At 67.8% G+C, this 55,640-nt stretch carries 53 protein-coding genes, 2 tRNA genes and 1 riboswitch (2 of these 56 cut by a window edge); of the genes, 30 read left to right on the top strand and 25 right to left on the bottom strand.

Annotation, left to right across the window (positions count from 1 at the left end; all coding sequences use genetic code 11):
• Window positions 1-1,092: the 3' portion of an AbrB family transcriptional regulator gene (locus BLO63_RS07350; RefSeq protein WP_091438303.1), read on the top strand. Its footprint begins 18 nt before the window's first position; 1,092 of the gene's 1,110 nt are visible here — the last part of the coding sequence; its start codon lies off the left edge, out of view; its stop codon occupies window positions 1,090-1,092.
• A 44-nt stretch (window positions 1,093-1,136) separates the two neighbouring features.
• On the opposite strand, the gene hemA is transcribed toward BLO63_RS07350, so the two are convergent.
• From hemA to upp, 4 genes are all read right to left on the bottom strand, one after another.
• A complete protein-coding gene (hemA, locus tag BLO63_RS07345; protein ID WP_091438300.1) occupies window positions 1,137-2,363 on the bottom strand; it encodes a 5-aminolevulinate synthase in 1,227 nt (408 codons plus the stop codon).
• A gap of 134 nt (window positions 2,364-2,497) precedes the next feature.
• The gene (locus tag BLO63_RS07340; RefSeq protein ID WP_091438297.1) at window positions 2,498-3,016 is read right to left on the bottom strand and encodes a hypothetical protein; all 519 of its coding nucleotides are present in this window, start codon (window positions 3,014-3,016) and stop codon (window positions 2,498-2,500) included.
• A 136-nt stretch (window positions 3,017-3,152) separates the two neighbouring features.
• Window positions 3,153-4,358 carry an agmatinase family protein gene (locus tag BLO63_RS07335; RefSeq protein ID WP_091438819.1) on the bottom strand — a complete coding sequence of 402 codons (1,206 nt, stop codon included), beginning with the start codon at window positions 4,356-4,358 and terminating at the stop codon, window positions 3,153-3,155.
• Between the two features lie 113 nt (window positions 4,359-4,471).
• Window positions 4,472-4,587, bottom strand: a riboswitch (guanidine-I (ykkC/yxkD leader).
• Window positions 4,588-4,682: 95 nt separating this feature from the next.
• Complete coding sequence (gene upp / locus BLO63_RS07330; RefSeq protein WP_018389136.1) at window positions 4,683-5,345, bottom strand: uracil phosphoribosyltransferase; 663 nt, start codon at window positions 5,343-5,345, stop codon at window positions 4,683-4,685.
• A gap of 217 nt (window positions 5,346-5,562) precedes the next feature.
• Between upp and BLO63_RS07325 the strand changes: the two genes are divergently transcribed.
• Together BLO63_RS07325 and BLO63_RS07320 are read left to right on the top strand one after the other, a co-directional pair.
• The gene (locus BLO63_RS07325) at window positions 5,563-6,831 is read left to right on the top strand and encodes a GTP cyclohydrolase II (protein ID WP_091438295.1); all 1,269 of its coding nucleotides are present in this window, start codon (window positions 5,563-5,565) and stop codon (window positions 6,829-6,831) included.
• A gap of 169 nt (window positions 6,832-7,000) precedes the next feature.
• Window positions 7,001-8,242: a URC4/urg3 family protein gene (locus BLO63_RS07320; RefSeq protein ID WP_091438293.1), complete on the top strand. Its 1,242-nt coding sequence runs from the start codon at window positions 7,001-7,003 to the stop codon at window positions 8,240-8,242.
• Window positions 8,243-8,300: 58 nt separating this feature from the next.
• Here the strand turns inward: BLO63_RS07320 and BLO63_RS07315 are convergent, their stop codons facing one another.
• Window positions 8,301-9,263: a Bug family tripartite tricarboxylate transporter substrate binding protein gene (locus BLO63_RS07315; RefSeq protein WP_091438291.1), complete on the bottom strand. Its 963-nt coding sequence runs from the start codon at window positions 9,261-9,263 to the stop codon at window positions 8,301-8,303.
• A gap of 340 nt (window positions 9,264-9,603) precedes the next feature.
• Between BLO63_RS07315 and BLO63_RS07310 the strand changes: the two genes are divergently transcribed.
• The 4 genes from BLO63_RS07310 to BLO63_RS07295 all read left to right on the top strand — a co-directional run bounded on the left by BLO63_RS07310 (window position 9,604) and on the right by BLO63_RS07295 (window position 14,044).
• Window positions 9,604-10,698, top strand: coding sequence for an ABC transporter ATP-binding protein (locus BLO63_RS07310; protein WP_091438288.1), 1,095 nt, complete (start codon window positions 9,604-9,606; stop codon window positions 10,696-10,698).
• Window positions 10,699-10,746: 48 nt separating this feature from the next.
• A complete protein-coding gene (locus tag BLO63_RS07305) occupies window positions 10,747-12,099 on the top strand; it encodes an ABC transporter substrate-binding protein (protein ID WP_162841781.1) in 1,353 nt (450 codons plus the stop codon).
• A gap of 100 nt (window positions 12,100-12,199) precedes the next feature.
• The gene (locus BLO63_RS07300; protein ID WP_091438286.1) at window positions 12,200-13,051 is read left to right on the top strand and encodes an ABC transporter permease; all 852 of its coding nucleotides are present in this window, start codon (window positions 12,200-12,202) and stop codon (window positions 13,049-13,051) included.
• Between the two features lie 162 nt (window positions 13,052-13,213).
• Complete coding sequence (locus tag BLO63_RS07295; RefSeq protein ID WP_091438284.1) at window positions 13,214-14,044, top strand: ABC transporter permease; 831 nt, start codon at window positions 13,214-13,216, stop codon at window positions 14,042-14,044.
• A gap of 35 nt (window positions 14,045-14,079) precedes the next feature.
• Here BLO63_RS07295 and BLO63_RS07290 read toward each other — a convergent pair whose 3' ends face one another.
• A complete protein-coding gene (locus BLO63_RS07290; protein WP_091438282.1) occupies window positions 14,080-15,555 on the bottom strand; it encodes a methyl-accepting chemotaxis protein in 1,476 nt (491 codons plus the stop codon).
• Window positions 15,556-15,756: 201 nt separating this feature from the next.
• Here BLO63_RS07290 and BLO63_RS07285 point away from each other — a divergent pair, with 201 nt between their 5' ends.
• Entirely contained in the window at window positions 15,757-16,047 is a 291-nt protein-coding gene (locus tag BLO63_RS07285; RefSeq protein ID WP_091438279.1) for a hypothetical protein, read from the top strand.
• Between the two features lie 117 nt (window positions 16,048-16,164).
• Here BLO63_RS07285 and BLO63_RS07280 read toward each other — a convergent pair whose 3' ends face one another.
• The 5 genes from BLO63_RS07280 to BLO63_RS07260 form a co-directional block, all read right to left on the bottom strand.
• The gene (locus BLO63_RS07280; RefSeq protein ID WP_162841780.1) at window positions 16,165-16,938 is read right to left on the bottom strand and encodes an ABC transporter permease; all 774 of its coding nucleotides are present in this window, start codon (window positions 16,936-16,938) and stop codon (window positions 16,165-16,167) included.
• Window positions 16,935-17,867, bottom strand: coding sequence for an ABC transporter ATP-binding protein (locus BLO63_RS07275; protein WP_244517712.1), 933 nt, complete (start codon window positions 17,865-17,867; stop codon window positions 16,935-16,937). The genes BLO63_RS07280 and BLO63_RS07275 overlap by 4 nt, the downstream gene beginning before the upstream one ends.
• The gene (locus BLO63_RS07270) at window positions 17,864-19,066 is read right to left on the bottom strand and encodes an ABC transporter permease (protein WP_091438277.1); all 1,203 of its coding nucleotides are present in this window, start codon (window positions 19,064-19,066) and stop codon (window positions 17,864-17,866) included. The genes BLO63_RS07275 and BLO63_RS07270 overlap by 4 nt, the downstream gene beginning before the upstream one ends.
• Window positions 19,063-19,986, bottom strand: a complete 924-nt coding sequence (osmF, locus tag BLO63_RS07265) for a glycine betaine ABC transporter substrate-binding protein OsmF (RefSeq protein WP_091438274.1) — start codon at window positions 19,984-19,986, stop codon at window positions 19,063-19,065. Before osmF ends, BLO63_RS07270 begins: the two co-directional genes overlap by 4 nt.
• Before the next feature lie 98 nt (window positions 19,987-20,084).
• Window positions 20,085-20,306, bottom strand: a complete 222-nt coding sequence (locus BLO63_RS07260; protein ID WP_091438272.1) for a cysteine rich repeat-containing protein — start codon at window positions 20,304-20,306, stop codon at window positions 20,085-20,087.
• A gap of 259 nt (window positions 20,307-20,565) precedes the next feature.
• Between BLO63_RS07260 and BLO63_RS07255 the strand changes: the two genes are divergently transcribed.
• Together BLO63_RS07255 and BLO63_RS07250 are read left to right on the top strand one after the other, a co-directional pair.
• A complete protein-coding gene (locus BLO63_RS07255) occupies window positions 20,566-21,561 on the top strand; it encodes a TIGR03885 family FMN-dependent LLM class oxidoreductase (protein ID WP_091438269.1) in 996 nt (331 codons plus the stop codon).
• Window positions 21,562-21,582: 21 nt separating this feature from the next.
• Window positions 21,583-23,181, top strand: a complete 1,599-nt coding sequence (locus BLO63_RS07250; protein ID WP_091438266.1) for an alpha-amylase family glycosyl hydrolase — start codon at window positions 21,583-21,585, stop codon at window positions 23,179-23,181.
• A gap of 52 nt (window positions 23,182-23,233) precedes the next feature.
• Here the strand turns inward: BLO63_RS07250 and BLO63_RS07245 are convergent, their stop codons facing one another.
• The 5 genes from BLO63_RS07245 to BLO63_RS07225 form a co-directional block, all read right to left on the bottom strand.
• A complete protein-coding gene (locus BLO63_RS07245; protein ID WP_091438264.1) occupies window positions 23,234-24,901 on the bottom strand; it encodes an alpha-amylase family protein in 1,668 nt (555 codons plus the stop codon).
• Between the two features lie 119 nt (window positions 24,902-25,020).
• Complete coding sequence (locus BLO63_RS07240; RefSeq protein ID WP_091438261.1) at window positions 25,021-28,368, bottom strand: TonB-dependent receptor domain-containing protein; 3,348 nt, start codon at window positions 28,366-28,368, stop codon at window positions 25,021-25,023.
• Between the two features lie 117 nt (window positions 28,369-28,485).
• A complete protein-coding gene (locus tag BLO63_RS07235) occupies window positions 28,486-29,457 on the bottom strand; it encodes a FecR family protein (RefSeq protein ID WP_091438259.1) in 972 nt (323 codons plus the stop codon).
• A gap of 79 nt (window positions 29,458-29,536) precedes the next feature.
• Window positions 29,537-30,049: a sigma-70 family RNA polymerase sigma factor gene (locus tag BLO63_RS07230; RefSeq protein ID WP_091438256.1), complete on the bottom strand. Its 513-nt coding sequence runs from the start codon at window positions 30,047-30,049 to the stop codon at window positions 29,537-29,539.
• Between the two features lie 421 nt (window positions 30,050-30,470).
• Window positions 30,471-30,545: transfer RNA gene (locus BLO63_RS07225), tRNA-Thr, on the bottom strand.
• 309 nt (window positions 30,546-30,854) lie between these two features.
• Between BLO63_RS07225 and BLO63_RS07220 the strand changes: the two genes are divergently transcribed.
• The 9 genes from BLO63_RS07220 to BLO63_RS07180 all read left to right on the top strand — a co-directional run bounded on the left by BLO63_RS07220 (window position 30,855) and on the right by BLO63_RS07180 (window position 37,052).
• Window positions 30,855-31,067: a hypothetical protein gene (locus tag BLO63_RS07220; RefSeq protein WP_091438253.1), complete on the top strand. Its 213-nt coding sequence runs from the start codon at window positions 30,855-30,857 to the stop codon at window positions 31,065-31,067.
• A gap of 177 nt (window positions 31,068-31,244) precedes the next feature.
• Window positions 31,245-32,534 (top strand): UDP-N-acetylglucosamine 1-carboxyvinyltransferase, encoded by a 1,290-nt coding sequence (murA, locus tag BLO63_RS07215; RefSeq protein WP_091438251.1) that lies wholly within the window; start codon window positions 31,245-31,247, stop codon window positions 32,532-32,534.
• Between the two features lie 96 nt (window positions 32,535-32,630).
• Window positions 32,631-33,113: a DUF2948 family protein gene (locus BLO63_RS07210; protein WP_091438249.1), complete on the top strand. Its 483-nt coding sequence runs from the start codon at window positions 32,631-32,633 to the stop codon at window positions 33,111-33,113.
• A gap of 218 nt (window positions 33,114-33,331) precedes the next feature.
• Window positions 33,332-34,624 carry a histidinol dehydrogenase gene (hisD, locus tag BLO63_RS07205; RefSeq protein WP_091438247.1) on the top strand — a complete coding sequence of 431 codons (1,293 nt, stop codon included), beginning with the start codon at window positions 33,332-33,334 and terminating at the stop codon, window positions 34,622-34,624.
• Between the two features lie 10 nt (window positions 34,625-34,634).
• Window positions 34,635-35,129, top strand: a complete 495-nt coding sequence (locus BLO63_RS07200; protein WP_091438244.1) for a UPF0262 family protein — start codon at window positions 34,635-34,637, stop codon at window positions 35,127-35,129.
• An 86-nt stretch (window positions 35,130-35,215) separates the two neighbouring features.
• Window positions 35,216-35,623 carry an arsenate-mycothiol transferase ArsC gene (locus BLO63_RS07195; RefSeq protein ID WP_244517710.1) on the top strand — a complete coding sequence of 136 codons (408 nt, stop codon included), beginning with the start codon at window positions 35,216-35,218 and terminating at the stop codon, window positions 35,621-35,623.
• 103 nt (window positions 35,624-35,726) lie between these two features.
• A complete protein-coding gene (locus BLO63_RS07190; protein WP_091438238.1) occupies window positions 35,727-36,350 on the top strand; it encodes a Maf-like protein in 624 nt (207 codons plus the stop codon).
• The gene (gene yacG / locus BLO63_RS07185) at window positions 36,347-36,562 is read left to right on the top strand and encodes a DNA gyrase inhibitor YacG (RefSeq protein ID WP_091438236.1); all 216 of its coding nucleotides are present in this window, start codon (window positions 36,347-36,349) and stop codon (window positions 36,560-36,562) included. The genes BLO63_RS07190 and yacG overlap by 4 nt, the downstream gene beginning before the upstream one ends.
• Before the next feature lie 414 nt (window positions 36,563-36,976).
• Window positions 36,977-37,052: transfer RNA gene (locus BLO63_RS07180), tRNA-Phe, on the top strand.
• A 61-nt stretch (window positions 37,053-37,113) separates the two neighbouring features.
• On the opposite strand, the gene BLO63_RS07175 is transcribed toward BLO63_RS07180, so the two are convergent.
• Window positions 37,114-37,659: a tyrosine-type recombinase/integrase gene (locus tag BLO63_RS07175; protein WP_244517708.1), complete on the bottom strand. Its 546-nt coding sequence runs from the start codon at window positions 37,657-37,659 to the stop codon at window positions 37,114-37,116.
• Window positions 37,660-37,847: 188 nt separating this feature from the next.
• Window positions 37,848-38,813, bottom strand: a complete 966-nt coding sequence (locus tag BLO63_RS07170; RefSeq protein WP_091438233.1) for a LysR family transcriptional regulator — start codon at window positions 38,811-38,813, stop codon at window positions 37,848-37,850.
• Window positions 38,814-38,943: 130 nt separating this feature from the next.
• Here BLO63_RS07170 and solA point away from each other — a divergent pair, with 130 nt between their 5' ends.
• The 6 genes from solA (at window position 38,944) to BLO63_RS07140 (ending at window position 44,884) form a co-directional block, all read left to right on the top strand.
• Entirely contained in the window at window positions 38,944-40,119 is a 1,176-nt protein-coding gene (gene solA, locus BLO63_RS07165; protein WP_244517707.1) for an N-methyl-L-tryptophan oxidase, read from the top strand.
• Between the two features lie 93 nt (window positions 40,120-40,212).
• On the top strand, window positions 40,213-41,025 hold the full coding sequence (locus BLO63_RS07160) for a transporter substrate-binding domain-containing protein (RefSeq protein WP_091438229.1): 813 nt from the start codon (window positions 40,213-40,215) through the stop codon (window positions 41,023-41,025).
• 91 nt (window positions 41,026-41,116) lie between these two features.
• Window positions 41,117-41,863, top strand: coding sequence for an amino acid ABC transporter permease (locus BLO63_RS07155; RefSeq protein ID WP_091438226.1), 747 nt, complete (start codon window positions 41,117-41,119; stop codon window positions 41,861-41,863).
• Window positions 41,860-42,717: an amino acid ABC transporter permease gene (locus BLO63_RS07150; protein WP_091438223.1), complete on the top strand. Its 858-nt coding sequence runs from the start codon at window positions 41,860-41,862 to the stop codon at window positions 42,715-42,717. The genes BLO63_RS07155 and BLO63_RS07150 overlap by 4 nt, the downstream gene beginning before the upstream one ends.
• 14 nt (window positions 42,718-42,731) lie before the next feature.
• Entirely contained in the window at window positions 42,732-43,499 is a 768-nt protein-coding gene (locus tag BLO63_RS07145) for an amino acid ABC transporter ATP-binding protein (RefSeq protein ID WP_091438220.1), read from the top strand.
• A complete protein-coding gene (locus BLO63_RS07140) occupies window positions 43,499-44,884 on the top strand; it encodes an MmgE/PrpD family protein (RefSeq protein ID WP_091438217.1) in 1,386 nt (461 codons plus the stop codon). The genes BLO63_RS07145 and BLO63_RS07140 overlap by 1 nt, the downstream gene beginning before the upstream one ends.
• Window positions 44,885-45,218: 334 nt before the next feature.
• On the opposite strand, the gene BLO63_RS07135 is transcribed toward BLO63_RS07140, so the two are convergent.
• Genes BLO63_RS07135 through BLO63_RS07120 form a run of 4 tightly spaced genes read right to left on the bottom strand, consistent with a single transcriptional unit; the run spans window position 45,219 to window position 48,154 of the window.
• Window positions 45,219-45,932 (bottom strand): SDR family oxidoreductase, encoded by a 714-nt coding sequence (locus tag BLO63_RS07135; RefSeq protein ID WP_091438214.1) that lies wholly within the window; start codon window positions 45,930-45,932, stop codon window positions 45,219-45,221.
• Window positions 45,933-45,978: 46 nt separating this feature from the next.
• On the bottom strand, window positions 45,979-46,656 hold the full coding sequence (locus BLO63_RS07130) for a peroxiredoxin-like family protein (protein ID WP_091438211.1): 678 nt from the start codon (window positions 46,654-46,656) through the stop codon (window positions 45,979-45,981).
• 47 nt (window positions 46,657-46,703) lie between these two features.
• Window positions 46,704-47,474 (bottom strand): enoyl-CoA hydratase/isomerase family protein, encoded by a 771-nt coding sequence (locus BLO63_RS07125; protein ID WP_091438208.1) that lies wholly within the window; start codon window positions 47,472-47,474, stop codon window positions 46,704-46,706.
• Window positions 47,475-47,521: 47 nt separating this feature from the next.
• On the bottom strand, window positions 47,522-48,154 hold the full coding sequence (locus tag BLO63_RS07120; RefSeq protein ID WP_091438205.1) for a glutathione S-transferase family protein: 633 nt from the start codon (window positions 48,152-48,154) through the stop codon (window positions 47,522-47,524).
• Between the two features lie 109 nt (window positions 48,155-48,263).
• On the opposite strand from BLO63_RS07120, the gene BLO63_RS07115 reads away from it, so the two are divergent.
• On the top strand, window positions 48,264-49,142 hold the full coding sequence (locus tag BLO63_RS07115) for a LysR family transcriptional regulator (protein ID WP_091438201.1): 879 nt from the start codon (window positions 48,264-48,266) through the stop codon (window positions 49,140-49,142).
• 154 nt (window positions 49,143-49,296) lie between these two features.
• Here the strand turns inward: BLO63_RS07115 and BLO63_RS07110 are convergent, their stop codons facing one another.
• Together BLO63_RS07110 and BLO63_RS21095 are read right to left on the bottom strand one after the other, a co-directional pair.
• A complete protein-coding gene (locus BLO63_RS07110) occupies window positions 49,297-50,235 on the bottom strand; it encodes a sugar-transfer associated ATP-grasp domain-containing protein (RefSeq protein WP_091438199.1) in 939 nt (312 codons plus the stop codon).
• 310 nt (window positions 50,236-50,545) lie between these two features.
• Complete coding sequence (locus tag BLO63_RS21095; protein ID WP_162841779.1) at window positions 50,546-50,713, bottom strand: hypothetical protein; 168 nt, start codon at window positions 50,711-50,713, stop codon at window positions 50,546-50,548.
• A gap of 366 nt (window positions 50,714-51,079) precedes the next feature.
• Between BLO63_RS21095 and BLO63_RS07105 the strand changes: the two genes are divergently transcribed.
• Genes BLO63_RS07105 through BLO63_RS07090 form a run of 4 tightly spaced genes read left to right on the top strand, consistent with a single transcriptional unit; the run spans window position 51,080 to window position 55,037 of the window.
• The gene (locus BLO63_RS07105) at window positions 51,080-51,973 is read left to right on the top strand and encodes a hypothetical protein (RefSeq protein WP_143007058.1); all 894 of its coding nucleotides are present in this window, start codon (window positions 51,080-51,082) and stop codon (window positions 51,971-51,973) included.
• Between the two features lie 3 nt (window positions 51,974-51,976).
• Complete coding sequence (locus BLO63_RS07100) at window positions 51,977-52,813, top strand: sulfotransferase domain-containing protein (protein ID WP_091438191.1); 837 nt, start codon at window positions 51,977-51,979, stop codon at window positions 52,811-52,813.
• A gap of 56 nt (window positions 52,814-52,869) precedes the next feature.
• Complete coding sequence (locus tag BLO63_RS07095; RefSeq protein ID WP_091438188.1) at window positions 52,870-53,136, top strand: PqqD family protein; 267 nt, start codon at window positions 52,870-52,872, stop codon at window positions 53,134-53,136.
• 2 nt (window positions 53,137-53,138) lie between these two features.
• Complete coding sequence (locus tag BLO63_RS07090) at window positions 53,139-55,037, top strand: asparagine synthase-related protein (protein ID WP_091438186.1); 1,899 nt, start codon at window positions 53,139-53,141, stop codon at window positions 55,035-55,037.
• 166 nt (window positions 55,038-55,203) lie between these two features.
• Here BLO63_RS07090 and BLO63_RS07085 read toward each other — a convergent pair whose 3' ends face one another.
• Window positions 55,204-55,640: the final stretch of a winged helix-turn-helix domain-containing protein gene (locus tag BLO63_RS07085; protein ID WP_162841778.1), read on the bottom strand. It continues 1,195 nt past the right edge of the window; the window shows 437 of its 1,632 coding nt (coding positions 1,196-1,632); its start codon lies beyond the right edge, outside the window; it ends in the stop codon at window positions 55,204-55,206.

The following is a 55,640-nucleotide window of genomic DNA, read 5'->3' as shown; positions in this document are numbered from 1 at the left end:
CTGACGTCGCCTACCGCCAAACGTTCTGCCTGGTATGGCGCGACGCTCGCCCTCGCCTTTGCCGGCGGTGCCTTCTTCGCCTGGCTGGCCATGCCGGCGGGCTGGCTCTCCGGCGCGCTGGTGGCCACCGCCCTGGCGGCGCTGCTCGGCGCCCCGGTGGGGGTGGAGAAGAACACAAGGCTCGGCGTCTACATCATCCTCGGCACCTCGATGGGCTCGGCGATCACGCCGGAAACGCTGAGCGGCATCACCGCCTGGCCGGTGACGATGGCAGTGCTGGTGGCCTCGGTGCCGGTCATGATGGTGGCGGTGATTCTCTATCTGGAGAAGGTCGCCGGCTGGGACCGGTGCAGCGCCTTCTTCGCCGCCGCGCCGGGCGCGCTCTCCACCGTGCTGGTCATGGCGGAAAGCTCGGGCGCCGACACGCGCCGGGTGGTGTTCGGCCAGTCGCTGCGGCTGTTCGTGCTGGTGGCGCTGCTGCCGGCGGCGATTGGCGGGCTTGGCCATGAGCCCTCCGGCACGCTGCCGATCAACCCTGTCGTGCCGGACATGGCGAATTTCCTCGCCTCTCTCGGCGTCGGCATCTTTGGCGGGTTTCTCGCCGAGCGCAGCCGCTTTCCCGGCGGCGCCATGGTCGGCGCCATGCTGGCGAGCGCGCTGGTGCACGGCTTCGGGCTGATCGAGGGGCGACTGCCCGACATCTTCCTGATCGTCGGCTTCGTGGTGCTGGGCGCCAATACCGGCAGCCGCTTCGCCGGCACGCGGATCGCCACGCTGCGGCATTTCCTGGTCGATTCGCTGGTGGCGCTGGCGATCGCCACCGCCATCGCGCTGGCCTTCGCCGTGCTCGGCGCCTGGCTGGCCGACGAGCCGCTGCCCAAGGTGCTGGTGGCCTATGTGCCCGGCGCGCTGGAGGCGATGACCATCATGGCCTTCGTGCTCGGCATGGACCCGGCCTTCGTCGCCGCGCACCATCTGGTGCGCTTTCTCGGCCTCGCTTTGGCGATCCCGGTCATCGCAAGGCTGTGCTTCGGCCGGGCGGCCATCCCGTCCGAGAATGTCGAGATCGACAAGACCGAGCCGAAGGACTGACGCGCGGCGGCTAACTCCGCCGCTTGGTCGCGTTTCGCGGCGGATTATTCCGCCGCTTGCGCCCGCTTGACGAAGTCGAGCCCGAGCCGGCTCCACACATCGGTCAGCGCATAGGCCAGATGGGCGATCAGCGCGTCGTCATGGAACGGGCCGGGGGTGATGCGCAGCCGCTCCGTGCCGCGCGGCACGGTGGGGTAGTTGATCGGCTGGATATAGATGCCGTGGTCCTGAAGCAGCATATCGCTCGCCGCCTTGCAGGCCTCGGCATCGCCGACCATGATCGGCACGATATGGGTGTCGGTGGTCATCTGCGGCAGCCCGGCCAGATCCAGCGCCCGCTTCACCTTGGCGACCTGCGCCTGCTGGCGGGCCCGCTCGCTGGCGGAGGCCTTGAGGTGGCGCACCGACGCGGCGGCGGCCGCCGCCACCGCCGGGGGCAGGGCGGTGGTGAAAATGAAGCCCGGCGCATAGGAGCGCACCGCGTCCATCACCGCGCGCGAGCCGGTGATGTAGCCGCCGACCACGCCGAACGCCTTGCCCAGCGTGCCCTCGATCACATCGACCCGGTGCATGACGCCGTCGCGCTCGGCAAGGCCGGCGCCGCGCGGGCCATACATGCCGACCGCGTGCACCTCGTCGAGATAGGTCATGGCGCCGTAGCGCTCCGCGAGGTCGCAGATGGCGCCGATGGGGGCGACATCGCCATCCATCGAATAGATGCTCTCGAACACGATCAGCTTCGGCCGGTCGCCGGCGGCGCGCAGCAGCTCTTCCAGATGGGCGAGGTCGTTATGGCGGAACACCACCTTTTCGCGCCCGGCCTGGCGCACGCCCTCGATCATCGAATTGTGGTTCAGCGCGTCCGACAGGATCAGGCAGTCGGGGATCAGCTTGGCCAGCGTGGCGATGCCGGTCTGGTTGGAGACATAGCCCGAGGTGAAGACCAGCCCGGCCTCCTTGCCGTGCAGATCGGCGAGTTCGGCCTCAAGCTCGACCACGGCATGGCTGTTGCCGGAAATGTTGCGGGTGCCGCCGGCGCCGGCGCCGGCCTGCCGGGCGGTGGCGCACATCGCCTCGACCACGGCCTCGTGGCAGCCCATGCCGAGATAGTCGTTGGAGCACCAGATGACGATGTCGCGCTTGCCCTGCGGCGTGTGCCAGATGGCGTGCGGAAAACGCGCCGTGTCGCGTTCGATCTCGGCGAAGGTGCGGTAGCGACGCTCGTTCTTGAGCGTGTCGACGGCATCCTGGAAGAAGCGGGCGTAGTCCATGGCGCATCCCAACTGGGCGTCGCCGGCGGGCCAGCGAGGCACTGTGTCGGCACCATGAACTTTGGAGCGGTTCCGATCAACCCGGCAAAGCCCTGACGCGGCGATCGGGCGCGCCTATCGGAAAGCCACCGCTCTCACGTCTGCGCGAGGGCGCGCACCTGCGCCAGCGTCATCGGAACCGGCGCGCTGCCGTCGAAATAGACGAAGCGCAGCGTGCGCCGGCGCGAGACCATGGCGGCGGGCAGCGGATCGTAGCGGAAGCTGCCGCCGCCCAGATGCGGCATCACCGCGCCGATATCGGTGGTCTCGCCGGTCTCCACCCGCAGCAGGCTGACCCGCGTGCCCTCCGCTGTGACCGCGTCGAACGGCACGCGGGCGAGGCGCAGGAAGCTGGTGGGGTCGCTGGCGGTGGCGAAGCTCTCGACGAAGGCCTTTTCCACCAGGTCGAGGTCGGGCTCGGCCGGGGCCGCGTCGCCCGCCTCCGGCGCGTGCGGCAGATGCGGCGTCTGCCACTGCGCCGCCGGGCGCGGGGAGTGGCCGTGATTATGGCCATGGGAGTGAGCGTTTGAATGGGCGTGGGAATGCGCCTCGGCATGGGAGTGCCCGCCGGCGCCGTGCGATTCGTGGTGATGATGGTCGTGGCCGCGATGCATCGCTTTCGCCTTTCAGGGATCGTCATCCCGGACGAGGCGCCGCAGGCGCGTCGATCCGGGACCGCGTAACAGTGAGGCGCAACATTGGCGAACGATCCCGGATCGGCCTGCGGCCGTCCGGGATGACGTCGGCGGCTCAGTAACTCACCGGCTTGTCGATCATGTGCTTGTGGCTGCCCAGCTTGCCATGGGCGAGCATGGAGCCGAGCGCTTCCACCACCACGCGGGTGGCGAACAGAGCGGTGATGTCCGAGGTGTCGTAGGGCGGGGAAACCTCGACCACCTCAAGCCCGCACAGCCCTTCCGCCGCCACCAGCCCGAGGATCTTCAGCGCCTCGCGCGGCAAAAATCCGCCGGGCTCCGGCCAGCCGGTGCCGGGCACGAAGCCGCAATCGATGCTGTCGACGTCGAAGGAGATGTAGACCGCGTCGGCGTCCTTCCAGGCCAGTTCCAGCGCGATCTCGGCCGCCTTCTCCAGCCCGATCTTCTCGATATCGTCGATGGTCAGCACATTGGTGCCGCGCTTGCGCGCCTCCTGCACGCCATAGCGCGGCACCTGCCAGCCACCGATGCCGAGCTGGACGAGGTTCTTCGGCGAGACATTCGGCAGGTTGGTCGCCCAATACCAGGGCGTGGTGTGCATGCGCTCGTCGAGATCCTTCTCTTGGATGTCGATGTGGCGGTCGAAATGGATGATGCCGATGCGCTTGGAGGTGCATTCGGCGATGCCGCGCACGCAGGGAAAGCCGATCGAATGGTCGCCGCCGAGCATGATCGGCAGCGCGCCGGAGGAGAAGACGTGGCTCACCCCCTTGGAGATCTGGTCGAAGCTCTTTTCGAGATTCGCGGGAATGGTGAACACGTCGCCGGCGTCGCACAGCGTCATCTGCTCGCGCAGGTCGACGCCCAGCTCGTAATTATAGGGGGTGTACAGCGCCGAGATGCGGCGGATGCCCTGCGGCCCGAAGCGGGTGCCGGGCCGGTAGGTGGTGCCGCTATCGAACGGAATGCCGAGCACGGCGGCGTCGTATTTACCGACATCGCGGACATTCTCGACGTAAGGGGCCTTCATGAAGGTGTTGATGCCGGCGAAGTGGGGCAGCTCGCCGCGCGCGAAGGTCGGGATCGACTTGTCGGTGATGGAGTCCGCGCCGGGCAGGCCCATGTCGAGCGCCCATTGCTGCTCCTTGCGCCAGCCATCCTCGGAGAGCCTTTCCTCGGCCTCCAGCGCCTTCCAGCCCTGCATGCCCCGGATCTCGAAATTGGGGTGATGCAGGCGCTGCCGCTGCGGGGCCGGGGCGAGGCCGGCGAAGCGGCGGGAACGGGTGAGGGAGTGACGCATGCTGGACGGGTGGGGCATGTCCTGTCTCCATTCGTCGAAGGGCCTTGACGGCCCTCGCGGGGAGACCCTGGCGCGCACGCGGAAGGGTCTTCGCCGCGAATGCCGCCGCGCGAGCCTCCCGGGCTTTTGTCCCGCCGTGGACCGGGCCCTGTCAGGTGTGCCCGGCTGCCCCTCTCGGACCAGCGCGCCGCGGCAGCGTCGCGGCACCGGAACCCTAGGGACATTTGCCTCAAGCCTAGATCGGTCCGGCGCCGGGGAGAAGCCCCGATAAGCGGCAATTTTCCGCGCCGGCGCCGAAAGTTCGGGCGCTTGACCTGGTGCCGATTATTTCGTGCCGAAGATGCGGTCGCCGGCGTCGCCAATGCCGGGCACGATATAGCCGTGGTCGTTGAGATGGCTGTCGACCGCCGCCGTATAGACCGGCACGTCGGGATGGGCGTCGTGCAGCGTCTTCAGCCCTTCCGGCGCGGCGATGAGGCAGACGAACTTCACCGACTGGCAGCCCGCCGCCTTGACCTCCGACACCGCCGCCGCCGCCGAATTGCCGGTGGCCAGCATCGGGTCGAGGATGATGGCGGTGCGCTCGGAAATGTCGCGCGGCAGCTTGAGATAATATTCCACCGCCGCCAGCGAGACCGGGTCACGGTACAGCCCGACATGGCCGACCCGCGCGGCGGGCAGGATTTCCAGCATGCCCTCCAGAATGCCGCCGCCGGCGCGCAGGACCGAGACCAAGCAGAGCTTCTTGCCGGCGAGGATCGGCGCCTGCATCGTGGTGAGCGGCGTCTCGATCTCGGTCATCTCGGTGGGCATGTCGCGCGTCACCTCATAGGCCAGCAGCATGCTGATCTCGCGCAGCAGCAGCCGGAACTCGTTGGCCGGGGTGCGCGAGCGGCGCATGAGGGTCAGCTTGTGCTGAATCAGCGGGTGGTCGACGACGACAATGTTCGGCGGCAGGGCGGCCTTGGGGCTGGTGGGCGCGTTCATCTCGGCGTCGTCCTCGGGGTGGGGGCGGTCTGCGGCCATGTGCCGGAGCCTGCCATTGGCGTCAGGATAGCGCGAAATCCGATACAAGAAACGGACCATCCCGTCCGTTTTTTTGCTCGACCCGTGCGCCGCCCCCTTGCGGAAGCCGCGTTTTCACGCTCACATGCGTTGCTTCCAGGACGCCGGCGATGTCCGCCGGACTTGAAGCGAGCCAAATATGTCCGTCAATGCCAGTGCAGGCGGTCGTTCCCGCAACCACATCGTCCTTACCTCCCATGGCGCGTCGACCGGCGTTGCCGCCGACGGCCCGGTGCTGAACTGGGGCGCCCCCGACCCGGCCCTGCGCGGCCCCGTCGTCGCCACCCTCACCGACACCACGCGGCGCAACGCCATCGGCACCCATGCCGGCGGCTACGCGGTCTATCGCGCGCTGGCCATCGCGGCCGGGGCGCTGCCGGCCGATTTCAAGGCCGACCTCACCAATACCGCGCCTTCCGACATTATCGGCCCGCACCCGCAATGGGGTGATCCCGGCAAGATCGTCTCGCTCGACCCGTTCGGCCACATGATCGGCGAGGCGTTCGGCGCCGAGGTGGCGGCCGGGCTCGATGTGCGCCCGAGCATAGCCATCACCCGCGCCCATATCGACATGCCGGAAATCCGCGACGCGCTGCGCGCGGGCCGGCTGAAGATCGACGGCGACATCATCGGGCCGAAGGGCGATGTCCGCGTGACCAAGGCGGCGATCGAGCCGGTGTGGTACCTGCCCGGCATCGCCGCCCGCTTCGGCGTTTCCGAGGGCGCGCTGCGCCGGGCGCTGTTCGAGCATACGGGGGGCATGTTCCCGGAGCTGGTGACGCGCGGCGACCTCAAGGTGTTCCTGCCGCCCATTGGCGGCATGACGCTCTACCTGTTCGGCGATCCCGCCAAGATCGGCGACGGCATCACCCCGCTCGCCTGCCGGGTGCATGACGAGTGCAACGGCTCCGACGTGTTCTCCTCCGACATCTGCACCTGCCGGCCCTATCTCGCCCATGGCATCGAGATCTGCGTGGAGATGGCGCAGAAGGGCGGCGTCGGCCTCGTGGTCTATAACCGCAAGGAAGGGCGCGCGCTGGGCGAGGTGACGAAGTTCCTCGTCTACAACGCCCGCAAGCGGCAGGAGGGCGGCGACCTGCCCGAAACCTATTTCAAGCGCACCGAATGCGTCGCCGGCGTGCAGGACATGCGGTTCCAGGAGCTGATGCCGGACGTGTTCCACTGGCTCGGCATTACGCGGATCGACCGCTTCGCCTCGATGAGCGACATGAAGTTCAACGCGCTGGAGCGGGCCGGCATCACGGTGGGCGAGCGGGTGGCGATCCCCGAAGACCTGATCCCGCTCGACGCCCGCGTCGAGATGGAGGCGAAGGTCTCCGCCGGCTATTTCAGCGGCGGCTTCCAGAGCCAATTCGACGCCACGCAGGGCCGGGCGCTGGAGGAGTAGGGGGCTCTTTGTCCTACAACGCCACGTCATCCTGAAATGCCCGGCGCACGCCGGGCTTGAGGGATGGTCATCGCAGAGCCGCCCTAAGAGAACATCCTTCGAGGCTCGCTGCGCTCGCACCTCAGGATGACGTCGCTCCGGGGAGGACGTCGCAGAAAGAAAGTACCGCATGACCCCGCCCCAGAGCCTTCCCCCCGAACTCGCCGCCCTGCGCTCGCCCGCCGCCGTGCGGGCCCGCAGCCATCAGGTGCTCGATTATGTGCAGGAAGGGCGCTCGCCGCATTTCTCCGTCGATCTCGCCGCGCTGGACGGGGTGGCGGATTATGTGGCCGGGGTGACGCGGCAGGACTATCCCAGCCTCGACATCCCCTATCACAGCCGCTGGCGGCACTTCGATGCCGGCGGGATGGCGCGCTGGGAGCGGCTTGCCGAACGGCTGGAGGGCGTCGACGCCGCCGAGCGCGCGCGCACCATGATCGACCTCGCCGTGGTCAGCGTGCTGCTCGACGCCGGGGCCGGGGACGCCTGGCGCTACCGGGAGGAGGGGACCGGGCTCAGCATCGGCCGCTCGGAAGGCCTCGCGGTGGCGAGCGTGAACATGTTCGCGGCCGGCGGCTTCTCCGCCGATCCCGGCCAGCCTTTGCGCGCGGATGCCTCCGCGCTGATCGGCCTCGACGCGGCGACGCTCGGCCGGTTCTTTCAGGTGTCGGAGCAAAATCCGCTCGTGGGTCTCGCCGGCCGGGCGGCGCTGCTGAACCGGCTCGGCCAGGCGGTGGCGGCGCGGCCGGATGTGTTCGGGCCGGGCGGGCGGCCGGGCGGGCTCTACGACACACTCGCCCCGCAGGCGCGGATCGGCCGGCTGCCGGCCGAGGCCATCCTCAAGGCGCTGCTCGACGGGCTCTCCGTCATCTGGCCCTCGGGGCTGGAGGTGGCGGGCATGGCTTTGGGCGATGTCGGGCGCCACCCGGCGGTGCGGATGGACGATCTCTCCGACCAGCTGGTGCCGTTCCACAAGCTGTCGCAATGGCTGACCTATTCGCTGCTGGAGCCGTTCGAGGCTTCCGGCCTTGCCGTCACCGATCTCGACGCGCTCACCGCCTTGCCGGAATACCGCAATGGCGGCCTGCTGATCGACCTCGGCGCGATCGTGCCGCGCGCCCCGCTCGACCCCGGCCACAAGCACCGGGTCGATTCCGAGATGGTGGTGGAATGGCGCGCGCTCACCGTGGCGCTGATGGACGGACTCGCCGACCGGGTGCGCGAGCGGCTCGGCCTCGACGCCTCGGAATTTCCGCTCGCCAAGCTGCTGCAGGGCGGCACCTGGACGGCGGGGCGCCGCATCGCCGCCGAGCGCCGTCCGCCCGCCGGCCCGCCGCCGCTCGCCATCGACGCCGACGGCACGGTGTTCTGAAGGGGCTTACCCCCTCTCCCCGTCTGGGAGAGGGGGCGATGGACGAGCGGCCTCTGCCTCAGTCCAGCTGCGCGCCGGACGCCTTCACGATCGGCGCCCATTTGGCGATTTCCTTCTTCACATGCTCGCCCAGCTCTTCCGGGGTCGAGCCGACCGAGACGGCGCTGAAATCGGCGAGGCGCGCCTGCACCTTCGGGTCTTCCAGCGCCTTGTTGGCGGCGGCGTTGAGCTTGGCGACCACCTCCGGCGGGGTGCCGGCGGGGGCGAAGACGGCGTTCCAGGTGTAGGTCTCATAGCCCGGCACCGCCTCGGCGATGGCCGGCAGGTCGGGGAAGGAGGGCGCGCGCTTGGCCGTGGTCACGCCCAGCGCCCTGAGCTTGCCGGACTTGATGTGGCCGGTGGAGGAGGGGAGGTTGTCGAACATGATCGGCACCTGCCCCGACAGCACGTCGATCAGCGCCGGGCCGGCGCCCTGATAGGGAATGTGCTGCATGTCGACCCCGGCCATGCTCTTGAACAGTTCGCCCGAGAGATGCAGCGGCGTGCCGTTGCCCGACGAGGCGTAGGAGTACTTGTCCGGGTCCTTCTTCAGGAGCGCGATCAGCTCCTCGGTGGTCTTGGCCGGGAAGTCCGGGTGCACCACCAGCACGTTCGGCACGATGACCAGCAGCGACACCGGGGCGAAGCTGGTGACGGGGTCATAGGGCATCTTCTTGTAGAGCGTCGGGTTCAGCGCGTGGGTGGCGACCGTGCCCATCAGGATGGTGTAGCCGTCAGGCGTCGCCTTGGCGACCTGCGCCGCGCCGAGATTGCCGCCGGCGCCGCCCTTGTTCTCCACCACCACGGGCTGGCCGAGTTCCGCGCTCATGCGCTCGGCGATCAGCCGGCCGACCAGATCGGTGGAGCCGCCAGCGGAGAAGGGAATGACCAGCGTTACCGGGCGGTTGGGAAAATCCTGCGCGCCGGCGGTGCCGGCAGCGAAGAGCGTGGCCATGGCGGCGGCGATGAGCGTGCGTATCATCCGGCGATCTCCCTGATCCCCGCGCTCCATGCGCGGGCATGCCTCTGCGGGCTATGGACCTATCTAGAGTGCGGCATCACCGCGTCACGCTCAATCCGTCATGCGTCGCAGAACAGGGCCGGCGCGGGCGCGGTCTGGGCCGGGATCTGGTCACCGGGCAGGCGCTCTGCCTGTTCGCTAGGCAAGGGCGCGGCGCGTGGGGTACTCTGCTCCGCACGGGAAAGGCGCCGGCTTCCGGCGAGCGAGACGGGCCGGGCTTCGCGGCAGGGTTGCCCCGACTGGCATATCGCTTGCGAGAGCCACCGCCTGTTCGGAGCAGCAGGGGAGCCATGCCGACCACATGAGCAAGGGCGCCGACATTGAACTCATCGAGGTGACCAAGCGCTACGGCGCGGCGCTGGCGGTCGAGTCCGTCTCGCTGAAGATTCCGGCCGGCACCTATTGCTGCCTGCTCGGGCCCTCCGGCTGCGGCAAGACCACGACGCTGCGGATGATGGCCGGCCATGAGAGCATCACCGAAGGCGATATCCGCCTCGGCCCCACCGTGGTGACGGACCTGCCGCCGGCCAAGCGCGGCACGGCGATGATGTTCCAGAGCTACGCGCTGTTCCCCCATCTCGACACGGTCGACAATGTCGCCTTCTCGCTGAAGATGAAGGGGGTCGACAAGGCGTCGCGCCGGGCGAAAGCCATGGAGATGCTCAAGCTGGTGCAGATGGACCATCTGGCCGAGCGCCGCCCCGCCCAGCTTTCCGGTGGCCAGCAGCAGCGCGTGGCGCTGGCGCGGGCGCTGATCACCGATCCGCAGGTGCTGCTGCTGGACGAGCCGCTTTCCGCCCTCGACCCCTTCCTCAAGATCAAGGTGCGGCAGGAGCTGAAGAAATTGCAGCTTCAGCTCGGCATCTCCTTCATCCACGTCACCCACAGCCAGGAGGAGGCGATGGCGCTTTCCGACCTGGTGGTGGTGATGAATGGCGGGCGGATCGAGCAGGCGGGCACGCCGCGCGAAGTGTTCAATCGCCCCGCCACCGCCTTCGTCGCCCGCTTCATGGGCGACCATAATGTGATCGCCGGGCGCGTCACCGCCATTGGCGGCGACGAGGTGACGTTCGAGGTGCCGGGTGGGGCCTCCTTCCGCGCGCCGGCCGCGCCGGGGCTGGAGCCGGGGGCGCCGGTGGAGATCGCCGTGCGCACCGATCGGGTGACGCTCGGCGCCGGGGCGATGCTTGGGTGCGGCCTCACCGGCCTCGTGCAGAACATCGAATATCACGGCCAGAAGGTGCAGGTGGCGCTCGCCGCGCCCGGCGTGGCGGAATTCGCCGTGCAGGTGCCGGAGACGGCCTTCTTCGCCGCGCCGCTCAGCGTCGGCGACGCCGTGCCGCTCGCCTGGACGCCGCAGGACGTCCACATCCTCAAAGCCTCGCCTGCCGCCTGAATCCTCAACCGCTTCACGCCAATGCCGATAACGCTCGGGAGACAGTTCATGAGCCAGAAGACCACGGATCGCACCGGCGCCAAGTCCGCCAAGTCCGGCGCGGCAGGCACGGCCGGCAAGACGGCGCCAGCCGGGGCGGGCGTCAGCCGCCGCGGCCTGTTGAAGGGAGCGGCGGCGCTGGGCGGCCTTGCCGTCGGCGGGCAGGCCGTCACCGGCTTTCCCACCGTGTGGGCGCAGAACCCGATCACGCTGCGCCAGTTCGGCACCGGCGTCTCGAACCTCAACGCCATCGCCGAGAAGTGCAAGGCGGACCTCGGCATCACCCTGCAGATGACGGCGCTGGATTCCGACGCGGTGTCGCAGCGCGTGGTGACGCAGGCCAATTCCTTCGACATCGCCGACATCGAATACTGGATCTGCAAGAAGGTGTTCGCCGCCGGCACGCTGCAGCCGATGGATGTGGCCAAGATCAAGTATTACGACCAGATCGTGCCGATCTTCACCACCGGCAAGCTGACCCCGCAATCGCAGATCGCGCAGGGCACGGCGCCGAACACGGTCAGCTTCGTCGAGGGCCCGGATTCCAAGAAGTTCGCCCCCGCGCCGACCCAGTGGATGACGCTGATCCCGACCATCTACAACGCCGACACGCTGGGCATCCGCCCCGATCTTGTCGGCCGGCCGATCAAGAACTGGAAGGACATTCTCGACCCCGCCTTCAAGGGCAAGACCTCGATCCTCAACATCCCGTCCATCGGCATCATGGACGCGGCGATGATCTGCGAGAGCGCCGGCATCGTGAAATATGCCGACAAGGGCAACATGACCAAGGCGGAGATCGATATCACCATCGATTTCCTCATCAAGACCAAGCAGGCCGGCCAGTTCCGCGCCTTCTGGAAGACCTTCGACGAGAGCGTGAACCTCATGGCCTCGGGCGAGGTGGTGATCCAGTCGATGTGGTCGCCGGCGGTGGCGGCGGTGCGCTCCAAGGGCATTCCCTGCGTCTACCAGCCGCTGGAAGAGGGCTACCGCGCCTGGGGCGGCGGCCTCGGCATCGCCAAGCACCTCAAGGGCGCGCAGCTCGACGCGGCCTATGAATACATCAACTGGTATCTCTCCGGCTGGGTCGGCGCCTATCTCAACCGGCAGGGCTATTATTCCGCCGTGCTCTCCACCGCCGAGAAGAACATGACGCCGGACGAATGGGCGTTCTGGATGCTCGGCCAGCCGGCCAAGACCGACATTCTCTCGCCCGAGGGCAAGGTGATGTACACCGCCGGCGCGGTGCGCGATGGCGGCTCGTTCGAGCAGCGCATGGGCGCGGTAGCCTGCTGGAACTCGGTCATGGACGAGGACCGCTACATGGTCCGCCGCTGGAACGAGTTCATCGCCGCGTAAGGCGCGGCCGCGAGGGGCCGCCGCAAGCTCCCCTCACCCAACCCTCTCCCCGACGGGGAGAGGGCTTTCGTCCCGGACGTTCGCTCACCGGAAGCCGCTGATGACCCTGTACCGGATCGCACCCTATCTGCAGGCGGCGCCGCTCACGCTGATCCTGGCGGCGTTTCTCGTGCTGCCGATCGCCACCATCGTGATGGTGAGCTTCTGGGACTATGACTCGATCCAGATCTTCCCGGATTTCGTCTTCACCAATTACGAGGAGACGATCACCTCGCCGGTGACCTGGCGCACCTATCTCAACACGCTGAAATACACCGTCATCGTCTGGGCGGTGACGCTGCTGGTCGGCTTCTGGGTGGCGTACTACCTCGCCTTCCACATCCGCTCGGCCACCATGCAGATGGTGCTGTTCCTGGTCTGCACCATCCCGTTCCTGACCTCGAACATCATCCGCATGATCTCGTGGATACCGTTCCTGGGGCGCAACGGGCTGTTGAACCAGAGCCTGATGACGATGGGCCTGATCGACCAGCCGCTGGAATTCCTGCTGTTTTCGGATTTCGCCGTCGTGCTGGCCATGGTGCATCTCTACACGCTGTTCATGGTGACGCCGATCTTCAACACCTTGATGCGGATCGACCGGGCGCTGATCGAGGCGGCGCGCGACGCGGGCGCCAATGCCTTCCAGATCCTTACCAATGTCATCTTGCCCCTCGCCAAGCCCGGCATCGCCATCGGCTCGATTTTCGTGGTGACGCTGGTGATGGGCGACTTCATCACCGTGCGATTCATGTCCGGCGGGCAGTCGGCCTCGGTCGGGCTGATGATGGCGAACCAGATCGCGCTGCTGCAATACCCGGCGGCGGCGGCGAATGCGGTGATCCTCCTGGTGCTGGTGCTGCTGCTGGTCGCCGCCATCCTGCGCATCGTCAACATCCGCAAGGAGCTGTGAGATGCGGGTGGGAAGGGCGTGCGCGACCCACATCCTTCGCGGCGCGGGCCATGCCCGGGCACCTCAGCATGACGTTGAGCCGGCGGGGGCAACGGCCCGTCACGCTGCGGCGCGAGCGACAGCACGCCTCGAAGCACGCAGGTTCAGGGGGAGGACCAGCCGATGAACTCGGACAAGCGCGGCCCCGGCTTCTACGTGCTCACCGCCTTCTTCATCCTGTTCGTACTGTTCCTGTACGGCCCGCTCTCCACCATCTTCATCCTGTCGTTCCAGGGGCCGAATGGCGGGCTCACCTTCCCGATGAACGGGGTATCGCTGCGCTGGTTCGAGAATCTGCTGTTCGAGCAGCAGGCGGTGGGCGATTTCGGCGGCGCCTTCTCGCGCTCGCTCCTTCTCGGCCTGATGACCATGCTGACGACGGTGGTGGTCTCGCTGCTGGCGGGGCTGGCCTTCCGCCGGCGCTTTTTCGGCAGCGGGCCGCTGTTCTATCTCACCATTGCCAGCCTGATCGTGCCCTCGATCCTGATCTCGCTCGGCATCGGGCTCGCCTTCAACGTGTTCGGGCTGGAGCCGGCCTGGTACTCCTCCGGCTTCGGCGCGCATCTCACCTGGACGCTGCCCTTCGGCCTGCTCATCATGTTCGCGGTGTTCAACCGCTTCAACCCGGCCTATGAGGAGGCCGCGCGCGACCTTGGCGCCAGCCCGTGGCAGACCTTCGCCCATGTGGTGCTGCCGATCATCCTGCCGAGCCTCATCGGCGTCGGCCTGTTCGGCTTCACCCTGTCCTATGACGAATTCGCCCGCACGCTGATGACCTCGGGCAGCTTCAACACGCTGCCGCTGGAAATCTACGGCATGACCACCAATGTCACGACCCCGGTGCTTTATGCGCTGGGCACGGTGACGACGCTGTTCTCCATGGCGGTCATCCTCATCGCGCTGGCGACCATTGCCGTGCTGCGCAAGCGCCGGGCGCGGCGCCTCGCGGGGTAAGGCGCTGCGCCCGACTCTGGCGGTGAGGCGGCGCCTCAGGCGATCTCGCGCGAGACGGTGCGCAGTTCCTGCGTCGCGTGTTCCACATGGCGCGTCGAGGCGGCGATGGCCGCCATGCTGCGGGTGATGGAGGCGACGCCGTGCGCGGCGTCCTGCATGCTGTGCGACATGTCCTTCGCCACCGACGACTGCTCGTCGACGGCGGTGGCGATGCCGGTCGAGATCTCGTTGATGTCGCGGATCCGGCTGCCGATGGTGGCGAGGGCGGCCACCGCCTCCTGCGTGCGCTCCTGCACCGCGGCAATCTGGGTGGCGATCTCGTCGGTGGCGTGCGCCGTCTGGCCGGCCAGGCTCTTCACCTCGGTCGCCACGACCGAGAAGCCGCGCCCGGCCTCGCCCGCCCGCGCCGCCTCGATGGTGGCGTTCAGCGCCAGGAGATTGGTCTGCGAGGCGATCTGCTTGATCAGGTCGATCACCTGGCCGATCCGCTGCGCCGCCTCGGCGAGGGCGGAGACGACCTCGTTCGTGCGCTCGCTCTCGGCCACGGCGTCGCGGGAAATGCCCAGCGCAAGGCCCAGCTGGCGGCTGATCTCGGCCACCGAGGCGGAGAGTTCCTCCGCGCCGGAGGCGACGGCGTTGATGCCGGCGGAGGTCTGGTCGGTGGCCGCCGACGCGGTCGCCGCCTGGTGGCTGGTATCGGTGATTTCCTGCGCGATGCGCTCGATATCGGCGCTGATCGAGCTCTGCGTCGCCTCCCGCCGCCGGCGCTGATTCACCTGCGCCGTGGTGTCGACGGCGAACTTCACCACCTTGGTCAGCTGGCCGGCCGCGTCGAAGACGGGGTTGTAGGAACCCTGGATCCAGACGTCCTGCCCGTTCTTGGCGATGCGGCGGAACTCGCCGGTCTGGAACGTGCCACGCCCTAGCTCAGCCCAGAAGGCGCGATAGGCCGGCGTCTCCCGCTCCTGCGCGGGCACGAAGAGCGAATGGTGCCGGCCCCGGATCTCATCGAGCGTGTAGCCCATCGCATCAAGGAAGTTCTGGTTCGCCTCCAGCACATGGCCGTCCGGCGTGAACTGGATGATCGCCTGCGTGGTGCTGGCGGCGCGGATAATGCCCTCGCATTCCGCCTGCTGAGTCTTCTGCTTGGTCACATCGGCGGCGACTTTGACGACCTTGATGACCTTGCCGCCGACCATGATCGGGTTGTAGGTCGCCTGGAGGAAAACGGCCCGGCCATCCTTGGCGACGCGCTGGAACTCGGCCGATTTGAACGAGCCCGCGCGCAGTTCCTGCCAGAAGCTGCGATAGGCGTCGCTGGCGCGCTCCTCTGCCGTCACGAACACCGCGTGGGGCTGGCCCACAATGTCGGCCAGTTCATAGCCCATCAGGCCGAGAAAATTGGCGTTTGCGGTAACAACCTGGCCGTCCGGCGTGAACTCGATCACTGCGAGGGAGCGATCAAGCGCGTTCAGGGTGAGTTGGGCGTGATTGCGCGACAGAAGGTGCATCAGACAGGCTCCGTCCGCCATCCTCGTGCGGCGGGTGTCGTTCGATAGACCCGCGAGCTTGCTCCAGGATTGCGTGGCGGGCCGGTTCACGCCGCTTTGCCTGTCGCCGTGCCGGGGATTTGCTAGGATGCCGCAACGGCCCGCCGAACGGGCCGGATGTCGAACCCGCCCGGGTGCGACGAAAGCTTTCGGGAGCCCCCTATGCGAAGCGTCCTCTTCCTGTCTGCCGCGCTCATCCTTGCCGCCGTCCCGGCCTCGGCCCAGGAAACCCCGCGTTCCACCTCCATGAGCTGCGCGGCGGTGGCGGCGCTGGTGCAGGAGCGCGGCCAGGTGGTTTTCGACACCGGCGGCGGCGAACTCAGCCGCGTCGTCTCCAATCCCAGCCTGTGCATGGCCTCGGACGGGGGCGCGCCGAGCTGGATTCCCTCGCAGGACCAGAGCCAGTGCCTCGCCGGCTATCGCTGCCAGGAGCGCTCCGGCCACGGCAACTAGAGCATTTTCGAGCGAAGTGGGTTCCGGTTCGCGTGAAGAAAATGCGTAAAAGCAAAAACCTTGAGCACATCAGGTGAACCAGTTTTCACCGGACGTGCTCTAGGCCCGCCGCGCGGCTCACCGCGCGCGCTGCGGCAGCGCGCGCTGGGCCTCGCCGATGGCAAGGTCGACAGTGACGGCGAACAGCGCCACCAGCACCGTGCCCTGCAGCACGAAGGCCGGGTTGTCGCCCGACAGGCCGTCGATGATCGGTGAGCCCAGTGTCAGCGCCCCGACCGTCGAGCCGATGGTCGCCGTGCCGATGCCGATCGTTACCGAGGTGCGGATGCCGGCGAGGAGGATCGGCGCCGCCAGCGGCAATTCGATCCGCCATAGCCGGCCGGCGGGGGAAAAGCCGGTGCCATCCGCAGCCTCCAGCACGGCGGCCGGCACGCTGCTCAGCCCGGCCATGCCGGCGCCCAGCACCGGCAGCACGCCGTAGAGCACCAGCGCGAAGGCGGTCGGCAGGGCGCCATAGCCGAGGCTCGGCACGGCGAGGGCGAGAACGGCGACCGGAGGAAAGGTCTGGGCGAGCGCGCCGAGCCGGTCGAGCGTCGCCGCATAGGGGCGGCCGGTCGGACGGGTGGCGAACAGCGCGGCGGCGAGGCCGATCGCGATGGCGATGAGGCTCGCCGCTCCGGTCAGCAGCGCGTGCGACGCGACCAGCTCTGGAAAGCTGGCCCGCGTATAGACAAGGCGCGTGCCCGCGGGAAACAGAAAGCCGAGATAGGGCGCCAGCGTGCCCATGCCGAAGGTCAGCCCGAGAAACACCGCGCCGACCCAGACCACCGGCCGGCGGGCAAGACGCCCCGCCGCAAGCCCCGCCGCACGCCTCGCTGCGGCCCTCCTCACGGCCGGACCAGATCGGCAAGGTCCAGAACACCGCGCGAGCCATCGGCGAGGCGGCGCACCGGCAGCCGCGAACAGCCCTCCGCCACCATGCGCGCCAGCGCCGCCTCCAGCGTGGCCTCGCTGTCGATCGGCACGCCCTCGCCCGGGGAGGGCGCGCCGGCCTGCGCCCGGTCGCCGACCCGCAGCGCCTTGAGCCGGTTGAGCCCCAGCAGCGGCCCGCCGAAGAATCGCGCCACCGCGTCATTCGCCGGCTGCGTCAGCACCTGCGCCGGGGTGCCGGTCTGCAGCAGCCGTCCCTGGTCGAGCACGGCAAGCGTGCCGCCGAGGCGGATCGCCTCCTCCACGTCATGGGTGACAAGCAGAATGGTGGTGCCGGTGCGCTTCTGAATGGCCATCAGGCTGTCCTGCAGCCCGCGCCGCGTCGGCGGGTCGACCGCGCCGAACGGCTCGTCCATCAGCAGCAGTTCCGGTTCGCCCGCCAGCGCCCGCGCCACGCCGACGCGCTGCTGCTGGCCGCCGGACAGCTCGTCCGGGTAGCGCCGCGCATGCAGGCCGGGCGTCAGGCCGACAAGGTCCAGCAGCTCGGCCACCCGCTGCTCGATCCGTGCCGACGGCCAGCCGAGCAGGCGCGGCACGGTGGCGATGTTGCGCTCCACCGTCCAGTGCGGGAATAGCCCGACCGACTGGATGACATAGCCCATGCGCCGGCGCAGCTCGACCGGGGGGATGCCGGTCACATCGGCCCCATCGAACCGGATGCTGCCCTCATCGGCCTCCAGCAAGCGATTGGCCAGACGCAGCAAAGTGGACTTGCCGGAGCCGGAGGTGCCGACCAGCGCGCAGAGGCTTCCCCGCGCCACGTCGAGCGTCACCTCGTCGACGGCCCTCGCACCGCCGAAGCTCTTGCATACCCCCTCGAAACGGATCACTGGGCCGGCCTCCGAACGAGGAAAAGAGTGAGCCCGCGCAAGGCGGTATCGGCCAGCAGGGCCAGCGCGATGGCCGAGAGCGCGCCGAGCAGAACGAGGTCGGCCGCCGTCTGTCCCAGCCCCTGGAAGATGAAGGCGCCGAGGCCCCCGGCACCGATCAGCGCCGCGAGAACGGCGAGGCCGATAAGCTGCACCAGGGTCAGCCGCAGCGTCTGCAGCAGGGTCGGCAAGGCGAGAGGAATCAGCGTGTTATGGACAATCTGCCGCCGCGTCATCCCCATGCCGAGAGCCGCCTCAACCACCGTGTTTGGCACGGCGGAGAGGCCGGCATGCACGCCGCGCGCCACCGGCAGCAGGCCGTAGAGACCCAGCGCCAGGATCGCGGGGGTCGGCCCGATGCCGGAAATGCCGAGTTGCCGGAGGCCGGGAAGCAGGCCGGTGAGGAGGGTGATCGGACCGATGAGGAGCGCGAACAGCGCCAGGGAGGGGATGGTCTGCACGATGTTGAGCACGGCGAAGACCGGCCCCGCGCGCCGCGGTCGGCGATAGGCCATTAGCCCGATCGCCCCGCCGGCGACGAGGGCCAAGGCGAGGCCGGCGCCGGTCAGTTCGAGATGGCGCACCAGTTCGTCCCAATAGGCCTGCTGGCGCACCGCATATTCACGCGCCAGCGACAATTGCGCCAGGCGGCCGCTGGTGAGGAGCGCGGCGAGCCCGATCAGCGTGGCGAGAAGCGGCAGCGCCTTGCCGGCCCGGCGGGGTTCCCGCTCGGCGCAATCGGCCAGCAGGAGCAGGCCGGCCAGAAAGAGCGTCCAGAATCCGGCACCCAGCGACACCCGCGTCAGCCGGCCGGCGGCGGCCGCCTGTTCGCTCGCCGCCATCCCCGCCAGCGCCAGCGCCAGCACCATCAGGGCGCCGGCGGCCAGGCCGATCAGGACGCGCTGGAAGCGAAAGGCGGGGCACACCGCGAGCAGCGCGATCGCTCCCAGGATCGCCAGCATTGTCGCGGCCCCACCGGGCCCCGCCGCGTGCCACAGGCTGAGGGGAGTGCCCGACAGCAGGCGGTTGGGCGCCACCACGACAAAGCCGCCAAGCAGCAGGGCCGCAAGGGCGAAGGCTGAGATGAGCAGGGGCAGGATATCGAGGCCCGCGCCGGTGCGCAGAGTGGGCGCCGGTTCGCGCCCGGCCGGGAGCCTCACCCGAGCAGCCCCTGCGCCTTCAGATAGGCTTCGGCGACGGAGCGGGCATCGAGCCCCTCAAGCTGGACCTGCGCGTTCAGCTGCTGCAGCACCGGCAAGGTGAGGCCGGCAAAGGCCGGCGCGAGCAGGGCGGCAATCTGCGGATAGGCGTCCAGCACCGCTTTGCGGATCACCGGCGCCGGCTGGTAGACCGGCTGCACCTGCTTGGTGTCCGCCATCACCTTGAGGTTGAGCGCGGCGATGGCGCCGTCGGTGCCATAGACCATGGCGGCATTGACCCCGGACGTGCCCTCCGCTGCCGCCTTGATGGTGGCGGCGGTGTCGCCGCCCGACAGCACCAGCAGCTGCCCGCCGGAGAGCGTGAAGCCATAGGCGCTCTGGAAGGCCGGCAGCGCCGCCGCGCTTTCCACGAACTCGGCCGAGGCCGCGAGCTTCACGTCGCCAGCCTTCGTCCAGCGGGCGAAATCCTCCAGCGTCGCCAGCTTCTCGGCCGACGCCACATCGCCGCGCACGGCGATGCCCCAGGTGTTGTCGGCCGGCGCCGGCGCCAGCCAGACAAGGCCGTTGGCGGCGTCGAGATCGCGGGCCTTCTCATACGCAGCGCCGGCATTCTTCCAAACCGGATCGTCCGCCATGGCGAAGAAGAAGCCGGCATTGCCGGTATATTCGGGATAGAGGTCGATCTCCCCCGCCAGAAGCGCGGTGCGCACGATCTTGGTGGGGCCGAGCTGCAGACGCCGCGTCACCGGGATGCCGGCATGTTCCAGCACCAGTGCGACGATGTTGCCCAGCACCGCGCCCTCGGTGTCGATCTTGGAGCTGACGACCACGGGGGCGGCGGCATGGGCCAGCGCGGCCGGCACAAGGGCGGCGGCGGCGATGGAACCGAGCAGGCGGCGCCGGTTGATGGATGCGACCATGGTGTCCCCCGGTGTTGATGGTGTCGAGATGCTGCCGACAAAAGCCGGCACGGGCGCGATTGTTCCACCATCTGCACCGCGGGCAAGATGAAAAGGCGTCAGCCCTTCATCTTCTGCAGCGCCTGGGCGCAGCCGACCGACATCTCCTTGCTGTGCGCCTTGAGGCACTGGATGATCTTGCCGCCACCCGGGGGCACGTTGGGGCACAGCCGCGCCACGTCCGCCTTGCAGTATTTGGCGAGGTCGTTCTGCTGTGCCTGCGCGGCGTTGCCGGCCGCGAGGGCCACGAACATCGACAGTCCCATGATGATTGCGCGCATGTGGGGCTTCCTTCCCTGGATGAATATTCTTCTGCTTCTCGGTAGCCACCATAGACGTTCCGCGCAGCTGCGTGGATGGCGAAGTTTGGGCGGGTCCGTATCGCCCCGGCGGGCGTAAGGCTGGCGACGAAGCACGATGAAGCGATGAAGCGCGATGAAGCACTTGGCTTTGAAACACTTGGCCGTGTGGGGCGTTCTCCTCCCGCCCCCCGTGCGGGGCGAGCCCGCCCGCCCCTCCAGCTTCACCGGATCATCACGCATGCGCGCCGAGCCAGCCGACCGCCTCCGCATCGGCTACCACGCCTCACACGAGCAGTTCGCGCCTAGCGAATTGCTCGGCGGCGTGCAGGCGGCGGAACAGGCGGGCTTCGACGCGGCCATGTGCTCGGACCATTTTGCCCCGTGGAGCGCGCGTCAGCCTCATTCCGGCTTCGCCTGGAGCTGGCTCGGCGCCGCGCTGGCGACGACCACGCTGCCCTTCGGCGTCGTCACCACCCCGATCGGCCGGCGCTACCACCCCGTTATCACCACCCAGGCAGCGGCGACGCTGGCGGAAATGTTCCCCGAGCGGTTCTGGATGGCGCTGGGTTCCGGCGAGGCGCTGAACGAGCGCGTGACCGGCGAGCGCTGGCCGGCCAAAGCCGAGCGCGATGCGCGGCTGGGAGAGGCGGTGGATATCATGCGCGCCCTGTTCGCGGGCGAGACGGTGAGCCGGCGCGGCGGGCTGATCGATGTCGAGGAAGCGCGGCTCTATACGCGGCCGAACGTGCCCCCGCTCTTCATCGCCGCGGCACTGACGCCCGAGACCGCGCGCCGGGCGGGGGCATGGGCGGATGGGCTTGTCACCATCAACCAGCCGCTGGACCGGCTGCGGGCGATCATTGAGGCCTTCCGCGAGGGCGGCGGCGAGGGCAAGCCGTTGTCCCTGCAGGTTCATCTCTCCTATGCCGACACTCTGGAAGTGGCCCGCGCCAGCGCGCATGATCAGTGGCGATTCAACACGCTGTCTTCTTCCGTCGCGGCGGAGCTGAAGCTGCCCGAGCAGTTCGACGCCGCCACGCGGCTGGTGCGGCCGGAGGACCTCGACGAGAGCATCCTGATCTCCGACGATGCCGACTGGCACGCCGCCCAGCTGAGCGAGTTTGCCGAACTCGGCTTCCGCGACATCTACCTTCACAATGTCGGGCTAAACCAGCGGACGTTCATCGAAACGTTCGGTGCCCTCGTGCTTCCCCAGCTTCGGGGCGGGGCCTGACCAAACCCTCAGGAGGCGCGGATGGCGCAGGCACAGTGGTGGCAGCGCGGGATTTTCTATCAGGTCTATCCCCGCTCGTTTCAGGACACCAATGACGATGGAATCGGCGATCTCGACGGCATCCGCGCCCGCCTCGACTATCTCGTCGAACTCGGCATCGACGCGGTCTGGATCTCGCCGATCTTCCCCTCGCCCATGGCCGATTTCGGCTATGACGTCGCCGATTATTGCGGCATCGACCCCATGTTCGGCGATCTCGACGCCTTTGATCGCCTGATCGAGGCCGCACACGCCCGCCGCCTGAAGATCGTCCTCGACTTCGTGCCGAACCACACGTCCGACCAGCATCCCTGGTTCCTCGAGAGCCGGGCCTCGCGCGAAAACCCCAGACGTGACTGGTACATCTGGCGGGATCCCGCAGCCGATGGCGGGCCGCCGAACAACTGGATGAGCAATTTCGGCGGGCCGGCCTGGACGCTCGATCCCGCCAGCGGCCAGTATTACTACCACGCCTTCCTCACCCAGCAGCCGGACCTCAACTGGCGCAACCCGGCCGTGCGGGCGGCGATGCACGACGTGCTGCGCTTCTGGATGGCGCGCGGGGTCGATGGCTTCCGGGTCGATGTGATCTGGCACCTGATGAAGGACGCCGATTTCCGCGATAATCCGCCCAACCCGGAATACGAGCCCGGCGATCCCGACATTCGTCGCTTCATCCAGAGCCGCTCGACCGATCAGCCGGACGTGCATGCGATCATCGCCGAACTGCGCGGCGTCATCGACGAATATGACGACCGGGTGCTGATCGGCGAGATCTACCTGCCGATCGACCGGCTGGTCGCCTATTACGGCGAGAACCTCGAAGGGGCCCATCTGCCGTTCAACTTCCAGCTCATCCACGCCAGCTGGAACGCGCCGCATCTCGCCGCGCTGATCGCCGAATATGACGGGGCGGTGCCGGAAGGAGGCTGGCCGAACTGGGTGCTGGGCAATCACGACCAGCCGCGCATCGCCTCGCGCATCGGTGCCCGCCGCGCCCGGGTGGCGGCCATGCTGCTGCTCACCCTGCGCGGCACCCCGACCATGTATTACGGCGATGAGATCGGCATGGAGAACGTGCCGATCGCCACCGAGGACGCGCAGGACCCCTGGGAGAAGAACGAGCCGGGCCTCGGCCTCGGCCGCGATCCCGAGCGGACGCCGATGCAGTGGGACGCCTCGCCTTATGCCGGCTTCACCAATGGCCGACCCTGGTTGCCGCTGGCGGCGGACTTCACGACGCGCAATGTTGCCGTCCAGCTGGAACAGCCCGCCTCGCTGCTCGGGCTCTACCGGGAGCTCATCGCCCTGCGGCGCCCCCATCCGGTGCTGCACGCCGGCACTTATCGCAAGATCACCGCGCTGGGCGATGTGCTGGTCTTCCTGCGCGAGAGCGCGGAGGAATGCGTGCTGGTCGCGCTCAATCTCGCGGGCACCGTGCAGGACGACATTCCGCTGCCGCCCGACACCCATGGGCGGGTGCTGGCCTCCACCGAGCGCGACCGCGAGGAAAGGGTGGAAGGCCACCTCTCCCTGCGGCCTTATGAAGGGGTCATCGTCGCGCTCGACGCCACTGCCTAGCAGAGAGAGGGACGTTTGCGGACAGCCGGCGCCGCCGGCTGTCCGGCGGGCGTTAAAGCTCCGTGCGGCGGAAGGCATAGTCGAGCCCGCCCATGCGGAACCAGCGATAGCCATAGGGTTCGAGCGTGATCGCATGCCGGCCCTTGTCGTCGGCCTCGCTGTGACTGTCCGACAGCAGGTTGACCAACCGGTTCGGCTCGCCTTCCGGCGGTGTGAGCTTGAAGCGGACGCTCAACCCCTCGGGGTGGAAATTGTGCAGGAATACCGCGACGTTGTTGCGCCATTCGTAGCGCAGGCACAGCACCGCGTCGTGGCCGACATCGACGATCTCGAACGCGCCCCAGCCGATTTCCTGCGTTTCCTGCCGGGTGCGGATCATCCGCTCCATCCAGTTGAGGAAGGATTGCGGATCGCGGCGCTGGTCGGCGACGTTTACTTCGCTATAGGCATAGGCGCCTTCGGAAATGACAGGCAGATAGGTCTTCTCGGCCGCGCTGAAGCCGCCCTGCGGCTCGTTCGACCACTGCATGGGCGTGCGGGCGCAGGTGCGCTCGGGCAGGCCGAGATCGTCGCCCATGCCGATCTCGTCGCCATAGCGCAGCACCGGCGTGCCGGGCAGCGACAGCATGAGGCTGTAGGCCAGCTCCATCATGCGGCGATCGCCCTTCAGCATGGGGGCGAGCCGGCGGCGGATGCCGCGATCATAGAGCTGCATCGACTTGTCCGGCCCGAAGGCCTCGAACACCTCCTCGCGCTGCGCCGGCGTCAGCCGGCCAAGGTCGAGCTCGTCGTGATTTCGCAGGAACAGGCCCCATTGGGCGGTGGCATAGTCCGGCCTTGTCGCGTTCAGCGCCTTGACCAGCGGCTTCATGTCGGCGCTGGCCAGGGCGTAGAACAGCGACTGGTTGACCTGGAAATTGAACATCATGTGCATGCGGTCGCCGTCTGCGCCGAAGTACTTCTTGTCGTCCTCGGGCAGGATGTTCGCCTCTGCCAGGATGATGGCGTCGCCCCGCCGCCACTGCAGGAATTCGCGGAAGGTGCGCAGCATGTTGAAATGCTCGATCGGCTTGCCGTCGATATCGGCTCCCTTCTCCGCGATCACGAAGGGCACGGCGTCCATGCGGAAGCCGGAGACGCCGAGTTCCAGCCAGAACCCCATGATGCGCAGGATCTCCGCCTGCACGTCGGGGTTGGCGGTGTTGAGGTCGGGCTGGAAATCGTAGAAGCGGTGGAAATAATATTCCTTAGCCGCCTTGTCATAGGTCCAGGTGGTTTCCTGCACGCCGGGAAACACCATGCCCTCATTGGCGTTCTTCGGCTTGGTCTTCGACCAGACATACCAGTCCCGGTAGGGAGACTCCGGGTCGGAGCGGGCGGATTTGAACCAGGGGTGCTGGTTTGAGGTGTGGTTCACCACGAGGTCGATCAGCACCCGCATGCCGCGCTGGCGGGCGGCGTGGGTGAATTCGACGAAATCGCCCAGCGTGCCGTAGCGCGGATCGACGCCGTAATAATCGGAGACGTCATAGCCGTCATCCTTGCCGGGGGAGGCCTGGAACGGCATCAGCCAGATGGCGGTGACGCCGAGCCCGTGCAGGTAATCCAGCCGCCGCATCAGGCCGCGGAAGTCGCCGACGCCATCGCCGTTCGAATCCATGAAGCCTTCGACGGAGAGGCAGTAGACGATGGCGTTCTTGTACCAGAGGTCGGTGATCACGCGCGCGCTCCCGTTGAGATACCTCGGGCGCAACGCCTCACGTGGCGCGCATGTTCCTCTCCCCGCCGCGCGCCGCCCTTCGCGTCTCCTGTGGGGAGCGCGAAGGCCGGCGCCGGGCGTCAGAAGCGGTAATTGAGGCCGATCTTCAGCATCTGCAACTCGGCATCATTGGAGGCCGCACGGCCGTTCACCGTCTCCGAACTGCCGGTGAAGTTCTGGGTGATGACGACGAAGCTGCCGCCGGGGCAGGGGGGCGTGGAGTTGTTGCGGGTGCAGCGTGTCGTCACGGTGTAGGATTTGCCGACGCCGGCCCGGGCATTGGGGAAGACGAAGCTCTCGGACCCGAAGCCGGTGAAGAGGTAGTCCATCTTCAGCGACCAGCGGTCGGAGAGCGCGTATTCGGCGCCGCCGCCCACGGCGAAGCCGGTGCGGGTCGCGCCGGCTGCCTCGGTGAAGAAGAGCGTCGTGGTGTGGCCGTTCGGTACGCTCGCCCCTGACGTGGTGGCGATGTATTGCGAGCGCTGCTCGCTCTCGCGCAGGAAGGCGACGCCGCCGGTGCCGTAGACGAACAGCCGGTCATTTACGGCATAACCAGCCTTGGCGCGGATGGTGGTGAGCCATTCGAGGGCGTAATCGGTCTTGGCCTGCCACATCTCTTTGTCGATGAGGATCTGCGCCTCGGTGGCGAGCGCTTCATGCGTGGCCTTCTGGCTGAGCCAGCTGAAATCCGCCTCGACGCCGAGCACGATGCCGTTGCCGAACTGGTAATTATAGCCGATCTGCCCGCCGCCGATCATGCCGTCGAGCGATTCATCGGCCGATTCCGTCGATGCAATGGCGTTGGCGGTGCCGTCCGCCAGCGTCGTGGTGCCGTCGATGGAGGCGAAGCCGTAGCCGAAGGAGGCGCCGGCATAGAGGCCGGTCCACGCCTCTTCATTCAGCCGCAGGCCGAGCGGCAGGGGGGCGAGCGGCTCGCCGCTGCCAAAGCGCCCGGTCAGCGTCGCGGTGATGGTCCGGCCGGGGGCGGGCATGTCGGTGTTATTGAGCGCATCGACATAATAGGCGTCGAGAATGTTCAGCGCGCTGATGTCGAGGGTGAGATTCTCGTTCATCTTCCACTGCACGAAGGCATCGACCGTGGTGTAGGGCTCCCACAGCTTGGTGGTGACGAAATAGGAACCGTCATCGACCACCGGGGCAAGGCGCTCGCCCATATAGGTGACGCGGCCACCGATGGTCACGCGGTCGTCGAACAGCCGCGCGCCGGCGGTGAAGGAGGCGGTGAACTGCGGCGGCACCTGGTTGGTCAAATAGTCCGCGGGCAGCGTGTAGTTGAGGCAGGTGCCGTCATCGAGGCAGGCTTCGTAGTCGGTGTAATAGTTGAACCCGAATTCGGTAAAGATCGGCCCGGCATCATAGCGGCCGGAGATTTCGAAGCCTTTGAAACGCACATAGTCGTAATTGAACAGACTCAATGCGCCATTATAGGTGCGGCCGATATAATTATTCGTCGTGTTGTCGAAATAGGCGAGCTTCAGCCGCGCCTTGTCGCCCTCCATGAACAGGTTGTCGCGCAGGAGATTGGTGCCCACTTCCCAGTTGCTGGCCTGTTCCGCGTCGAGATCGCTGGTGAAAACCTGGTCGGCGCGGGTCTGGCTGGTCTCGCGCACGCTGGGCGGGCGAAGGCCGCTCTGGTACTGGCCATAGATCTGCCAGCCCTCAAGCGGCGTCACGGTGATGCTGGCGCTCGGGCTGAACCCGTCGCCGGAATAGCCGGCGAAGGGCTCATCGGTCGCGTAATAGGTCGTGCCGTTGAAATTGGTCTCATAGGTGAGGTACTCGATCCCCGCCGCCAGGGCGAGCCAGGAGGTCGGCTCCCAGTTCACCCGCGCGAACAGCGCGCCGATCGTGCGGTTGCCATCGGCCGGAATCGCCCACCATGTCGTATCGGCCCAGGCGTCGACCGAGACCGGCTCGGCATCCTCATAGGAAAACGAACCGCCGAAGGTGAGGTCGAGCGGGGTGTCCCTCACCGTGAAGTGCGAAGTGTTGCTGGCGCTGAACCCGACATTCTCCGATTGCTGCTGAAGCTCCGGCGTCGTGCCCAGAACCGCGAAGACGTTGCTCTCGTCGGTGTTGGAGAGATAGGCATTGGCCTTGAAGTCGATGAGGTCGTTGTCGGCGGAATCATAGTGGTAGCGCGCCGTGACCTGGTTGATCGTCACCGAGCTGAGCGGGATCTGGAAGGTCACATTGGTGCCGGCATTGATCGCCGAGGGCGAAATCTCGCCGAATTCGTTGCCGTAATAGAGATAGCCGATCTGCAGTTCCTGCTCGTCGGTCGGGCGGAAGGTCGCCTTCAGCAGCGCCGAGGTCACGTCCTCGGAGGTGTTGTAGACCAGCTGGCCATGGCCGTAATTCGACAGCGGCACGTCCTCGCCAAGATAGTTCGTCGTGGTCAGCGAGCCTTCGGTGCCGGCAAAGTAGTTGCCGGTCTGGCGCCGCACAAAGGCGCCGATCACGTCCACATTGTCCTCGCGCACCGCGAGGGCGAAGCTGCCATTGGTGATGGCCGCGCCGTCACCGCCGCCGAACACCGCCGCCTCCTCGCCGATCACCGGAGAGACGGAATTGGTGCTGATGCCGCCGCGCACCCGCACGCCCCAGCGCTCGCCGGCCTTGAGAATGTCGTCGACGTTCAGCGTCTCCATGGCGATGGTGCCGCCGATGGCGCCGGCCACCGCGCCGTCCGGCCCCTTGGTGATGGTGATGCCGGAGATCAGGTCGGGGTCGACATAGGTGCGGCTGTCGACGCCGGCATAGCCGCGATAGGAGGAGGTCGATTGCTGCGAGCCGTCGATCGTGGTGGCGACGCGGTTCTGGCCCTGCAGGCCGCGAATATTCGGGTCGATCGAGGCGCCATTATTGCCGCCGCCGGAAATGACGCCGGGTGTGCCCTGGAACAGCGCGCCGGCGGTCTGCGGCGGGAAGCGCTCGATTTCCTCGGAGGAGATGTAGTTGGTGGAGCCCGCCGTCTCGAAGGGCCGGTCGGCGGGCGTGCCGGTGCCGGTGACGTCGATCGTGCCGAGCTCGATCGCGCCGTCGGCTGCCGCCTCCATGCCACCGGGCGCCGGCGCCGAAATGGTCACGCGGGTCGGGCTGGTGAAGGCATAGGTCAGCCCGCTGCCGCCCAGCAGCCGGGCCAGCGCCTCCTCGGGCAGGAAACTGCCGCGCAGGGCCGGGGACGTTCGTCCGGCGGTGAGCGCGGCCGGATAGGCGAATTTGATGCCGGTCTGGCGGGCGAAGGCGGTCAGCGCCGCCCCGAGCGGCTGGGCCGGAATATCGAAACTGTTCCGCGCCGCGCTCGGCTGCTGCGCCTGCGCGGTCGCAAGCTGGGCCGGCACCAGCATGGTTGTCGCCACCAGCCATGCCCGCAGAATTCCCGTCCGCCCCTTGAAGCCCGCCATCCGTCCTGTCTCCGCTCGCGTGAGGAGGGGCGCGCCCTGCCGGGTCGTCCGGTCCCTCGCTGGCTAAGACGGGAAGCGGCGTGGAAATCCTCAGCGTCCTGCCGGAAAAATTTGCGCTCACCCCGCCGCGACGATGGTGAGGAAGGGCGAGAGCGCGATCACCCGGATCGGCAGGCCCTGGGCAAGGGCGGCGAGCGAGGCCTCGGGGGTTCGCAGATCGAGCACCGCATTGACCCGCAGCGCGTCGATCCCCTCGCCGCGGGTGACGATCCACCCGGCATGGTAGGGCCGCAGCGCGGCGATGATGTCGGCGAGCGGGCGGTCCTCGGCGATATAAAGGCCCGAGCGCCAGGCGAGGGTGACGTCCGCCGGCTGCAGCGTCACCGGGCCGAGGCGGCCATCCGGGCCGATCCGGACCCGCTCGCCCGCCTGCAGCGTCAGTTCGCTCGCCCCCGTGACCCGCACCGCATGCTCGATCACGCTTACCGCCAGCGAGCCGTCGCCGCGATTGGCGTCGACATCGAAGGCGGTGCCGAGGGCACGCAGCCGGGCGGTTCCCGCCGTCACCTCGAAGGCACGCGCGGGGTCGGCCGCCACCTGGAAGAAGGCCTGCCCTTCGAGAAGGCGCACATGCCGATGCGCGGCGGTGAGGTCGAGGGCAATGGCGCTGCGGGCGTTGAGCGTCACCCGCGAGTGGTCAGTCAGCGTCACCGTCCGCACCTCGCCCGTGCCGGTGGCGAAATCCGCGCGCGGTCCCAGCCTGCCCGCCAGCCAGGCGCCGCCCGTGCCGGCGATGCCGAGGCCGGCGGCGCCCCCCAGCAGGGCGCGTCGCGAGAGGCCGGAGTGCCGACCCGCGCCGGGACGGATGAGGCCGCTGCGCGAATCCTGGTGCAGTTCCGAGGCATCGCCCCAGAGCTGCTCGGCCTCGCGCGCGGCGGCCTCATGGTCGGGGCTGAGCCGCCGCCAGGCGGTGAAGGCGGCAAGGGTGGCGGGCTGCGCCTCGCCGGAGTTCAGCCGCACGATGAAGGCCAGCGCCTCGTCGGAGAGAGCGCGGGGCGGATGGGCGGGGCGATGGATCGGCGGCGTCACGCGGGGCTTCTCGCACCGGAACGAGGGAGGGGCTCATCCTTATAGACGGCCGTCGCGCGCGAAATCCTCAATGGTGCCCTCAGTCGTCGTCGCGCATCAGGTCGCGGCAGTGCATGAGCGCGCGCAGGATGTGCTTCTCCACCATGCTGACGGAAACGCCGAGATGGGCCGCGATCTCGCGATGGCCACGACCTTCCAGCTTGTTCATCACGAAGGCCGTCTGGCAGGCCGAGGGCAGTTCATTGAGCAGCACGGCGAGGCGTACGATGCGCCGCCGGTGATGCAGGGCGCCGTCGGCATCGCCACTGGCGGCGAGCGCGTCGATTTCCTCGATATCGACCCGGTGGAGCCATTCGGCGTGGCGCCGGGCGGTGAAGTCGATGGCAGCGGTGCGGGTCGCGGCGAAGGCATAGGTCTTGGGGTGCTCGATCGCCACCGCCTGGGCGGGGCGGCCGGCGAGCCGGAGATAGGCGTTCTGCACCACCTCCTCGCCGCCGTCGCGGTCCCCCACCAGCCGGGCGGCAAAGCGCACGAGATCGCGATGATGCCGGCGGTAGAGATCGCCCAGCCAGATATTGAGCGCGCTACTCACAGGCGTCCCCGCCGGCACGGGCGACGGCAGAGACCGGCAGTGTGCAAGGTTTGGTCGCGCTCGGGGCCAAGGCTGTCACCGGGAAACGCCTCGCGCCGTTCATCGCCGGCGCGAGGCGGGGTCGCAGAAAGGAAGCCCCGATAGACTTATACGATCGAAAATACGACGCAACATCAATGAATTAGAGTGATTATAGATAAAAGGTGCGCCGCTCGCCGGCGGTCGCCTTGAGGCCTAGTGCCGGCAGAGCGAGGCGGATTCGAGGAACGGGTGCCCACCGTTTCGCCCTCTTCCGCAGCAGAACGGCCGCAGAACGAAGCCGCGCCTTCACCCCGTCCCGCATGGCCGACAGGGCCTGTCTTCCCATCCGTCGGGTGTGGGACAAGCTTCGCGCTTAAGTGCTGATTTTTCTTGGGAAAAATGGTGCTGCGAGAGAGGATTGAACTCTCGACCTCTCCCTTACCAAGGGAGTGCTCTACCACTGAGCTACCGCAGCGCCGGCTGATGGCGGCGCGGGCCACCAAGGCGCGGGGACGTTTGCCACAGCGCGCCGGCCGGCGCAAGCGCCCGCCGTGCAATTCCCCCGCTGCCTGTGCATGCCCTGTGCAAAGTGGTGGCGCCGGAGCGCGCGGGCGCGGCTCTTCCGGCCACTCTTCGAGGCCCTTTGCGCCCCTTTCGCGGGGAAAGGCGGCACGGTAAGGCTTGGCAACACGGTAAGGCTTGGCAAGACGACGGGCCGCAGCGGGCGGCCGGCGGGCGAGGGGCGGGGGTCCGCTCGTGCCCGGACCATGGGGGAGAAGGCGGGATGAGCGGCCAGGAGGAAGCGGCGCGCGCGGAACGGCTGGCGGCGGCGCTGCGCGCCAATCTCGCCCGGCGCAAGCAGCAGGCGCGCGGCCGGAAGGATCCGCCCGAGGCGGCGCAAGCGGCGGTACACGAGTCCGCGCGCACCGCGCCGGAACCGGCAGGTGGCGGTACGCCTTCGCCCGAGGCTCCATCCCGGCCGGACGGCGAGGGTTGAGCGCACGCGTTGTCGCAGGCCGCGCCACGCGGTAGAGATGGACGGGAATGACGGTGGGCCGCCACGAATCGGCCCCATCGTCCAGACATGCCGCTGCCGACAGGCGCCGGACGCGACACCGTTCCGGGCACGGACAGGTCGCGCCCTCTGTCGCGCGCTGAAGGAGTATCGAGCTTCATGGACCGCATCCGCGTCGTCGGCGGCAACCCGCTCAACGGGACGATCCCGATTTCCGGCGCCAAGAACGCCGCCCTGCCGCTGATGATCGCCGGCCTGCTGACCGACGAGAAGCTGGTGCTGGAGAATGTGCCGCGCCTCGCCGACGTGTCGCAGCTGCAGCGCATTCTCGGCAATCACGGCATCGACATCACGGTGAACGGCAAAAGGCGCGGCGACGATGCCTATGCCGGCCAGACGCTGGAAATCGACGCGCGGGTCATCGTCGACACCACGGCGCCCTATGAGCTGGTCTCAAAAATGCGGGCGAGCTTCTGGGTCATCGCGCCGCTGCTCGCCCGCATGGGCGAGGCCAAGGTGTCGCTGCCGGGCGGCTGCGCCATCGGCACGCGGCCGGTGGATTTCCACCTCGACGCGCTGCGCGCGCTCGGCGCCGAGATCGAAATCGATGCGGGCTATGTGATCGCCCGGGCGCCGAAGGGGCTGAAGGGCGCGCGGATCGTGTTCCCCAAGGTCTCGGTCGGCGCCACCCATACCGCGCTCATGGCCGCCAGCCTCGCCGATGGCGAGACGATCATCGAGAACGCCGCGCGGGAGCCGGAGATCGTCGATGTCGCCGATTGCATCAACGCCATGGGCGGGCGGATCGAGGGCCAGGGCACATCCACCATTCGCGTCGTCGGCGTGCCCCGCCTCAAGGGCGCCCGCCACAGCGTGCTGCCGGACCGGATCGAGACCGGCACCTATGCGATGGCGGTGGCGATGACCGGCGGCGACGTGCTGCTCTCCGGCGCGCGGGCGGACCTGCTCGAATCGGCGCTCGACACGCTGCGCGAGGCGGGTGCCGAGGTTTCGGTCTCCAATGAGGGGCTGCGGGTCAAGCGCAATGGCGCCGGCATTTCCCCGGTGACGGTGACGACCGCGCCTTTCCCGGGCTTTCCGACCGATCTGCAGGCGCAGCTCATGGCGCTCACCACCCGGGCGGCCGGCACCTCGCGCATCACCGAGACCATTTTCGAGAACCGGTTCATGCATGTGCAGGAGCTGGCCCGCCTCGGCGCGCGCATCCATCTCGACGGCGAGACCGCCACCATTGAAGGCGTGGAGCGGCTGAAGGGTGCCCCTGTGATGGCCACCGACCTGCGCGCCTCGGTGTCGCTGGTCATCGCCGCGCTCGCCGCCGAAGGCGAGAGCATGATCCACCGTGTCTACCATCTCGATCGCGGCTTCGAGCGGCTGGAGGAGAAGCTCTCCGCCTGCGGTGCCGAGATCGAGCGTCTGGCGGGCTGAGCGGGCTAAGCAGTCTTACGAGTCCGCTTTCAGGCCCCTTGCCGACGCGGCCTCGCGGCGCCATCTGGGCGGCAGGTAGGCAGGCGGAGACAAGACATGGCCGGGTTGAAGCTGATTGCGCTCGACAGCGAGGATCTCGCGGTTCTCTCGGTGCATCTGCAGGACGCGGTGGTCGCGCTCGGCGACATGACCTTCCTGCCGAAGGAGAAGCGGTTCGTGCTGCTCGCCAACCGCTTCGACTGGGAGAAGGCCATCCAGGCCGAGGCGATGGCCGATATCGACGCGCCGCTCGGCGCGGCCGCAGCCGCGGTCGGACCCTGCGTGCGGCGCCGCGCTGGTCTGCGTTTCGAGCGGGTGCTGGGCGCCCGGGTGCGCGGGCTCGACCTCACGAAGAAGCAGGGTGTCCTCAACCTGCTGGCGCTGACCTTCGAGGAGATCGAGGCGCCTTCCGGCACCGTGACCTTCCTGTTTTCCGGCGGGGGCGAGGTGCAGCTCGACGTCGAATGCCTGGAAGCGGGGCTGGAGGATCTCGGGCCGGCCTGGGATGCCAAGGGAACGCCCTGCCACGAGGTGGAGTGAGCGCGGTACCCGTGATCGGGCGCCCGTCTCGCCTGAGGCGGTGAGGGCTGTGTCGGAATGCGCTTGTCTTCGGCGAGCGCCGTTGCGATAGGACAAGGCGAACGCGGTGCCCGCCCCCGCGCGGCCTGGCGCCTGCCGCGCATGCGCGGCGGCCCGGCCCGCAGGACGCTGGGCGCCGGCTCCCGACGCGCAGGACCGCCGACCCGCAGGACCCCGACATGCCGCTTCGCCTCGACTCACGCTCCCCCGATTTTGCTGAGCGCTTCCGCGCCTTCCTCGGCACCAAGCGCGAAGTGTCGGCGGATGTCGCGCAGGCGGTGGCGCAGATCGTCGAGGAGGTGCGCCAGCACGGCGACGCGGCGCTGATCGCCCTCTCCAAGACCTTCGACCGCGTCGATCTCGGCGCCATCGGCATCCGCGTGACCGGCGAGGAAATCGCGGCGGCGGTCGCCGCGTCCGATCCGGCGACGCGCGAGGCGCTGGCCTTCGCCCATGACCGCATCCGCTCGCATCACCAGCGCCAGCTGCCCACGAGCGGGCGCTATGTCGATGCCGCCGGCGTCGAGCTCGGCCATCGCTGGACGGCGGTGGACGCGGTGGGGCTCTATGTGCCCGGCGGCACGGCGGCCTACCCCTCTTCCGTGCTGATGAACGCGGTGCCGGCCAAGGTGGCGGGGGTGAAGCGCCTGGCCATGGTGGTGCCGGCGCCCGATGGCGTGCTGAACCCGCTGGTGCTGGCCGCCGCCGATCTCGCCGGCGTCGACGAGGTGTACCGGGTCGGTGGGGCGCAGGCCATCGCCGCGCTGGCCTATGGGACTGAGACCATCGCCCCCGTCGCCAAGATCGTCGGCCCCGGCAATGCCTATGTGGCGGCCGCCAAGCGCCATGTCTTCGGCACTGTGGGCATCGACATGGTGGCGGGCCCCTCCGAGGTTCTGGTCATCGCCGATGGCGAGCAGAACCCGGACTGGATCGCCGCCGATCTTCTCGCCCAGGCTGAGCACGACACCGCCGCCCAGTCGATCCTGATGACCGACGATGCCGCGCTGGCCGAGGCGGTGATCGCCGCCCTCGAGCGCCAGCTTGCCACCCTGCCGCGCCGCGACATTGCGGCGAAGAGCTGGGCCGAGTTCGGCGCGGTGATCCTGCTCGGCAGCCTCACTGAGGCGCCGGCGCTGGCGAACCGCCTCGCCCCGGAGCATCTGGAGATCATGGCGGCGGATGCCGATGCGCTGGCCGACGCCATCCATCATGCCGGCGCCATCTTCCTCGGCGCCCACACGCCGGAGGCGATCGGCGATTATGTCGGCGGCTCCAACCATGTGCTGCCGACCGCGCGCTCGGCGCGCTTTTCCTCGGGTCTCGGCGTGCTCGACTTCATGAAGCGCACCTCGATCCTCAAATGCGGGCCGGAGCAGCTTCGCGCGCTCGGCCCGGCGGCGATCGCGCTCGGCGAGGCGGAGGGGCTCAGCGCCCATGCCCGCTCCGTCGCGATCCGGCTCAACCTCTGACGGCCGCGCGATGGCCGGGGAGGATCCCTATGCCGAGACTCGCCGCCTGGCCGCGGTGACACTGGACGGCGCCTCCATCGGCCGTTCCAATGTCGATGTCGAGCATGAGCGCGCCGTCGCCATCTATGATCTGCTGGCGGAGAACAGTTTCGCCCCGCTGGGCGACACCGCGCCCGGCCCCTATTGCCTCGCCATCTCGCTGAGCGAGGGCCGCCTGGTGCTGGATGTCACCCGCGAGGACGGCGCGCCTGTCGTGCAGCACCAGCTCTCGCTCAGCCCGCTGCGGCGGGTGGTGCGCGATTACTTCATGGTCTGCGAGAGCTATTACTCCGCCATCCGCACCGCCAGCCCGTCGCAGATCGAGGCCATCGACATGGGCCGGCGCGGCCTGCACAACGAGGCATCCGAATTGCTGCGCGAGCGGCTGAAGGAAAAGATCGCCCTCGATTTCGGCACGGCCCGGCGCCTGTTCACGCTGGTCTGCGCCCTGCACTGGAAAGGCTGAGCGTGGCCGCGCCCGGCCCCCTGGAGGGTGCAGCGGCCGGCCCGGGCCCAGCGCCGCGACGGGAGCGGCCGCAATCGGTGCTGTTCATGTGCGGGCAGAACAGCGTGCGCTCGCCGATGGCGGCGGTGCTGGCGCGGCATCTGTTCGGCCGCTCGCTCTATGTCGGCTCGGCCGGCGTGCTCAAGGGCGAGGCCGACCCCTTCGTGATCGCCGCCATCGACGAGGTGGGGCTGGACCTGTCCCGCCACCGGCCGCAGACGCTGGAGGAGCTGGAGGAGAATGAGGGCCTCGGCTTCGATCTCGTCATCACGCTCTCGCCCGACGCCCATCACCGGGCGCTGGAACTCACCCGCACCAACGCCATCGATGTGGAATATTGGCCGACCCCCGACCCGACGCTGGCCACCGGCAATCGCGAGCAGCGGCTCGATGCCTATCGCGACGTGCGCGACGAGCTTGAGCGGCGCATCCGCACCCGCTTCCGGCCGCGATGAGCGGGGTGGGACGTTCGCGAAAAGCGTTCAACTTTGCCGCGACATGCTCTAGCGTGCCGGCGAATTGGACCGCCGGGCCCGCCGGCGGAAAAGGAGTGACTGCGTGAGCGCCCGCCCGAAACTGGTGCTGGCCTCGGGCTCGCCGCGCCGCCTGGCGCTGCTCGCCCAGGCCGGAATCGAACCCGATGCCCTGCTGCCGGCCGATATTGACGAGACCCCCGAGCGCGGCGAACTGCCCCGCCGGCTGGCGCTGCGCCTGGCGCGCGAGAAGCTCGACGCCGCCGATGCCCGCCGCCGGACGGTGGGCGAGCATGAAGGCGCCTTCCTGCTTGCCGCCGATACGGTGGTGGCTGTGGGCCGGCGCATCCTGCCCAAGCCCGACGTCGCGGAAGAGGCAGCCGAGTGCCTGCGCCTGCTCTCGGGCCGCGCCCACCGCGTCTATACCGGCATTGCCCTGATGACGCCGAAGGGCGGCATCCGCACCCGCCTGGTCGAGACCCGCGTGCGCTTCAAGCGCCTCTCGCGCGAGGAGATGGACGCCTATCTCGCCGCCCGCGAATGGGAAGGCAAGGCCGGCGGCTACGCCATTCAGGGCCTGGCCGGCGTGTTCGTGGTCAAGTTGGTCGGATCCTACACCAATGTCGTCGGCCTGCCGCTCGCCGAGACGGTGGCGCTGCTGGGGGGCGAGCGCTTCCCGGTCTATCAGCGCTGGGGCCACCCGGAATGAGCGCGGCCGCCCCTCCCGCCGCTGGCGGCAAGCCCTGCCCGATCTGCGGCAAGCCGATGGTGGAGAAATACAGGCCGTTCTGCTCGGCCCGCTGCGCCGACCTCGACCTGCACCGCTGGCTCACCGGCGCCTATGCGATTCCGGTGACGGAGAATGACGACGAGGACGGCGAGGAACCCTCGCTCGCCCCGAAGCCGCCGCGCGAGGACTGAGCCGCGGGCTGCGGGCGGGACCTCCTGCCCCGGCGCTCGGCTGATCGGCGAGGGCAGGCAAGGTGAGCGGCCTGCCTTACCTTGAAGCCGCCGTGTGGCAGGGCGATGCGCGATTTGCGATCGCCGCGCCGGCTGTCCTGCAGCCGCACAGATGGTGGCCTGCCGCAAACCGGCCGCTGCCGCGCGCAGGAATGTTGCAGCCAGGCGAGCGTTGCCTGCGGCTAGGCGCGACGTGACGGCCGCCTCGGCGCGGCTCGCTCTGCGCTCCCGAAGCTGCCGCCCGACGCCACGCGCCGGCCCTGCGGAACGCAGGGCTGGGGAAAGCCGGAATTTCCCTTGGCGTGGATATGGACAGGGGGCGGCCAAGACTCTATAACCCGCCCGCTCCGCAGGGCTTGAAGCCTTGCCGGCTACGCCCAGGTAGCTCAGTTGGTAGAGCATGCGACTGAAAATCGCAGTGTCGGCGGTTCGACTCCGTCCCTGGGCACCATCTACCCCCTTGATATCGCTAGACTTTTCAGCGCAAGGGGCGGTGATTTTCAGCCAGTTTGTCATATTTTCTGACCCGGTTTGACAGCCTTTGTTCTGCGGCTGTTCACTTCGTGGCCGAAGCGGCCGGCCACCTCATCCATCTTTTTCGACAGGTCGGAGCCCTGCGCGTACATTTGCGCCATGGCCTCGGTCTTCTGGCCGAGTGCGTCGGCGATGGTGCGCAGGTCGGCGCCGCTCTCGCGCAGGATCGCCGCCACTGTGTGACGCAGGCCGTAGAGCGTCAGGCCCTCGCCGATGGCGCCGGCCTTCTCCAGCGTGTGCTGCAGCTTCATCCATGACGAGTTGAAGCCGGAGACCGTCCACGGCCGGCCGCGCGAGTTGGCGCACAGGGTGATGGCCGAATGCGCCGGTGCCGCCGCCAGAATCTCGCGCAGCGGGTCGATGACGGGCCAGATGACGCCTTCCTCGGTCTTGGACCGGCTGGTGTTGATCCGGCCGCCGGCATAGGCCGTGCGGGGCAGGGTGAGCGCATCCTTTGGCCCCAGCCCGGTAAACATCATCAGGGCCAGCGCCGGCAGCATATGCGCCGGGGCGGCATCGAGCACCGCGTGGCGCTCCTCGTCGGTCCAGCGGCGATTCTGCTTCGGCAGGCCCTTGGGGCGGCGAATGCTGCGGATGCCCCCCCGCCGGTTCGTCCTTCATGTGGCCGCGTTCCTTGCCGCAGGCAAAGAGCAGAGACAGGGCGGTCATGAAACTGTTCGCGAACCAGCGCTTGTGCTTGGCCTCGGTCACCTCAGCCGAATGCGAGGGCTTCGGGCGTCAGCCAAGGGGCGAGGGCGAGCATGGGGGGGAGGGCATGGGAGCGCGCCACGCTTCGCGCCACTTCCGCGATGCGCGGCGCCAGATCGCCGACGTCGCCGCGCCGCGTGGCCAGCAGCAGCTCGCGCGAGAAGGCGGCGCCTGGCAGTGGCAGGGCCACGACGCCTGCGACATGCGCCGTCCCCTGCAACAGGCAGAGCGGCGTGGTGATGGCCACGCCCATGCCGGTCGCGACCATGGCGACAAGAGCGTCCGAGGTGTCGAACTCGAAGGCGCGCGGCGGACGAAGCCCCAGCCGGCCGAGATGGCGCTCAATGTGCTGGCCGGCGTAGGAACGGGCGCTGTGGCGCACCAGTCGATAGCGCTCGAAAACGGCCCGTAGGTCCTTGCCGCGCACCGCTTCGATCTCGTCGTGCGGGGCGATCAGGACATAAGGCTCGCGGAACACCACGATCCGCTCGACCTCGTCGAGCCCCTCCATCGGGTCGCAGGTGAGGGCGGCGTCGATCTCGTGGCGCATCAGCGCGCGGGTGTGGGAGAAGGCGAGGCCCGACCACGCCGTCACGGTCAAGGCCAGCGCGCCGTCGGCGAGCTCCCTCACGATGCGCGCGCCGATAGTGCCTGCCAGCGAATCGACGAGGCCGATACGCAGATCGATGCGTCCGGGCAGCTCGGCGGCGGCCCGGGCATCGGCCAGCAGCCGCTCGGCTTCGTGCGCGAGCTCATCGGCGCGACCGGCGACCATTCGCCCGACATGGGTCGGCGTGAGCGGCCTGCGGCGGCGGTCGAACAGGGGCGCGCCGATCAGCGCCTCCACGCGCCGCAGCGCCTGCGAGACCGCCGATTGGGTGACCCCGGCGCGCTCCGCCGCCGCCGTCACGCTGCCCGTCTCCGCGACGGCGGCGACCAGGCGAAGGGAATGCAGGTCGAGATCGTTCATGGCATTATCAGTCTGACGAATGGTTGTTAGTAAATCTACTTAATATGCCGCATTTCGTTTGACCCCGACACGGCGGCGTGGTCGTTTTTGCGACATGATGTCATTTTGTGCAGACGGGGGTCATGGAGCCGTGGAACGTACGCAGGTCGCCGTCATCGGTCTCGGCGCTATGGGTATGGCCACCCTGTACCAGCTCGCGCGACGGGGCGTCGACGTGATCGGGATCGATCGCTTCGAGCCGCCGCATGATCTCGGTTCGAGCCATGGCGAGACGCGGATCACCCGTCAGGCCGTTGGCGAAGGTCGCGACTACGTGCCGTTCGTGCTCGCCTCGCATGTGATCTGGCGCGAGCTTGAGGCGCTCTCTGGCGAGACGCTGCTGGAGGCCTGCGGTGTTCTCGTGCTGGCTCCCGGCTCGGGCATGTCGTCCCATCACGGCAAGCGGGATTTCGTGGCGCGTTCGATCGAGACGGCGCGGGAATTCGGCATTCCGCACGAGGTTCTCGACGGCGGCACGGCGCGCCAGCGGTTTCCCCAGCTCACGGGGATTTCCGACGGCGACAAGGTCTACTTCGAACCCGGCGGCGGCTATGTGCGGCCGGAACGCTGCATCGCGGTTCAGCGCGACCAGGCCCGCGCGCTCGGCGCGCGCGTCCGGCTCGGCGCCCAGGTCACCTCGATCCGGCAAGAGGGCGACGGGGTCCGCATCGCTGTCGGCGGGGAGGAGATCGTCGCCGACCAGGTCGTGGTCGCGGCCGGCGCCTGGACGGCGCCGCTGCTCGGCGCGCCGTTCGACCGGGTGCTGACCGTGCGGCGGCAGGTGCTGCACTGGTTCAGGCTGGCGGATGTCACCGCGCATGCCGGCGCGCCGGTGTTCATCTGGATGCATGGTTCGGGCGACGAGGACTATTTCTACGGCTTTCCCCCGCTGGCCGGCGACGACCGGCTCAAGGTGGCAACCGAGCAATATGTGGCGACGACGACGGCCGAGACCCTTGAGCGCCAGGTGTCCGCCGCAGAATCCGAGGCGATGTGGCGGGCGCATGTCGCCGGGCGTATCGCTGGCGTGACCCCCGAGGCCGTACAGGCGGCGGCGTGCCTCTATACGGTCACGCCCGACAGCGGCTTCGTCATCGACCGCCACCCGGAACTGGACCGCGTGATGGTGGTCTCCGCCTGTTCGGGCCACGGCTTCAAGCACTCGGCGGGCATCGGTCAGGCCGTGGCGGAGGCGGTCACGGGCGCCCCCAGCGCCTTCGATCTGGCCCCCTTTTCGCTAAGACGCTTCCAGCGGGCGTCCGTATGACGTTCTATGTGCTCTCCGGCGACGCGTTCGTGCTGGCTGTGAATAACGAAAGACGAATTCCGTCGTCCCGACATTGATGAAAGGTTTCTCCGCATGCGCAAATCAATGATCGCTCTCCTCCTCGCTGGCGCGCTCGCGCCCTTCGCCGCCCACGCGGCGGACGGTGTCGACGCCATCAAGCAGCGCGGCACGCTCGTTGTCGGTGTCAAAGCCGACTACAAGCCTTTCGGCTTCCGGGACCCGTCGGGTGCCGTGGTCGGGATCGAGCCGGACCTCGCGGCCGACGTCGCCAAGCGTCTCGGCGTGAAGCTTGAACTGGTGCCGGTGGTTTCATCGAACCGGATCGAATTTCTCCAGCAGGGCAAGGTCGACATGCTGATCGCGACCATGTCGGACAAGCCGGAGCGCCGGAAGGTCGTGCAGGCGATCGACCCGCCCTACTACTCCGACTTCGTCAACGTGCTGCTGCCGAAGAAGGCCGGCGTGAAGGACTGGTCCGAGCTGAAGGGCAAGCCGCTCTGCGCCACCTCGGGCGCCTGGTACAATAAGGAGATCGCCCAGAAATACGGCGTCGAGATCGTCGCCTTCGACGGCTCCGAGAAGCCGCTGTTCGCGCTCAAGCAGGGCAACTGCGTGGGTTACGTCTATGACCAGACCTTCATCCAGGGCAAGCTGCTCGACGCCGACTGGAGCGGTGCCTACGAGATGCCGCTGAAGGGCGTCCTGGACGCGCCGTGGATCATGGCGGTCGCGACCGGCAATGAAAGCCTCATGAAGTTCCTTGAGGACGCGACCAAGGATTGGATGAAGACCGGCTTCATCGTCGCCGAGGAGAAGAAGTACGGCATCGAGCCGACCGATTACTCGAAGGCCATGTACGAGAAGATGAAGAATTCGACCAACTGATCGCCTGGCGCGGCCGACCCTTGCCGGGTTGGCCGCGTTTTCGACGTTAGGAGACGGCGCGCCTTTCACGGATCGCCAACCGGATAGCGCGATGGACGTCATAGCCACCTGGTTCAAAGAGCTCTACGAGACGACTGGTCTCAATTTCACGGTCTTCTACGACCCCTATGACTGGAACCGTTACATCCACGGGGTGAGGATGACCGTGCTGCTGACGGTCTCCACCATTATGGCGAGCCTTCTGATCGGCGTGGTGGGCGCCCTGCTGCAAAGCGCTCCCTCGCGCATCGTGCGGGGCGCGGTCAACGGCTTCGTGGTCCTGTTCCGCAATACGCCGCCGCTGGTGCAGATTTTCTTCTTCTATTTCGGCATCGGCGCGATACTGCCCGCCGGGCAGGACCAATTTGGCCTGCGCCAGCCCTTCATCGACAATGTGGAATGGGCGATCATCGCGCTGTCGCTGTTCGCCGGCGCCTTCAATGTCGAAATCTTCCGCTCCGGCGTCGAAGCCGTGCCGAAGACCACGGTGGAGGCGGCCGAGGCGCTCGGCTATACGAGGCTAAAGGCCTATATCTACGTGATATTGCCGCTCGCCCTGCGAGTGTGCCTGCCGGCCCTGAACAACAATTTGGTCAACCTGCTCAAGACCACGACGCTTGCCTATGCGATCGCCGTGCCGGAGACGCTCTACGCGGTAAAGCAGATCTGGTCGGAATCGCAGAACGTGTTTGAGATGATGCTGGTGCTGTTCGTGACCTACGGCCTCCTGGTCGGCATCCTGGTCTGGATCATGCACCGCTGGGAGAAGTCGCTGCGCATTCCGGGGTATGGCCGATGAGCCCGAAGAACACGCCGGCCAGGGCAGACGCGCCGCTTCCTGTCCTCCTGCCGTTCCGCATCGAGCCGACCCGACTGGGAACGCCTCGCCTCGCGCCCGTGCACGCCCTGCTGTTTGGTGCCGGCCTCGCGCTGCTGGCGGGGACCGCCTGGGCGCAGGCCGTCGACACCCGGCTGTCGCCGCTCGACGTCATCATCAAATGGGCGCCGTTGCTGCTGTCCGGCTTCGCGTTCAACATCCTGATCTCCATGATCGCGATGGCGATCGGCACCGGCGCCGGCCTCGGTGTCGGGCTGGGCATGCTTTCCCATAACCCCGTGCTGGCCCGTGTCTGCTGGGCGCTCACGCAGTTCTTCCGCAACGCGCCCTGGCTGGTGTTGCTGTTCTTCGTGATGTTCCTGGTGCCGTTCCAGATCACGGTGTTCGGCGTCCGGATCCCCTTGCCGGACTGGGTGAAGGCGACGGTGGGCTTCTCGCTGCCAGTGATGGCGAACGTGGCCGAGATCGTCCGTGGCGCGGTGCGTTCCGTGCCGTCGACGCAATGGGAAGCGGCGGAATCGCTCGCCTTCACTCCGCGGCAGACGATGTGGCGGATCATTCTTCCCCAATGCGTCAAGCGCATGCTGCCGCCGTGGATGAACCTCTATTCGCTGGTCACCATGGCGACGGTCCAGGCGTCGATCGTCGGCGTTTCCGAGATGCTGACGCTTACCGCGCAGGTTCATACCGCCGAGGGCGGACGCCCGGAGCTGTTCGCGCCGCTTTATGGCTTCGCCATGTTCTGCTTCTTCCTTTATTGCTACCCGATCGACCGGTTCACTGCCCGGCTCGAGCGTCGGTTCCACATCCGCTGAGAGACCTTTTGCGCATGGCCGTTGCGACCGAACCCCGCCCCTGGACACCCGACCAGCCCATCATCCAGCTGATCGACGTTCATAAATCGTTCGGCGCGCTCGAAGTGCTGAAAGGCGTCAGTTTCAGCGTGAAGAAGGGCGAGGTGGTCTGCATCATCGGCCCGTCGGGCTCCGGCAAGTCGACATTGATCCGGTGCATCAACGCTCTGGTCCCGGTTACTTCAGGCACCATTCTGGTCGAGAACATCGAGGTGGCCGATCCGAAGCTCGACAAGCTGGCGCTGCGCCGCAAGGTCGGCATGGTGTTCCAGCAGTACAACCTGTTCCCCCACAAGACCGCCCTGCAGAACGTGATGATGGCTCCGATGCACGTGCTCCATCAGGACAGGGGCGAGGTCGAGGAGCGCGCTCGCGCCCTGATGAAGAAGGTCCGGCTTACCGGAAAGGAGCACACCTATCCCGGCGAACTCTCCGGCGGCCAGCAGCAGCGCGTCGCCATTGCCCGCTCGCTCGCCATGCGGCCCGACGTGATGCTGTTCGACGAGGTCACCGCCGCGCTCGATCCGGAGACGGTCAAGGAAGTGCTGTTCACCATCCGCGAACTCGCCGAGGAAGGCATGACCTGCATGCTCGTGACTCACGAGATGAACTTCGCGCGCGACATCGCCGATCATGTCTATTTCACCGATCGCGGCGTCATCGTCGAGCACGGGCCGCCCGACACCATCTTCAGCGCGCCGCGTGATCCGCGCACACAGGAATTCCTGTCCCAGGTGCTGTGATGGCCGCCGCGCGTAGCGTCGCCGAGCAGGCGGCGGACTTCCTGATCGCGTGTCGCAACAGCCCGCTGCCGCCCGATGTCGCCTCGATTGCGCGAACCGCGCTCACCGACTATGTGGGCGTCGCGCTCGCGGGCGCGGCCGAGCCGGTCGCCCGCAATGTGCGGGCGTGGGCTTGTGAACGGGCCTCGGGCGCGGGCGCAACCGTCATCGGCACGGCCGGGCTGCGGCTCGACCCGGAAAATGCCGCGTTGTGCAACGCGGTTGCCGGCCACGCGCTGGACTTCGACGATACCAGCTGGGTGACGATCGGCCATCCGACAAGCGTGGTCGCGCCCGCCGCGCTCGCCGTCGCCGAACAGGTCGGCGCTTCCGGCGCGGACGCGCTCCGGGCCTATGTCGCGGGCGTCGAGGTCGCGCACCGGATCGCGGAACTCTGCATGCCGGAGGCGTCGGAGGCTGGCTGGCATACGACGGGTGCGCTCTATGTCCTGGGCGCCGCCGCCGCGGCCGCCGTGCTGCTGAACATCGACCGGACCGCATGCGTGCATGCGCTTGGCCTTGCGGCCTCGCGCTCCGGGGGCGTCCGTTCCAACTTCGGGACGCAGGCGAAGCCGTGGCATGCCGGCATGGCGGCGCGCAACGGGCTCGAAGCGGTCTCGCTCGCGCGCGCCGGTGTCACCGCCTCGCGCACCGCGATCGAGGGCCAGGACGGCTACATCGCATGCCTTGCCGGCGTCGCGGCCCGCGCGCGCTTCGCCGGCCGAGAGCTGACCTTCGGGGCACCGTTCGATCTCGCTGCACGCGGGCTGGCGTTCAAGCGCTTCCCCTGCTGCAGCGGTTCGCATCCGGCCTGTGACCTCACGCTCGACCTGATGGCCGAGCACGGCTTTGGCGCCGGCGACGTGACGGACATCCATGTGGGCGTCAGCCTGCTCGCCGAACGGGAGCTGGTGGTCCACGCGCCAAAAACGCCGCAGGAAGCCCGCTTCTCGATGGAGTTCGCACTGGCCGCAACGCTGGTACACGGCCCGCTGACATGGGACCTTTTCGCTCAGCAGACGCTCGCCGACCCGATGGTGCAGCAGCTCATGGGCGTCGTTCGGATTGAGTTGTCCCCCGAGCTTGCGGCGCTTGGCTTCATCGGCACGGCGCCGGTCCGGATGACGTTTCACCTGCGCGACGGCCGGGTGATCCATGGCGCGCACGACCTCGCCATCGGCAATCCGGAGCGGCCGATGAGCCCGGAGGATCATGCCGCCAAATTCCGCTCATGCGCGACGCGCGCCATGGCGCCGGCAGCGGCCGACGCCATGCTGGGCCGCCTGCGCGCCATCGACCAGGAGCGGGATCTCGCCGCACTGTGGGCCACAGCTGCGAGCATCTAGCTGACGGCGTGAATGGGTCAATAGGGGGCGAGAGCATCACCGTCGATGCCAGCCTGATCAAGGCGGATGCCAACAAGCCGCCGTTCGGTTCGGTAGAATCTCGACACACGCGACGAGGCGGCCTGGGGTGCGGCCAGCGAGGTGAAGCCGGGATTGTCTCAATGTCTGACCCGGCGGCGCAATGGCCGGCGCGCAATGTCCTCCGTTCGATCCATGAGGGCGCCCGCGACATGGCGCGGGGAAGGACGCTCGTCGATCGACGCGTGAGCACTGGCATCGCGCTTCAGGGCCACTTTTTCCACGATATCCGCGCAGAGCGGACATTGGTCGAAGGTCAGAGCGACGCCTTGCCGATCGAAGCGCCGCCATCGACATGCAGCGTCTGTCCGGTGATGAAGGCCGCATCGTCAGATAACAGGAAGCCGATGGCGGCGGCGATCTCCTGCGGTGTTCCGAACCGCCCCATCGGCACGCCGGACAGGTAGCGCGCCTCGCCTATGCTGCCCGGCGCGTTATTGGCGCGGAACAGCTCGGTTTCGGTCGGTCCGGGCGCAACCGCATTGACGGTGATGCCGGTGGTTGCAAGCTCTAGAGCCCAGCTGCGGGTGAAGCTTACCAGCGCCGCCTTGGCTGCGGCGTAGGATGTGCGCTCCAGAGCGCCGAGGATGGTGAGGCTGGAGACATTGACGACGCGGCCCCAGCCGCGCGCCTTCATGGTCGGCAAGGCGGCCTGAACGGCGGCGAGAGCGGGGTGGAGATTGGTCCGCAGCACCTCGTCGAGCGTCGCGGCCTCGATCGCCCCGAGCGGCGCGGCGCGCACCAGCCCGACATTGTTGACGACGCCGTCGACCGGATGGGTGTCGACGATCTGCGCCAGTCGCCGGCTCGCCTCGGTGGCGCCGAGATCGAGCGTGTGAAGCTCTCCGGGGAAGTCGTCGGCTTGGTTGCGGGCGATGCCGATGACCCGATGCCCTTGTGCCGCGAGGCGCTGCGAGAGAGCGAGGCCGATGCCCTTGGTGGCGCCGGTGATGAGGAAGGTCCGTTGCATGTGCGTTCTCCGCCCCGCCGCATCGGACGAGGCATATCCTGATGGGTCAGGCGGGCGTCGCGCTGCGGGCGCGGCGAAGCGCGGGCAGCATGTCTTCCGCCTCGGGCCGGCGCGTGTAGTCGGGATTGACCTCGGCATAGAGGATCGTGCCGTCCTCGCCGACCACGAAACGGGCCGGCATCGGCAGGGTCCAGCTCGCGTCTCCGTTGAACGCCGGCAGGTCGTTCTTCAGCGATTTGTAGAGATCGACCAAATAATCCGGCAGCGGGAACCGCAGGCCGAAGGCGGCGGCGACCTCGTTGCCCGGGTCCGACAGGATCGGGAAGGACAGTGTGTTCTGGCGCACCGACTTGCGGCTGTTGACCGGGTTTTGGGGCGAGATCGCGATAAGGCTCGCTCCCAGCGCCTGGAATTGCGGCAGATTCTCCTGCAGCGCCTGCAACTCCATATTGCAATAAGGGCACCAGACGCCGCGATAGAAGCTGATAACGAGCGGCCCTCTGGCGAGAAGATCGGCCGAGGCGACCGGCTTCCCGTCGGGATCAGCGAGAGCGAAGGCCGGGATCCTGTCGCCGGCCTTGAGCGCCCGTTGCGCCGCACCGGAAGCGATGAGTTCAGCGGTGGCGCGGTGCATCGTCTCGATGACTGAACGAGGCACGTTGTACGGCGGCCTGCCGGCCTGGAAATCGGCCTTGAAGGCGTCGAGCTTTGCCTGGAGAGACATGGGATTATCCCTGATGGAGTTTGATGTGGGGTAGCCAGGGGGGGCAGTCAGCCGGCTGCCGCCATCGAGCGGGCAACCTCGGCGGCGCTGATGCCCTCGAGCGCCAGGCCATAACCGGCGCCCTCGTCGATGATCCGGCGCAGCTTCTGCGTAAGGGCGATGCGGGTGTAGCGGCTGGTGAGCGGGGGCAGGGTGGCGATCCCCTCGGCAATCTCATGGGCGCGGGCGAGCAGCCGGTCGGCGGGGACGATCTCATTGACCACGCCCCACTCCTTCGCCGTCGCGGCGTCGAGCACCTGCCGGGTGAGGATGAAGTAGCGGCCGCGCACGCTGCCGATCACTTCCGGCCAGAGCAGGTTGACGCCGTCGCCCGGAACGATGCCGAAGTCGAAATGCGGTTTGTCCTGCAACACGGTTTCCGGCGTGGCGAGGATGATGTCAGTCAGCAGGGCATATTCGCTGTGCAGCAGCACGGGACCATTCAGGGCGGTGATCATCGGCACCTCGATATCGAGGATGTTCATGAGTACCTTTTTGCCCTCGCGATAGATCTTGTCGTAGCCGCGCGGCGAGAAGAAATCGAAGCCCTCGGGGCTGATCGCATCCATGAAAGCGTCGCCCGATCCGGTGAGGATGACGACCCGGTTGTCCGGATCCGCGCCGATCTGGTGGAACAGCTCGACGAACTGCTCATGGGCATGGCCGTTGAAGACCAGCTTCTGACCATCGGTGTGGAGGCGGACCTCAAGCACGCCGCTGTCGGAGCGGGTGAGGTGGGCGTTGGCGAAGGCGGTCTTGTAGGTGTCGAAGCGGGACATGGGATGGCTCCTTCGTGCGTGCGCACGGTTGAGGGGATGGGGAAAGTTCAGGCCGTCGGGACGAGGGCCTCGACGCGGGCGATGGCGCGTTGCACGGCTGGCCGCGCGGCGATCGCCTCGTACCAGCGGGAGAGGTTGGGGCGGGCGTCCAGCGTCACCCCGGGAAAGGCACGCCGCCACAGCCAGCCGAAATGGGCGATGTCGGCGATGGTGAAATCGTCACCGGCGGTGAAACGCTGGGTGGTCAGCTTTTCCTCAAGAAGATCGAGGATGCGTTCCGCCTCGGCGGAGAAACGGGCTTCGGCGATGGGCTGAGGCTCGGGTGCCGATCGCTTGAAGAAGCCGGTATTGCCGAAGGCTGGGCTCAGCGCCGAGGCGTGGAAAAACAGCTGTTCGAAGACGCGGGCACGTCCCGCACCTTGCGTCGGCAGCAGCCGGCCGGTCGTCTCCGCGAGATGAACCAGGATCGCCGCGCTCTCGGTCAGCACGAACGCGGTGTTGCCGTCGCGCTCGACCAACACTGGAACCTTGCCGTTGGGGTTCAGGACAAGGAAGGCGGCGGCCTTCTGCTCGCCGGCGCGGACGTTTACCGGCCTCATCTCATAGGCGAGACCCATTTCCTCCAGCGCGATCGGGACCTTGACGCTGTTGGGCGTGGCGAAGGCGTAGACTTCGATCATGTTCAGCTCCCGAACCCGTATCGGCGTGTCGTGAAGCTGTTATCGTCATTCCTGGAATGTTGCGGCAGCCCGCTCTTGGCGATAATGCTCATTCTCAAGAGGAATGAACATGGATCGACTTCAGGCCATGCAGGTGTTCGTGACCGTGGTGGAGGCGGGATCGTTCTCCGCTGCGGCACGTCGGATCGGCGTTGGCCAGCCGGCCATCTCCAAGACGATCGCCCAGCTTGAGGATCGCCTTCAGGTGCGCCTGCTCGTGCGCTCGACGCACAGCCTCGCACCGACCGATGCGGGCGTGCGCTTCTATGAACGGGCGCGATCGGCCATCCGCGAGGCTGATGAAGCCGAGCTCGAAGCGCGGGGTGCCGGCGCGGGCCTGTCGGGACGCCTGCGCGTCTCGGCGGCGACGACCTTCGCGCGCCTGCTCATCGTTCCGCGCCTGCCGGAATTTCTGGCCCGCCATCCCGCCATCGAAATCGACGTGCTGCTCGATGACCGCGTCATCGATCTGGTGTCAGAGGGTGTCGATCTCGCGCTTCGGATGGGGGAACTGGCCGATTCCACCGCCATTGCCCGGCGGATCGCCCGTGGCCGGCGCTCGGTGATCGCGACCCCGGGCTATCTCTCCCGCGCCGGCACGCCGCAGGCCCCCGCCGATCTCGCGACCCACGAGGCCATTGTCTACAGCCAGCTCGGCGACAGCTGGACTTTCCGCCGGAACGGCACGCTGGCCTCCGTTGCCGTGAAGGGGCGCGTGCGCCTGAGCGCGGCGGAAGGCATTCGCGCCGCCGTGCTCGCTGACATCGGGCTGACCGTCAATTCCGACTGGATGTTCGCACCGGAACTCGAAAGCGGCGCGGTGCGGCGCGTGCTGGAGGACTGGGAGCTGCCGCCCGTCGACCTGTGGGCCGTGTTCCCCACCGGGCGCCTCGCCAGCGCCAAGGCGCGCGCGTTTGCCGATTATGTGGAGAGTATCCTGGCCCAATAGAGCTATTTGCGATCCACCGCGATGCCCCAGGAGCCAACATCGAGCTGCGGCTGATCAACTGACTTTCAACGCCTGTTGGGAAGGCTACTTCGCTAACGACAAAGCCCAGATCACTCAAACACGCAAGATTTGCGCAGGTTTCTCTTCGCTCCAGTCACGCACTCCGCGGGTGTCCCGTGGGCGGAGCTGCGCGCCAGGACGCCAGCATGGGTGTGAGCGGGCAGGCCTCAAGGCCGAATAGGCCGGGCAAGCAGGCGAGGATCCAGTTTCCGCTCGTATTGCCCTCCAGAAGAACCGGGCCGGAGACGGCTGGGATGAAATCCCAGTGCACAACCGGCAGCGGAGGCAGCGCGGCCATGGCGCGCAGGGCGATCGACACGGCGCCATCCAAGGCGACCAGCGGGCGGCCGGTCAGGGGGGCGCCGTTCCAAGGCAACGTCGTCATGCGTTCCCCGGGTTCGCCGAGCGAAAGCCCGTCCGCGAGCTGGCCGGTGGCTGGATCGACAGCAGCGTAAACGGCCCCGCGCAGGAAGTGGGCGGGGTGAGAACTTGGAACGCCCATTGAAAGCAGAGCGGAGTGCAGGAATGGCGCCGCACCGGGATAGCGAGCCGTAACCACCCGCAGCACGGGGGGGCGGCCATGGACCACAAGATCCGCCAGATCCGGCGCAGCGACCAGCCGCTCCTGCACCAGCAGATCGTCCTGCTCCGCTGCGCGGCTGAGGCGGTCAAGCAGGGCGGAGGCGGTCACCGAGCGGCCATTCATCTGCCAGGTGCCGCCGGTACGTGTCAGCGAGAAGGTGCCTCCCCCGCCGCGTCCGTGGCGAGGCTTGACGAACAGGTCCCCGCCCTCATCGATCTCGGCGAGAGGGCGCAGCACCTCGCCCTTGCGGCAGAGTCCGCGCAGCGCGGGAAAGGGGATGCCGACCGGGCCGAGAACCGCCGCCGTGGCGAGCTTGTCGGCCAGCAAGCGGTGCGCGGCGCTCTCACCCAGACGAGCCATCAACAGGGCGGAGGCACGCGCCGGAAGAGGATGGCGCGTTCCGTACAAAGCCCGCCAGGCCCACGCCTCCAGGGGATCGGCCCCCGTCATGAGGCTGTCGTGAAAAACCGACGGCGACGCACCGCCCTCGAAAGTGCGGGCAAAGGCACGGCTGCGGGCGAAAGCCGCGAGCGGCCAGATCAGGCGGTCGGCCAGTCGGAGGCCGGGGCGCAGGAGGGGTGATCGCGACTGGAGCCAACCCTCAGCGGCCCACTGCCGCAGATCGGCTAAAACCGGGTCGTTGCCGGACGTCCAGCCCCGCCCGGTCCAGGGCAGGCCGTGCCAATATCGGTTCAGAGTCGACAGAGGCGGCGGCCGAGAGGCGCCCGGAAGTCGAACGCTCCCGGCGGCGCCGATGGCTTCAGGATCCCGGCTTCAGAAAGCTAGTGCCTTCCACGCCGGATGTGCCGCCTCCGTTGGTCAGCGCACTGATGTCCGCATCCTCGATCACCGGCGGGTGCCATGCCCGGCGCCCGGTGGCTTCTTTGGCTGTCGCGTGTGCCTGAGCCGTAGCGATATCGATTTCCATCGGATGACCTTCACTTCATAGCATTTTACATGCCGACGATAGCAGTGAAACGCCACATCATCAAACGAGATGGGCGCGGTGCGGGGATACAGCCACCGATTAAATGTTATCTTCCGTCCGACTCGTTGAATGCCCGTAATATATTGTAATTAATGTTAGAAATGGTCCCGCTTCGACTGGCCCTGACACGGCCTTTTGGATTTCGCCGAAGGGGATAATATAGTACCTTTCCCTACGAAAGATAATAAATATGACTGGCGAGATTGGGTGGAATCTCTTGCCAATATCTTACGATGCAGGCAATCAGGCCGGATGACTGCGAGTTCGTCGGCGCCTCGTTACCACTACCGCTTATCGGGACTGCGCGTGTCTTCCGAGATCGCCCTGCCCGCGAGGATGGAGGTCGATCCGGCAGGGGAAGGGCCGGTCGATGTGGTGATTGATGTCGGCCATGTGCCGTCTTGCCTGGATCACCCCACCCACCGGGGGGCCACCTGGATGGCAAATGACCAGGCTTTCCTGCTGGATCTGCCGGATATCGGTCGTTTCCTGTGTGAAGACGGGCAGCGCATTACCGTTTGCCCGGCCCCGGTCACCTCCCTGGACGACATTCTCGTCTTCGTTACCGGCACGGCTCTCGGCGCAATTTTATACCAGCGCAAAGGTTTGCTGCTGCATGCATCGGCAGTGGTCCGCGACGGGCGTGCCTTCCTTTTCTGCGGACAGAGCGGGGCCGGGAAGTCGACGCTTGCCGCGGCCCTGATGCGGTCGGGCTGCGACATCCTGGCGGACGATGTCTGCGCAGTGGAAGAGAACGGCGACCGGCCTCCGATGATCCATTCGGATGGCCGGGCGCTGCGCCTCTATGCCGACAGTATCGACCAGGTCGGGCTCTCCGACGCGGTCGGCGCGCGGGTGCGGCGGCGGCTGGAGAAGTTCCATGTCGCTCCACCGATGCCCGACAACGCGCCGGAATCCGTGCCGCTGGCGGCCGTCTACATGCTGGCGGATGCTGACACGGCTTTTCCGCCCGGCATCGACCGCCTGCCAACCCTTGAAGCGGCCCAGTCTCTGCTTCATCACACCTATCGTCGGCAACTCGCACAGGCTTATTGCGGGCACGGCATGCTTGCGCTGCGGACGGCGGCCCTCCTTTCCCGCATCCCGGTCTTCTCTCTGCGTCGGCCGCGCGAACTTGCCCGCCTTCAGGAGACCGTGACCCAGCTTCGCAGCCACTGGGACCGGCTGGGCTCGGGATAGACGATGGCGTTCTTTCCCCCAGGGCTGGTCTGGCTCGCCTCCTATCCCAAATCCGGCAACACCTGGGTGCGTGTGCTTCTGGCCAATCTGGCCGCGGGCAAGGCCCAGCCGGCGGACATCAACAATCTTGCCGAACCGTTCACGCTGTTGGGGCGCTGGCGCTTCGCCGACGACCTGCTGGTCGAGCCCGATTTGCTGGACGAGCAGGACATCGAGCGGCTTCGCCCCTTGCAATGCGACTTCGTGGCCGGCCGGTTGACGGTGCCGTTTTTCTGCAAGACGCATGACCGCTTCACGGACCGGTCCGGGCGCCCCATCCTGGGAATGCGGGCGTTGGGCGCCCTCTACATGGTGCGCGACCCGCGCGATGTGGCTGTTTCGCTGCATCATCACGCCAGCCTGTCGCTGGAAGCCACCATCGCGGCGATGAACGACCCCGATTTCCGCCTCAGCAGCCGAGTGCAGCTTCGTTCGCGCGTCGGCGACTGGGCCGGCCACGTTCTGGAATGGACCGGCCAAACCCTCGTGCGCACGAAAGTCGTGCGGTACGAGGACTTGCGCGAGGATACGGCGGGAACACTGGGGGGCATCGTCGAGTTCCTCGGCGGGCGGGTGACGGAAGCGGAAATCCAGCGGGCCGTCGCCCATTCCAGCCTTGATGAACTGCAGCGGCAGGAGGCCACCAAGGGCTTCCGGGAGAGCCTTCCGGGACAGGTCCGCTTTTTCCGCTCCGGCCGGGTGGGGGAATGGCGGGACGTGCTGACGGCTTCGCAGGTTCGTACCATCGAGGACCGTTTCGCCCCGGTCATGGCGCGGCTCGGCTACCGTCCGGAAGGTTGACCACTGTGACACGGCTCGAAGGCGGACCGAACCGTATCGACTAAGAGGGGGAAAACATGGGACGGCTGTTGCGCCGAAATGGCGATGTCTTCGCGGCGCCGATGGAAGAGACCACCTTGCTGCTGAGTGTCGCGACCGGCCGCTACCACGGCCTCAATCCGGTGGCTGCGCATATCTGGGACTTGCTGGCCGATCCGATTGACGAGGCCGGGCTGGTGGCCCGTCTTGTAGCCGAGTTCGATGTCTCGGCGGAGGACTGCCAGCGTGAGGTCGCCGGGTTCCTGGCGAACCTGCGCGCGCGCGGCCTGCTGATGGACGCCTGAGCATGCGCCTCATCTGCGGCATGCTTCGCCTCGACGGTGCGGCGGCGACGGACGCCGTCCTGCACCGGATGGCGGCCGCGATGACCGGCCCCGGCCTGACGCCGGCGGTGTCGTGCCGGCTGGAGCGATCGCTGGGGCTGGCCGTTATCGATTTCGGCGGCGGCAGCGCTGGAGTGGTGGAACGGGATGGCTGGGTGATCGCCTCCGACCTTCGGCTGGATCGCCCGGACGAGACGCAAGAGGCGGCGCTACTGGCTGCGATTGGCCGTCACGGCGCTGATTTTCCCGACCATCTCGATGGCGATTTCGCCGTGGCGCTCTGGCGTCGCGAGGCCGAGGAGCTGTGGCTGGGACGCGATTACATCGGCGTCAGGCCGCTGGCCTGGACGTTCCAGCCGGGCCGCTGGTTCGCCTTCGCAAGCCTGCCCAAGGGACTGCACGGCGCCGGCCTCGCTCCCGCCTCCATCGACAAGGCCGCGGTGGCGGCCAAGGTTGTGCAGACCTATTTCACGGGACCCGCCACGGGCTTCGCCGAGATCGCCTATCTTGAGGCCGGACACAGCCTGTGTGTCCGGCTAGGGGACGATGAGCCGCCCCGTCCGCACCGGGCCTATCGCCCCAGCCCCGCGCGGGTGGGGCGCTGGCGCGGGACGCCTGAACAGGCGGCGGAGACGCTGCAACGCCTGGTGCGGGAGGCGGTTGCCGCCCGCATGCCGGCGGCGGGTCCGGTGGCCTGCCATCTGACCGGCGGACTGGACAGTTCCGCCATCACCGTGCTGGCCGCACGGCACGCCCGCCACCACGCGGGCAAGGTGCTCGCCCTCAGCAGCCTCGCGCCCATGGCACTGGGCCCTCCGGAGCAGGACGAGCGGCCGATGATCGCCGCCGTGCTTGCGCAGGAACCCGACATCGTCCATCGGCAGGTCGACGACATGCTGCCGATGCCAGGGCGGGCCGAGGATGCCGACTGGCCGGGAAGCGTGATCGGCGGTGCGGATGACGAGATGATGGCTGCCGCGGCCGCCTTCGGCGCCGACCGGCTTCTCAGTGGCGTGGGCGGTGACGAGGGGGCGAGCTATAACGGCGCCAACCTCTACGTCGCGCTCCTGCGGACGGGACGCCTGCCAACCCTGGCGCGCGAACTGGCGGCACGCGCGAAGAGCGATGGCGTTTCGCTTCCGCGCGCCATCCGTGGACGGCTGATCAATCCCCTTCTGCCGGCCGGCCTGCGCCTGCGTCGGCGCCGGCACGTCGGGATAGCGGACCCGGTGCACGGGGGGATCCGCTATCTGGCGGCGTCGATCCGGCAAGAGGTATTGAGCCGGCGCATGCCGCCCGTTCTCCACAGCAACAAGCCGGCCGACCGTGTGCGGGCTTTTGCCGACCACCACATTCCCTCGCGCTGCACCTATTACGCTCTTCTGGCGGCCCGCCACGGGCTCGCGGCCAGCTTTCCCCTGCTGGACCGCCGGATTGTTGATTTCGTGCTGTCCTTGCCGGTTCACCTGTTCCTCGCCGATGGGCAGGCACGGCAACCCTTCCGCCGCGCCATGCGGGGCATCTTGCCCGAACGGGTGCGGCTTGCGCGCCACAAGGTCGGTTTGTTCGACGACCGCTTCGTGCGCTATGCGGACCACAGGGTGGATCTTCTGGCCCTGGCGGCGAGGCTGCGCGCCAGCTCGTCGCCGCGGCTGGCGGACATTTTCGACATGGATGCCATTCAAGCGGGGCTGCGATTGCTTCCGCAGCCGGATCAGGCCCATCGTTTCGTCCGTGCCACGCCGGCCGACCTGTTCGGCGGCAGTCCGGCCTGGGTCACGGTATTCGCCGTGCAGAGCCTGATCGTCGCCTGGACGCTGTCGCGGCAGCCGGAAGAAGAGGCGTTCGGCACGGATGCGTGAGGCCGCCCGGCGCGCCCAATCTGAAGACGTGAACGGGATAGCGTAGGTCTATTCGCGCAGCAGTGTCTGGATGAAGCGCTCGGCGCGGCGCCGCCGACCTGCCCCGATGGCTGGCCTGGTGCAATCTCCACAGGCCCCATGGTAGCCTCGCCCGAGGGACACCCGATCAGGCACTCGCCGGAACAACCTGATCAGAAGGTACGGGTAGACCCGCCCCCACACGCACGAACGGCGTAACTACATCCTTGCCATGCAGCCGGGTCAGATGGCTGACGAGCCCCTGCATGATATTGGCGCGCGCCGGCACCGAGGTCAGATGCCGCACCGACGTCATGTAGGTGTATTCGATCGCGTTCCGTGCGCCCTGGTGGCCGGCCGCTTTCAGAACGTCGGTGACCGCCTTCGGCAGTTCTTGGCTGGCGGGCGTGATCAGAACGGTGACCATCACACTGAGGTCCGGCGTCGAATGCGGGCTCTCGTGAAAGAACGCCGCCGGCACGTGCAGCGCCTCGCGGTCGCCTGCCGCCAGCAGTGCGATGTATTTGAGGACGCGCATGTGCAACTCGAAGGCGGAATCGGGGTCCGCCATCGCGATGCCGCGAT

The organism is Ancylobacter rudongensis (assembly GCF_900100155.1).
GTDB lineage: Bacteria > Pseudomonadota > Alphaproteobacteria > Rhizobiales > Xanthobacteraceae > Ancylobacter > Ancylobacter rudongensis.
This window is presented reverse-complemented; position numbering and strand designations above follow the sequence as displayed.

Coding starts and splice junctions, on each gene's coding strand:
- hemA (WP_091438300.1), bottom strand. CDS start 2,363: ATGGACTACGCCCGCTTCTTCCAGGATGCCGTCGACACGCTCAAGAAC.
- BLO63_RS07340 (WP_091438297.1), bottom strand. CDS start 3,016: ATGCATCGCGGCCACGACCATCATCACCACGAATCGCACGGCGCCGGC.
- BLO63_RS07335 (WP_091438819.1), bottom strand. CDS start 4,358: ATGCGTCACTCCCTCACCCGTTCCCGCCGCTTCGCCGGCCTCGCCCCG.
- upp (WP_018389136.1), bottom strand. CDS start 5,345: ATGAACGCGCCCACCAGCCCCAAGGCCGCCCTGCCGCCGAACATTGTC.
- BLO63_RS07325 (WP_091438295.1), top strand. CDS start 5,563: ATGTCCGTCAATGCCAGTGCAGGCGGTCGTTCCCGCAACCACATCGTC.
- BLO63_RS07320 (WP_091438293.1), top strand. CDS start 7,001: ATGACCCCGCCCCAGAGCCTTCCCCCCGAACTCGCCGCCCTGCGCTCG.
- BLO63_RS07315 (WP_091438291.1), bottom strand. CDS start 9,263: ATGATACGCACGCTCATCGCCGCCGCCATGGCCACGCTCTTCGCTGCC.
- BLO63_RS07310 (WP_091438288.1), top strand. CDS start 9,604: ATGAGCAAGGGCGCCGACATTGAACTCATCGAGGTGACCAAGCGCTAC.
- BLO63_RS07305 (WP_162841781.1), top strand. CDS start 10,747: ATGAGCCAGAAGACCACGGATCGCACCGGCGCCAAGTCCGCCAAGTCC.
- BLO63_RS07300 (WP_091438286.1), top strand. CDS start 12,200: ATGACCCTGTACCGGATCGCACCCTATCTGCAGGCGGCGCCGCTCACG.
- BLO63_RS07295 (WP_091438284.1), top strand. CDS start 13,214: ATGAACTCGGACAAGCGCGGCCCCGGCTTCTACGTGCTCACCGCCTTC.
- BLO63_RS07290 (WP_091438282.1), bottom strand. CDS start 15,555: ATGCACCTTCTGTCGCGCAATCACGCCCAACTCACCCTGAACGCGCTT.
- BLO63_RS07285 (WP_091438279.1), top strand. CDS start 15,757: ATGCGAAGCGTCCTCTTCCTGTCTGCCGCGCTCATCCTTGCCGCCGTC.
- osmF (WP_091438274.1), bottom strand. CDS start 19,986: ATGGTCGCATCCATCAACCGGCGCCGCCTGCTCGGTTCCATCGCCGCC.
- BLO63_RS07260 (WP_091438272.1), bottom strand. CDS start 20,306: ATGCGCGCAATCATCATGGGACTGTCGATGTTCGTGGCCCTCGCGGCC.
- BLO63_RS07255 (WP_091438269.1), top strand. CDS start 20,566: ATGCGCGCCGAGCCAGCCGACCGCCTCCGCATCGGCTACCACGCCTCA.
- BLO63_RS07250 (WP_091438266.1), top strand. CDS start 21,583: ATGGCGCAGGCACAGTGGTGGCAGCGCGGGATTTTCTATCAGGTCTAT.
- BLO63_RS07240 (WP_091438261.1), bottom strand. CDS start 28,368: ATGGCGGGCTTCAAGGGGCGGACGGGAATTCTGCGGGCATGGCTGGTG.
- BLO63_RS07220 (WP_091438253.1), top strand. CDS start 30,855: ATGAGCGGCCAGGAGGAAGCGGCGCGCGCGGAACGGCTGGCGGCGGCG.
- murA (WP_091438251.1), top strand. CDS start 31,245: ATGGACCGCATCCGCGTCGTCGGCGGCAACCCGCTCAACGGGACGATC.
- BLO63_RS07210 (WP_091438249.1), top strand. CDS start 32,631: ATGGCCGGGTTGAAGCTGATTGCGCTCGACAGCGAGGATCTCGCGGTT.
- hisD (WP_091438247.1), top strand. CDS start 33,332: ATGCCGCTTCGCCTCGACTCACGCTCCCCCGATTTTGCTGAGCGCTTC.
- BLO63_RS07200 (WP_091438244.1), top strand. CDS start 34,635: ATGGCCGGGGAGGATCCCTATGCCGAGACTCGCCGCCTGGCCGCGGTG.
- BLO63_RS07195 (WP_244517710.1), top strand. CDS start 35,216: ATGTGCGGGCAGAACAGCGTGCGCTCGCCGATGGCGGCGGTGCTGGCG.
- yacG (WP_091438236.1), top strand. CDS start 36,347: ATGAGCGCGGCCGCCCCTCCCGCCGCTGGCGGCAAGCCCTGCCCGATC.
- BLO63_RS07170 (WP_091438233.1), bottom strand. CDS start 38,813: ATGAACGATCTCGACCTGCATTCCCTTCGCCTGGTCGCCGCCGTCGCG.
- BLO63_RS07160 (WP_091438229.1), top strand. CDS start 40,213: ATGCGCAAATCAATGATCGCTCTCCTCCTCGCTGGCGCGCTCGCGCCC.
- BLO63_RS07155 (WP_091438226.1), top strand. CDS start 41,117: ATGGACGTCATAGCCACCTGGTTCAAAGAGCTCTACGAGACGACTGGT.
- BLO63_RS07150 (WP_091438223.1), top strand. CDS start 41,860: ATGAGCCCGAAGAACACGCCGGCCAGGGCAGACGCGCCGCTTCCTGTC.
- BLO63_RS07145 (WP_091438220.1), top strand. CDS start 42,732: ATGGCCGTTGCGACCGAACCCCGCCCCTGGACACCCGACCAGCCCATC.
- BLO63_RS07140 (WP_091438217.1), top strand. CDS start 43,499: ATGGCCGCCGCGCGTAGCGTCGCCGAGCAGGCGGCGGACTTCCTGATC.
- BLO63_RS07135 (WP_091438214.1), bottom strand. CDS start 45,932: ATGCAACGGACCTTCCTCATCACCGGCGCCACCAAGGGCATCGGCCTC.
- BLO63_RS07130 (WP_091438211.1), bottom strand. CDS start 46,656: ATGTCTCTCCAGGCAAAGCTCGACGCCTTCAAGGCCGATTTCCAGGCC.
- BLO63_RS07125 (WP_091438208.1), bottom strand. CDS start 47,474: ATGTCCCGCTTCGACACCTACAAGACCGCCTTCGCCAACGCCCACCTC.
- BLO63_RS07120 (WP_091438205.1), bottom strand. CDS start 48,154: ATGATCGAAGTCTACGCCTTCGCCACGCCCAACAGCGTCAAGGTCCCG.
- BLO63_RS07115 (WP_091438201.1), top strand. CDS start 48,264: ATGGATCGACTTCAGGCCATGCAGGTGTTCGTGACCGTGGTGGAGGCG.
- BLO63_RS07110 (WP_091438199.1), bottom strand. CDS start 50,235: ATGACGGGGGCCGATCCCCTGGAGGCGTGGGCCTGGCGGGCTTTGTAC.
- BLO63_RS21095 (WP_162841779.1), bottom strand. CDS start 50,713: ATGGAAATCGATATCGCTACGGCTCAGGCACACGCGACAGCCAAAGAA.
- BLO63_RS07100 (WP_091438191.1), top strand. CDS start 51,977: ATGGCGTTCTTTCCCCCAGGGCTGGTCTGGCTCGCCTCCTATCCCAAA.
- BLO63_RS07095 (WP_091438188.1), top strand. CDS start 52,870: ATGGGACGGCTGTTGCGCCGAAATGGCGATGTCTTCGCGGCGCCGATG.
- BLO63_RS07090 (WP_091438186.1), top strand. CDS start 53,139: ATGCGCCTCATCTGCGGCATGCTTCGCCTCGACGGTGCGGCGGCGACG.